Source organism: Rubripirellula tenax, from assembly GCF_007860125.1.
Classification (GTDB): Bacteria; Planctomycetota; Planctomycetia; order Pirellulales; family Pirellulaceae; genus Rubripirellula; species Rubripirellula tenax.
Genome location: NZ_SJPW01000004.1, coordinates 682,838 through 740,508 on the forward strand (window position 1 = coordinate 682,838; position 57,671 = coordinate 740,508).

At 54.4% G+C, this 57,671-nt stretch carries 42 protein-coding genes (1 of these 42 cut by a window edge); 21 read left to right on the forward strand and 21 right to left on the reverse strand.

Annotated features, from left to right (window positions below):
• Positions 1-284: 284 nt before the first annotated feature.
• Complete coding sequence (locus Poly51_RS17220; RefSeq protein ID WP_146459010.1) at positions 285-521, reverse strand: hypothetical protein; 237 nt, start codon at positions 519-521, stop codon at positions 285-287.
• Between the two features lie 173 nt (positions 522-694).
• Positions 695-1,042, reverse strand: coding sequence for a hypothetical protein (locus Poly51_RS17225; RefSeq protein WP_146459011.1), 348 nt, complete (start codon positions 1,040-1,042; stop codon positions 695-697).
• Between the two features lie 607 nt (positions 1,043-1,649).
• Here Poly51_RS17225 and ltrA point away from each other — a divergent pair.
• Complete coding sequence (gene ltrA / locus Poly51_RS17230; RefSeq protein WP_146459012.1) at positions 1,650-3,035, forward strand: group II intron reverse transcriptase/maturase; 1,386 nt, start codon at positions 1,650-1,652, stop codon at positions 3,033-3,035.
• Positions 3,036-3,699: 664 nt separating this feature from the next.
• Here ltrA and tnpC read toward each other — a convergent pair.
• Both tnpC and Poly51_RS17240 read right to left on the reverse strand, forming a co-directional pair.
• Complete coding sequence (gene tnpC / locus Poly51_RS17235; protein WP_146459013.1) at positions 3,700-5,229, reverse strand: IS66 family transposase; 1,530 nt, start codon at positions 5,227-5,229, stop codon at positions 3,700-3,702.
• A gap of 86 nt (positions 5,230-5,315) precedes the next feature.
• A complete protein-coding gene (locus tag Poly51_RS17240; protein ID WP_186775620.1) occupies positions 5,316-5,909 on the reverse strand; it encodes a BlaI/MecI/CopY family transcriptional regulator in 594 nt (197 codons plus the stop codon).
• Between the two features lie 203 nt (positions 5,910-6,112).
• On the opposite strand from Poly51_RS17240, the gene Poly51_RS17245 reads away from it, so the two are divergent.
• Together Poly51_RS17245 and Poly51_RS17250 are read left to right on the forward strand one after the other, a co-directional pair.
• Positions 6,113-8,140 carry a molybdopterin-containing oxidoreductase family protein gene (locus Poly51_RS17245; RefSeq protein ID WP_146459015.1) on the forward strand — a complete coding sequence of 676 codons (2,028 nt, stop codon included), beginning with the start codon at positions 6,113-6,115 and terminating at the stop codon, positions 8,138-8,140.
• Positions 8,137-8,865, forward strand: a complete 729-nt coding sequence (locus Poly51_RS17250; protein ID WP_146459016.1) for a DinB family protein — start codon at positions 8,137-8,139, stop codon at positions 8,863-8,865. The genes Poly51_RS17245 and Poly51_RS17250 overlap by 4 nt, the downstream gene beginning before the upstream one ends.
• A 1,026-nt stretch (positions 8,866-9,891) precedes the next feature.
• On the opposite strand, the gene Poly51_RS17255 is transcribed toward Poly51_RS17250, so the two are convergent.
• The gene (locus Poly51_RS17255; RefSeq protein ID WP_186775621.1) at positions 9,892-10,746 is read right to left on the reverse strand and encodes a TolB family protein; all 855 of its coding nucleotides are present in this window, start codon (positions 10,744-10,746) and stop codon (positions 9,892-9,894) included.
• Positions 10,747-10,848: 102 nt separating this feature from the next.
• Positions 10,849-11,790: a prenyltransferase/squalene oxidase repeat-containing protein gene (locus tag Poly51_RS17260; protein ID WP_186775622.1), complete on the reverse strand. Its 942-nt coding sequence runs from the start codon at positions 11,788-11,790 to the stop codon at positions 10,849-10,851.
• Between the two features lie 456 nt (positions 11,791-12,246).
• Here Poly51_RS17260 and Poly51_RS17265 point away from each other — a divergent pair, with 456 nt between their 5' ends.
• The 14 genes from Poly51_RS17265 (at position 12,247) to Poly51_RS17330 (ending at position 33,002) form a co-directional block, all read left to right on the forward strand.
• Positions 12,247-12,921, forward strand: a complete 675-nt coding sequence (locus Poly51_RS17265; RefSeq protein ID WP_186775623.1) for an RNA polymerase sigma factor — start codon at positions 12,247-12,249, stop codon at positions 12,919-12,921.
• Positions 12,918-15,455, forward strand: coding sequence for a DUF1549 domain-containing protein (locus tag Poly51_RS17270; RefSeq protein ID WP_146459019.1), 2,538 nt, complete (start codon positions 12,918-12,920; stop codon positions 15,453-15,455). Before Poly51_RS17265 ends, Poly51_RS17270 begins: the two co-directional genes overlap by 4 nt.
• Positions 15,456-15,463: 8 nt before the next feature.
• The gene (locus Poly51_RS17275) at positions 15,464-16,816 is read left to right on the forward strand and encodes a DUF1501 domain-containing protein (protein ID WP_146459020.1); all 1,353 of its coding nucleotides are present in this window, start codon (positions 15,464-15,466) and stop codon (positions 16,814-16,816) included.
• A gap of 152 nt (positions 16,817-16,968) precedes the next feature.
• Positions 16,969-18,261: a hypothetical protein gene (locus tag Poly51_RS17280; RefSeq protein ID WP_186775624.1), complete on the forward strand. Its 1,293-nt coding sequence runs from the start codon at positions 16,969-16,971 to the stop codon at positions 18,259-18,261.
• 24 nt (positions 18,262-18,285) lie between these two features.
• Positions 18,286-19,359: an AAA family ATPase gene (locus Poly51_RS17285; RefSeq protein ID WP_146459022.1), complete on the forward strand. Its 1,074-nt coding sequence runs from the start codon at positions 18,286-18,288 to the stop codon at positions 19,357-19,359.
• 24 nt (positions 19,360-19,383) lie between these two features.
• Positions 19,384-20,403 (forward strand): DUF58 domain-containing protein, encoded by a 1,020-nt coding sequence (locus tag Poly51_RS17290; RefSeq protein WP_246114573.1) that lies wholly within the window; start codon positions 19,384-19,386, stop codon positions 20,401-20,403.
• Entirely contained in the window at positions 20,400-22,913 is a 2,514-nt protein-coding gene (locus Poly51_RS17295) for a BatA domain-containing protein (protein WP_146459023.1), read from the forward strand. Before Poly51_RS17290 ends, Poly51_RS17295 begins: the two co-directional genes overlap by 4 nt.
• Complete coding sequence (locus Poly51_RS17300) at positions 22,910-25,765, forward strand: hypothetical protein (RefSeq protein WP_146459024.1); 2,856 nt, start codon at positions 22,910-22,912, stop codon at positions 25,763-25,765. The genes Poly51_RS17295 and Poly51_RS17300 overlap by 4 nt, the downstream gene beginning before the upstream one ends.
• Positions 25,762-29,931: a hypothetical protein gene (locus Poly51_RS17305; protein WP_146459025.1), complete on the forward strand. Its 4,170-nt coding sequence runs from the start codon at positions 25,762-25,764 to the stop codon at positions 29,929-29,931. Before Poly51_RS17300 ends, Poly51_RS17305 begins: the two co-directional genes overlap by 4 nt.
• 201 nt (positions 29,932-30,132) lie before the next feature.
• On the forward strand, positions 30,133-31,053 hold the full coding sequence (locus Poly51_RS17310; protein WP_186775625.1) for a TolB family protein: 921 nt from the start codon (positions 30,133-30,135) through the stop codon (positions 31,051-31,053).
• Positions 31,054-31,469: 416 nt separating this feature from the next.
• Positions 31,470-31,760: a hypothetical protein gene (locus Poly51_RS17315; protein ID WP_146459027.1), complete on the forward strand. Its 291-nt coding sequence runs from the start codon at positions 31,470-31,472 to the stop codon at positions 31,758-31,760.
• 14 nt (positions 31,761-31,774) lie between these two features.
• Entirely contained in the window at positions 31,775-32,119 is a 345-nt protein-coding gene (locus Poly51_RS17320; protein ID WP_261344123.1) for an ISAzo13-like element transposase-related protein, read from the forward strand.
• Positions 32,073-32,246, forward strand: a complete 174-nt coding sequence (locus Poly51_RS31835; RefSeq protein WP_390621793.1) for an ISAzo13-like element transposase-related protein — start codon at positions 32,073-32,075, stop codon at positions 32,244-32,246. The genes Poly51_RS17320 and Poly51_RS31835 overlap by 47 nt, the downstream gene beginning before the upstream one ends.
• Before the next feature lie 189 nt (positions 32,247-32,435).
• The gene (locus tag Poly51_RS17330) at positions 32,436-33,002 is read left to right on the forward strand and encodes a nuclear transport factor 2 family protein (RefSeq protein ID WP_146459029.1); all 567 of its coding nucleotides are present in this window, start codon (positions 32,436-32,438) and stop codon (positions 33,000-33,002) included.
• Positions 33,003-33,820: 818 nt separating this feature from the next.
• Here the strand turns inward: Poly51_RS17330 and Poly51_RS17335 are convergent.
• From Poly51_RS17335 to Poly51_RS17350, 4 genes are all read right to left on the reverse strand, one after another.
• The gene (locus tag Poly51_RS17335; RefSeq protein ID WP_146459030.1) at positions 33,821-34,348 is read right to left on the reverse strand and encodes a hypothetical protein; all 528 of its coding nucleotides are present in this window, start codon (positions 34,346-34,348) and stop codon (positions 33,821-33,823) included.
• 97 nt (positions 34,349-34,445) lie between these two features.
• Positions 34,446-34,778 (reverse strand): hypothetical protein, encoded by a 333-nt coding sequence (locus Poly51_RS17340; RefSeq protein ID WP_146459031.1) that lies wholly within the window; start codon positions 34,776-34,778, stop codon positions 34,446-34,448.
• Positions 34,779-34,940: 162 nt separating this feature from the next.
• Positions 34,941-35,369, reverse strand: a complete 429-nt coding sequence (locus tag Poly51_RS17345; protein ID WP_146459032.1) for a hypothetical protein — start codon at positions 35,367-35,369, stop codon at positions 34,941-34,943.
• Positions 35,370-35,484: 115 nt separating this feature from the next.
• On the reverse strand, positions 35,485-35,994 hold the full coding sequence (locus Poly51_RS17350; RefSeq protein WP_146459033.1) for a GNAT family N-acetyltransferase: 510 nt from the start codon (positions 35,992-35,994) through the stop codon (positions 35,485-35,487).
• Positions 35,995-36,675: 681 nt separating this feature from the next.
• Here Poly51_RS17350 and Poly51_RS17355 point away from each other — a divergent pair.
• Entirely contained in the window at positions 36,676-37,752 is a 1,077-nt protein-coding gene (locus tag Poly51_RS17355) for an integrase core domain-containing protein (protein ID WP_146459034.1), read from the forward strand.
• 240 nt (positions 37,753-37,992) lie between these two features.
• Complete coding sequence (locus Poly51_RS17360) at positions 37,993-38,565, forward strand: hypothetical protein (protein ID WP_246114574.1); 573 nt, start codon at positions 37,993-37,995, stop codon at positions 38,563-38,565.
• Positions 38,566-38,605: 40 nt separating this feature from the next.
• Here the strand turns inward: Poly51_RS17360 and Poly51_RS17365 are convergent, their stop codons facing one another.
• The 6 genes from Poly51_RS17365 to Poly51_RS17390 form a co-directional block, all read right to left on the reverse strand.
• Complete coding sequence (locus Poly51_RS17365) at positions 38,606-39,154, reverse strand: hypothetical protein (RefSeq protein WP_146459036.1); 549 nt, start codon at positions 39,152-39,154, stop codon at positions 38,606-38,608.
• A complete protein-coding gene (locus tag Poly51_RS17370) occupies positions 39,151-40,026 on the reverse strand; it encodes a hypothetical protein (protein WP_146459037.1) in 876 nt (291 codons plus the stop codon). The genes Poly51_RS17365 and Poly51_RS17370 overlap by 4 nt, the downstream gene beginning before the upstream one ends.
• A gap of 2 nt (positions 40,027-40,028) precedes the next feature.
• Entirely contained in the window at positions 40,029-40,874 is an 846-nt protein-coding gene (locus Poly51_RS17375; RefSeq protein ID WP_146459038.1) for a ParB/RepB/Spo0J family partition protein, read from the reverse strand.
• Positions 40,871-41,776 carry a ParB/RepB/Spo0J family partition protein gene (locus Poly51_RS17380; RefSeq protein ID WP_146459039.1) on the reverse strand — a complete coding sequence of 302 codons (906 nt, stop codon included), beginning with the start codon at positions 41,774-41,776 and terminating at the stop codon, positions 40,871-40,873. Before Poly51_RS17380 ends, Poly51_RS17375 begins: the two co-directional genes overlap by 4 nt.
• Before the next feature lie 15 nt (positions 41,777-41,791).
• Positions 41,792-43,279, reverse strand: a complete 1,488-nt coding sequence (locus Poly51_RS17385; protein WP_146459040.1) for a recombinase family protein — start codon at positions 43,277-43,279, stop codon at positions 41,792-41,794.
• A 229-nt stretch (positions 43,280-43,508) separates the two neighbouring features.
• Positions 43,509-43,880: a recombinase family protein gene (locus Poly51_RS17390; protein WP_186775627.1), complete on the reverse strand. Its 372-nt coding sequence runs from the start codon at positions 43,878-43,880 to the stop codon at positions 43,509-43,511.
• Positions 43,881-44,149: 269 nt separating this feature from the next.
• On the opposite strand from Poly51_RS17390, the gene Poly51_RS17395 reads away from it, so the two are divergent.
• Together Poly51_RS17395 and Poly51_RS17400 are read left to right on the forward strand one after the other, a co-directional pair.
• The gene (locus tag Poly51_RS17395) at positions 44,150-46,489 is read left to right on the forward strand and encodes an McrB family protein (protein ID WP_146459042.1); all 2,340 of its coding nucleotides are present in this window, start codon (positions 44,150-44,152) and stop codon (positions 46,487-46,489) included.
• Positions 46,486-47,742 carry a 5-methylcytosine restriction system specificity protein McrC gene (locus tag Poly51_RS17400; RefSeq protein WP_186775628.1) on the forward strand — a complete coding sequence of 419 codons (1,257 nt, stop codon included), beginning with the start codon at positions 46,486-46,488 and terminating at the stop codon, positions 47,740-47,742. Before Poly51_RS17395 ends, Poly51_RS17400 begins: the two co-directional genes overlap by 4 nt.
• A gap of 42 nt (positions 47,743-47,784) precedes the next feature.
• Here Poly51_RS17400 and Poly51_RS17405 read toward each other — a convergent pair whose 3' ends face one another.
• The 5 genes from Poly51_RS17405 to Poly51_RS17425 all read right to left on the reverse strand — a co-directional run.
• Complete coding sequence (locus Poly51_RS17405; RefSeq protein WP_222435880.1) at positions 47,785-50,583, reverse strand: helicase-related protein; 2,799 nt, start codon at positions 50,581-50,583, stop codon at positions 47,785-47,787.
• On the reverse strand, positions 50,580-52,655 hold the full coding sequence (locus Poly51_RS17410) for a hypothetical protein (protein ID WP_146459044.1): 2,076 nt from the start codon (positions 52,653-52,655) through the stop codon (positions 50,580-50,582). Before Poly51_RS17410 ends, Poly51_RS17405 begins: the two co-directional genes overlap by 4 nt.
• Positions 52,656-53,981 carry a hypothetical protein gene (locus Poly51_RS17415; protein ID WP_146459045.1) on the reverse strand — a complete coding sequence of 442 codons (1,326 nt, stop codon included), beginning with the start codon at positions 53,979-53,981 and terminating at the stop codon, positions 52,656-52,658.
• A gap of 63 nt (positions 53,982-54,044) precedes the next feature.
• The gene (locus Poly51_RS17420) at positions 54,045-54,995 is read right to left on the reverse strand and encodes an ATP-binding protein (RefSeq protein WP_146459046.1); all 951 of its coding nucleotides are present in this window, start codon (positions 54,993-54,995) and stop codon (positions 54,045-54,047) included.
• A gap of 12 nt (positions 54,996-55,007) precedes the next feature.
• A protein-coding gene (locus tag Poly51_RS17425) for a phospholipase D-like domain-containing anti-phage protein (RefSeq protein WP_146459047.1) crosses the window boundary here: on the reverse strand, positions 55,008-57,671 show its 3' portion. 51 nt of this gene lie beyond the right edge of the window; only the last 2,664 of its 2,715 coding nucleotides appear in the window; the start codon falls outside the window, past its right edge — the gene reads right to left on this strand; the stop codon is at positions 55,008-55,010.

Consider the following 57,671-nt stretch of genomic DNA (forward strand, 5'->3'; position numbering starts at 1 on the left):
TGCGCGTCGATGCCGGAGTCACGGAGAAATGCAGCGAGCGAGTCAGCGTTCGGAAAATGGCGTGACCGATAGACGGTAGTTGGTTCGGGCAGCGTCATCGGCGATGTCCTGATTCATTCGGATAACGTTACCGATCACCGGGTCGGGAGTGTTGATGTTCCATTTGAAAACGGCCGCAAGCCCGACTCCGGTGCATCGGATGGTTATCCGCCGTCATAAATCGGATCGAGAAATCGCCGGCGACAAACCTTAGCATACCGGAAAATGACAGTCATAACCGATCGTTAAATACGACCAGTCAAAGCACGATATATGTCGCCTTGTTCCTTGAGCCGAAACCGTTCGGGAATGCGTTCTGCGGGACGCGGAATAAATATGAGGAAGAACAGTGAGGCAAAGGCAGCGGGTGATGCAAGCAAAGCGAAGTGGCGGTAATTATCTGTGCCGAGAAAGCCAAGAAAAGCGAGGAAGAAAAGGAAGGCCAGAAACGCAAAGAATCGACGATCGTAAGCGCGGGTCATGATTGTTCCAATCGAGTGTAGGGTAGAGAAAGTTCAGTCGGATAACGTTGCCCGTCACCGGGCCGGGAAGATTTATTGTCCATTCGTGAAACCGTGCAAGCCCGGCTCCGGTGCACGGGATGGTTACCCGCCCTCATCAATTGGAGCAGGACGAGATTGCGTGAAGACAATGATTAGTCGTATATGAAGCCAAGAATTAATCGTGCACCCGGGAATGCAAGCAGGCCCGCGAGCGTTCCCGCGACCAATCCAAAACGCAGTTTCTGTTTCATGAAAAGAATCGAAGAATACAGGGAACCCACTGCGGAAACAGTAAAGATAGCAACAGAGGCCGCGTAAGCAGTTTGGGGAGCGCTGGGAGCAAATGCTCCGGTGACGTAGCGATAGGTATTGTAAACGACGGCAAAAAGCGAGAACACGAAAACCGCGGCACACAAAGCGACACCAACCCACCGCAGAGGAGTTGGGGAATTCGGTTCAATGCCGAGTGCAGTGGGAGCGGAGTACGGGTTGCTGCTCATCAATTCTCACGGATGTTTTCAGTCGGGTAACGCTGGCCATCACCGGGCACGGAGAGTGATGCTTCCATTTGTGAAAACGCGCAAGCCGTGCTCCGTGTGCAGTACGCCCAGCATGGGCGTGATCTTATCAGGTGAAAGTCCTGTGTGTTTAATTCCAGTCATTTCAACAAGGGAGTCATCGTACCAGATGGATAGCTCGTAAGAAATCAACACGAGGTGAGGGCAACTGCGGCGAGGTGACAGACCGTGGAGAGGAAGCCTGCGATGCTCGATTGGTGTAGCAACCGGCAGCGTCTCACCAAGACCCACCAGGTTACGTACAGAAACCACATACAAGGCCGGTAACTCCAGGTGAGCGTGCTGCCTAACGCGAAACCGAACTGGAAGACGGAGTGCAGGTAGATGTGGAGCTTGGGTGGGGACAGATCACGTTCCCTTATCTGGGGAGATCTGAAGACGTACCGGCGAGTAGAGCTTGCTCGAAAGGTCGGGCGATCGGGGTGACCCGAATCGTGTCTTCAGAAGTCAGCAGAGGTCGTAGTACCGAGCCTTGCAGTCCAAGCAAGACGGGAAGGACCAAACGTTTTAGCACAAGGAAGAACCATCGATGACCTCAAAGAAACCGAACGCATCGCGTCACACAGGCGCCGCGCACAAACCTCAGCCGAGCCCTTCGACTTCGGCGGCCATCGAGAAGCCAGCCTTGGACTCACAACATCAAACCTCTTTGGTGGAAGAAGCTGTCGACGATCTCAACATGGAAATGGCCTGGGCCAAAGTCAAAGCCAACTGCGGAGCCCCTGGCCCCGACGGTATTACGGTCGAAGACTTTGCCGATTGGTTCACCCCTCGTTGGCAACAGATCAAAACACAACTTCTCGAAGGGACTTACCGCCCGGCCCCGGTCAGGCGGAAGTCCATTCCTAAACCCGATGGCGGCGAGCGACACCTCGGCATTCCAAACGTGGTCGATCGTCTCGTCCAACAAGCCATCGCACAAGTCCTGACACCGATCTTTGATCCGGAGTTCTCTGAATCGAGTTTCGGTTACCGGCCCTATCGAGACGGCCACGGAGCAGTGAAGCAAATCCAAACGATCATCCGCAGTGGTTACCACTGGTGTGTCGATATGGACCTGTCGAAATTCTTCGACACGGTTCAGCACGACGTGCTGATGGCTCGCGTGAGCCGCAAGGTTCACGACAAGCAACTGTTGAAATTGATTGGCAAGTTTCTACGCGGCGGCGTGATGGTGCTGGGTTGTTTCCAACCAAGCAAGGAAGGAACGATGCAAGGCGGACCACTTTCACCACTGCTTGCGAACATCCTGCTGGATGATCTGGACAAGGAACTGGAGCAACGTGGCTTGCCATTCGTCCGCTACGCGGATGACTTCATCATCTTTGTGAAGTCCGAAGCAGCCGCTCACCGAGTCTTCGGATCGGTCGAGCGGTACTTGCAGCATACACTCAAACTGATCGTCAACCGCGAGAAAAGCTACGTCCGCCGAGCGGACGGAGTGGAGTTCGTGGGCTACGAGTTCCGTGGCTATGGCGGCAAGATTTGTGTGAGTGAAAAGAAGCTTCGCCACTTCAAGCGGCGAGCCAGCGAATTACTTGCCCGCAAGGGTGGTCGTTCGATGGTACGCCGAATGGCGGAGTTCACTCAGTACGCACGAGGTTGGATCGGCTACTTCGCATTGGAGCAGCGAAAGAGTGTTTTCACGAGCTTGGACAAATGGCTTCGTCGCCGCGTCCGAGCTTGTTACTGGAAGTCTTGGCGCTTACCACGCACCCGGATCCGAAAGTTGAAAGCACTCGGCATTTCGCACGAAGATGCGTACATGTTCGGCGCAAGTCACAAAGCCGTCTGGCGTCTTTCAATGACGTCGGGTGTGCAACGTGCCTTGTCAAACGACTGGCTGAAAGCCAACGGACTGTTTAGCCTCGAGGAAAGATGGAGCGAGCTTGCTCCGCTAAGACGAACCGCCTAGTGCGGATCCGCATGCTAGGTGGTGTGGGAGGGTCCCGGAGCAATCCGGGCCCTATCCCGATTGGCTTTGTTATCCGCATATTCGATAGACCGCCTTGCCGATATCGTCGCTATCGTATCCATAGTGTTCAATGCGCCCGTAGAACCGAAAGCATGCGATTAGAGCGATGCGTTGTTCGGGGGTGAGCAAGCGGTGGAATTTCGTTGCAGTGTATGATCCGTAGATCAGTCGGTCAATAAATCCGACATCAGCCGCATCAGTCAGCTCGCGGGGGGGAATAACGGGACGGGAGTAGTTTCAGGTGATTTGGTCATTTATTACCCCCGTCCCATTTTCTTCATCGTCCCATTTTCTTCATTACGTCCCATTGTAACAGTTTAGTCCCCGTGTGCTTGTTCGAAAGCAGGGCTGGCGTGTTGCTGCGAGGCTGATCGAAGTGGTTGGTAACCTCAGACCTGCCCCGACGCTACGCTCATCGTGGCTTCAGGCGACTTGCGAACGCTTCATTTTGTCTAGACACTGGGCTGAGTGAGCGTGAGCGCAGCGTCGAACTCAATTCAATGAAGTTGAATTGCCAACGCGGTCGTGCTTGCGATTCTCGCAGTGCGGCGTTTGATGGCCGCACAAGCTCGAAGATCGACGCTCGGCGAATCTTCGCCGGCATTTAGGCATGCGGCTTCGCATAGAGCCGCGTGAGGACCGCGTCGGGAGGCCGCGTCAACAATTCGAAATAGATGTCACTGGCACGATGGCCTTGTCGTCGCGCCGTTTCGGCAACGCTCATTAACTTCGCCATCCGATTCGCTCCCGCTTCACTGCGATGACCAAAGGTGATCTTGCGAAGGACGACCAAGGGACGCAACGCACGCTCGGCAAGATTGTTCGTTGGCGGAACACGCCGGTCGTCAACAAAGATCAACCACTCGGTGAAGTGGCGATTGATTCTGCCCTGAAGCGTCACCGCTTTCTCATGCGAAACCTCCATCGTGCTCAAGTACTTCAACCGCTCGCGCAGCCGGTATTCGGCGGCTCGCTGCTCATCAGTGTTAAGTGAACCTGCTGCTCGCTGGCGGTGAAAAGCACAAGCACGTTTAACGAACTCACGAACGTCTTTGAAGAATGCAAAATCAAGCGTTCCTTCTTTGGTCAACTTCTGCCAGTCTCTGGCCGTGCGAGCTAAGTGGGCAAGACACTTTTGTTTCTTGTCGGTCGTATGAGCGGCGTAACCGCTGTAGCAATCGGTGACCAAAGTGCCCGTAAAATGAGGCCCCAGAACGTCTCGTGAGACCTTGCCCGCCCGCGTCGTGTCGAACTGAAAATGAACGTACGCTTCATCGGCATGAACCCAGAAGTAGGCTCGGTCGCCATCAAGGGTCCAGTAGGTTTCGTCAGCGTGAACGGCCCCGTCGCTACTGCCAAGTTTCTTGGCAATATCGTCGACCACAGGCTTGGATTTCTCCGCCATCTTTTCCTCAAATCCAAGCAACGCCGCCGGTGTAAAGGTGACCTTGAATAATTCATCAATCACCCTCGGAACTTTTCGGTAACTGATCCCGATGACGTTGCGAAGATAGATGGCCTTGCTTCGCAAGAAGGGACCGATGCGGCTGAGCAAGATTTCGTCTTTGCCCGCCTGCTCGACACGTCGATCGCACTGTCGGCAGTGACACGCGGCGTGCCGATACAGCACGACGCGATAGACGCCGTCAATGATGTCTTCTTGCAGATGCTCCGTTGGATCGGCGGAGGGTAATCCATCAACCGGCCCCAGACAGACTGGGCACCGACGCGGAGCAGGGACATTGACCTCCCAATCGTACTCGGTGGCGGTGGGACGAAACCAACCAGGGTGCCCGACGGGCGCGCCGCGTTTGTTTGTCGGTGGTTTGGCAGGCGGTGAGATTGAAGTTTCCGCTTCGGCTTGCTTTTGCTTGTTGGTGGCGAACTTGTTTTGCCGCTCCAATTTGAGTTCGAGTTTGACTTGCTCCAACTCGGCTTTCAGCTTTTCGTTTTCTTGGAACAACCGAATGTTGCGTTTTCGCTCGGCGTCGATGGTGCCGTGCAAATAGTCTTGGAACTGCCCGTTGTCATTGCTTAATTGAACCAACGTAGCGATCGCCGCACCGCCAGCGTGTGGACAGTGTCCGACGTTGGGGCAAGGATCGTTTCTGCGTGGGTAAAAATCGAAGTTCATGTGAATTCCGTCCGTGAATTCAGCAACCTATCCCCATTCGCGATATGCCACCAAGGCCAGTTCTTGAGATCAGAAGGCCACGGGGACTAAACTGTTACGCACATGATCTGCAAAACAAAGAGGCCTGACCCCTTTGATTTCCTTGACCCCTTTGATTTCCTCTCGCCCCGACTTTCGTCCCACATGTTGCAAGAAACTTCCATTGCGAGTTTGACGTTCGAGCGGTCAGCCCCCAATCGAATCAAATCAGGCTGAACTGAACTTGAAGCACTCTCTAAACCGTCGGAAAGTGAACGCCCAGGATCAGGGTACTTATCCAGTATCGCGAGAATCTCGGCAGCTTCCTTTTTGCTGAGCCGCTTCTTATCAACCAATTGCATGATGAGCGGTGCAATGGATTTGGTACCAAGCCGCTCCACTAGAGAATTCAGTTCTTCACCCAGCACATCCGCATGCGTGCATGCAGGTGAAAACTGGTGGACAAAGGAACTCCGGTCTCGCGATACCAATCCCTTTTTTTCTAGTCGCTGCAGAAACGAATGGACCGTTGCGAACTCCGACTCAGCACCGTCAGGGTACACCGACGCAGCAATGGCCTTGGCGGTGAGCGATTCCTCTCGCCAAAGCACCTTCAACACATCAAGTTCAGCATCCGTGACGGAGACCCTCTTCTTCACCATAGCTAGACTCCCAACGCTCTCATAGGCATAGCGCATACGCGCAACAGGCGAGCCGCCGAATATCAAGCGATGTTTCCGAGCGCGAACCTGAGAGCAGCTGGAGTGGTCTGCAATGATTCTGGAAGCGTTGTCAGGCGACATTATCGGATAGACTGCGGCGGTTCACATGGTACGTGCATGCGACTATCTCCGATGGATTTCAAATGACACTCGAATCAGAACCTGTACACCAGTCATCGACGACCACCTGTCCCCTGGACTGCCCTGATGCGTGCAAGTTAGTCGTGACGGTCCAAGACAACCGGGTCGTCAAGATCGATGGCGCCAAGGACGATCCTTACACGGATGGCTACATCTGCGGAAAAGTTCGCAAATACGCCAACCATGTTTATTCCGATCTGCGCCTACGAACTCCCTTGCGCAGAAACGGTCCCAAGGGCCACGGCCAGTTCACACCCATTTCGTGGGACGAAGCTTTTTCGGAGATCGTCGATCGCATTAAGCAGGATCGTTCACGATTCGGTGCCGAGTCCATTCTTCCGCTTTGCTACGGCGGCTCCAATGGCAAGCTGACGCAAGACGCTCTTGATGCACGGTTCTTCTATCGCTTAGGGGCATCACGCCTGGCGCGAACGGTTTGTGCCGCACCTTCGGGCGCGGCTTACGATGCGCTCTACGGAAAGATGCCCGGTGTCTCCTGTCTTGACTATGACGACAGCAACCTGATTGTTATCTGGGGCAACAATCCTCATGCGTCCGGGATTCACCAGGTTCCGCACATTCAAAACGCTCAGCGGCGAGGAGCCAAGTTGGTCGTCGTTGACCCTAAGGAGACGCAACTAGCATCCACGGCAGACCTGCATCTACCGATCTTCCCCGGTAGCGACTTGGTCGTCGCACTCGCCATGATTCGTTGGTTGAATCAGGCAGGTTTCGTAGACGGTGAATTCATTCAGCAGCACACAAACGGTTTTGAGCAGTTACTTGGTCGCGCGGACGAGTGGACGGTTTCCCGAGCAGCTTCCGTGGCTCGCGTGCCGGAGTCTTCACTGGAAGAATTCTTTCAATGGTATGGTGAATCGGATCCCGCCGTGATCCGCTGCGGCTGGGGCCCAGAACGCAATCGAAATGGCGGAAGTGCCACGGCCGCGATTCTGGCAATCCCAGCCGTTGCGAACAAGTTCAAGCGTTCGGGTGGTTTCACAATGTCCAATTCTGCAGCTTGGCGTTTGAATCAACATTCAGTAATCAACGCTACACCGCCGCCAACACGCCGCATCAATATGAACTTGATCGGCGAGACGTTGTTGCACGCGGACAATCCGCCAATCTCGACGCTCTTCGTATACAACTGCAATCCGGTGGCAACGCTTCCCGAGCAAAACAAAGTGCTCAGCGGTCTGCAGCGGGAAGACTTGTTCACGGTGGTGTTTGATCAAGTTCTTACGGACACGGCGGTCTACGCGGACATCGTCTTGCCTGCGACTACGTTTCTAGAACACCACGATCTGCGAAGCGGTTACGGCAACACGCGTTTGGGGACTATCAGTCCTGCCATCGATCCCATCGGGCAATCCAAGAGTAACAACGAAGTCTTCGCAGAACTGCTTGATCGTTTGGAGTTGTCGCAACCAGGTGACGTGACCCGCGACAACGAACTCCTGGAAGCACTACTGGGTCCGCAAGCACACCAACAAATTCAGCAATCAGCTGAGCTCATGCCCGATATTGGTTGTCGACCGATTCAAATGGAGGATGTCTTTCCCGCGACGCCCAGCGGCAAAATCGAGCTCTTTCCAGAGTCGCTTCAGCGCGAGTCCCGGGCCGGGCTTTATCGATACATCGACGATCAACCCAACGGCACCCAATATCCGCTTGCTCTGATCTCACCAGCAACTCGTCAATTGGTCAACTCATCGTTGGGATATCTGATCGAAAAGCAGGCCGTTGTCACAATGCATGCCTCCGACGCAGCCAAGCGCAACATCTGTGATGGCCAATCAGTTCGGATTTTCAATGCCAGTGGGGAAGTCATCGTCGACGCTCACGTGACGGAATCGATCGCTCCTGGAGTTGTCAGTCTACCCAAAGGAATTTGGATGAGGCATTCCAAGAACCATCGAACATCTAACGCTCTTTCGCCCGATACGCTCTCGGACATCGGAGCTGGTGCTTGCTTCAACGACGCTCGGGTGGAAATTAGCTTAACTTCGGAGAATCAGAACCAATGATTACTCTCACAGGCTACATCATCGTCTCCGAAGAAGAGATCGCCCAGATCCGCGAAGCGCTTCCCAAGCACATCGACGCAACGCGAGCGGAATCGGGATGCTTGCGCTTTGACGTCAATGAAAGCGAACACGAGCGGGGGCGGTTTGACGTTTACGAGCAATTCAGAGACAGGGAGTCGTTCGAACAACACCAAGCACGCGCAAAAGCTTCCGAGTGGGCTAACATTTCGCGAAACGTTGAACGCCACTACACCGTCAGCGGCATGCCAAACATTTCTGACGCGACTGCATCCGCATTGCTGAACTCCGTGGCTGCAGCGCGTGATTGGCTGCTGGATCTGGACGATCAAACTGTCCGTCATCGGCCGTCGCTTGATCGCTGGTCGATCATCGAAGTCCTTGGGCATCTCGTCGACTCTGCATGCAACAATCACCAGCGATTCGTTCGCGGCCAAGAATCAGATGAGCTCGTGTTCCCTAAGTACGAACAGAATTCATGGGTATCCAAGGGCTACTATCAACAAAGCGATTGGGTGGATCTAGTCGAGCTGTGGTCCCATTACAACCGACACCTAGCACAAGTCATCAAGCACATTCCCGAGTCGCAGCTCGCCACGCCATGCACGATCACGCCCTACGAAACATGCTCGTTGGAATTCATCGTCACCGACTACGTCACGCACCTGAACCACCACCTCAATCGCATCCGAGAGCGAGTGGCTTAGTGCTTTTCTAATTCCTTTCGCCATTTACGGTTCATGAGTGCTTGAGAAAGGAGCGCCAATGAAGCCACGACGATTCGCTCTGGCTTCTGCACTCTAGAGCGAGCGCGAAGGCATGGTTGTGTCGGCCTTCCAGGCCTTTGCTGTTCCTTCATTACTCTCGCCGGGGCCTGCGGCCCCGGCAGAGGATGTGCCAGCCCTGCGGGCTTAAGATCGCCTGGCATTACCCAAAGCAAAAGTGACTCTAAAGCAAGAACGAAGAAGTTGCTCGCGCAAGCCCGAAAGCGATAGTCAATCAAAACCGAAGGCAGCTTCTGCCAAAACCGAAGGCAGCTTCCGCGCAAGGCCGAAGGAAACTTACGCGCAAGCCCGAAGGGCTGGTACATCCTCTGCCGGTGGTGATAACCACCGGTTTCCAGAGCTGACCGTACACTAAAGCCCGAAGGGCTGACACACGCCTCACTGCTGGTGACAGCCCCATAACGTGCAGACTGGGCCTCCAAAACGTTTTTGGTTCGCTGTTGCGGCCAGGAATTTCGCCAGTGATGTTTCTCAGTCGCTGAAATCACTCAGCGAATCATCCTTTTACAAGGAGTCAGAGAAATGACGCTTCAACTCAACCATAAAACGTCTGAACGCTTCTCTGGGTCAGACCTTGTGTGCGGTATTCACGGGTGGTGCGTTCGTGGATCACTCATCGAACGTCCTGCACTGAAGGCCTGATTCGATGCCTCGTCCTCCACGGATTAGCTTTCCTCGCGCCAACTACGATATTGTCACGCGCGAGAGTAGGCGGCACCGGGTGTTCCACGATCAGGGATAATACAACGCTTCAAAAAAGAACTTTACAACGAGGTGCAGCGAAGCGAGTGGATTGTGCTGGCGTACTGCTGGTCGCCAAATTACATTCACGCCTTGCTTTATATCCCCTGATGCCGAACGTTGTTCGGGGGCATCACAATCGGCAATTGAGTCCTGAAAATCGCGAAAGATCTACCCGATGGATCAGACGTGGGTGGATAGCCCGCATCATTTGGGAGTGCCGATCATCAGCAATCTTTTTCCGTCAGGCGACCACGCGGCTCCTTCGATCCACCGAAAATCCGGTTGTTTGGCCAGTAGTTCTGGCTCAGCTTTGCCGTTTGAAGCCAGAGTGTAAAACTGTGGTTTACCTGCCGACTTGTTGGCCATGGAAAAGATCAGTGATCCGTCGGGATGCCAAGTGATTTGATCGCTGGTCTTTCCTGAGTAACAGACCTCAAATCCGTGATCAGATCCGTTCACATTCACAGTGGCGACTTCGTATTGTGCGTCGTCGTCAGTAGCATTGGCTTTCGGCTCGCGTAAGGATCCCTTGAAAGCCAGCGACTTGCTGTCTCGTGACCAATCGAACGACCAGAAGATGGTGCTATATCGATTGGCACGGTCACCATGGAGGAGCAGACGCACCTCTTTCCTTTCTGCGGGATCGTACAAGACAAAGTTTGCGCCACGAGTGTAGGCAATCCATTTTCCGTTGGGTGACCAGCGGGGTGACCATCCCCTTGGATCGATGCATTCTTTTCCCGAACCATCAGCATTCATCAGCCAAACTCCGTGATTGGGCGAGTAGCGTGAAAAACAGATCCTGGAAGCGTCATGCGAAAAACTCGGCATCGCTCCGTCGCCCAAATCAGCCCACTCCTTACCGTCGATGTCTGTCAAGAACACGTGGCATTCGCGAAACGTCTCGCCCGTCAGGGAACGGAATGAATCAAACCCAATCCGCGTGCCATCAGGTGACCAGACAGCAGAGCCTTGTCGGTCATACTCCGAATCCGCTTGCATCAGCACATCAGCTTTCGAAGCCCCCGTGTCCATGATGTAGACGAGCTTCTTCGGCATTCGATCCTGTGCCTCACTCGCTCCGACCATCGAAACTAGGAATGTCGTGAGTACGACGGAAATGACATGGATATTGAAATGGCTGAGACTCATCATTCGCCTTTATCGTTGGTAGATAGGAAGCAGTTGATACGGAGGCGTGAGCGCCAGGATCGCCATCGCGGTGGAGTACGTATCGCTGTACTCCCGATTGTGATGGTCTTCGTCCCAGTTGCCTCGCGCGTGTTGATGGGCGACGAGCGTCTCAGCAAGTGGCACGTACGTTTTCGACCAGTACTCACCACCGAGTTGGTAGGCCGCTTGGCTGCAATAGTACGCCGCATAGAAATAGCGGTCATGTTGCCGTGATTGGTTGTATCGAGTGAATTCCTGACGCAAGAGCCAAGCACCCGACTGACGTTCAATTCGATCGTCGTAGTTTCCTGTCAAAAACAGACACAGCACACCAGCACCGGTCATACCGCGAGTGATCTGTTCGCTGCGATGAGTGGCGTACTGAAAACCTCCGGTTGGTTCGTCAAAACACATTCGAACATAGTTGATGGCTTGATCGATCGATTCTTTGGGAAAATCGAAGCCAGCATTGTGTGCAGAACGCATGAACATAATTTGCCAGCTCGTGACCGACAGATCCGACTGTGGTTGGCTAATAGGAACTTGTTTGATGTACCGCCATCCGCCTCGATCGAGATGTTCGTTGGCGCGAATCGGGCGTCGTTGATTCTCAGTGGCAAAAGCCAACGCTTTCTCAATCGCTGTTTCGATCCTTGCCGATCGCGTCGCGTCGGTCATGCCATAGACTTCGCCGAGCACCGTCCCGCAAATACCATGGTTGTACAATGCCAACTGCCCAGCCTTGTGGTCTTCCGGTCCTGTCAAGCTAACGCGTTCCAGCGTAAATAGTCCGTTTTCGATTTGGGTCGATAAGACATAGTCGATGGCGCGATTGAGTGAGTCACCGAGCGGGCCATCACCGGGTTCGTGTCCGGCTGACAAGGCTGCCATCACATAAAGCGCTGTCACTGCAGGCTTGGCTATTTCCATGGAAGGTATCGAGCCATCCGACTGCTGCCTTGAATGAAGGTAGTCCAGTGCACGATCGACAGAACGATCAATCGCAGCCCACTGGTGCTCGCTCACGACACTCAAGTCAGGCGGATTGTGGTGAGCGGACTGCGAATCAATCGACGCTTTAGCTGCGTTAGGCTCTTGAGCATTGGACGCCCCGACCGGAGGCCCGATGATGAGTCCCAGAACTAGGATCGAAATCACTCTCTTCGTAATCTCATCCAGCCGAAAGCGAGAAATTTCGTGCATCGTTATTCCTGTTGGACACGGAGTTGCTTGAACGTTCCATGGATTATGGGTTCCGGCAATACGGGCCAACAAGCGTAAAACGCAAAAAAAGATGTTTCTCAATTTCTTAGATTTTCATCGAGCGCTCAATGATCTGTTACCCTACTAGGCTTGCGGCTGAAGCTCCAAAGCGAGAAACGTAAATTGACCACCGCCCCTCCTGAAATCCTGAACGAGATCGTTGCGAGAGCAAAGCGCGGCGATCGAGAAGCGATTGGTCAACTTTATGAGTTGCTCAAGACATCGGTGTGGCATTGGGCCTTTCAATCGCTCGGCGATGAGTCGTTGACGGAAGAAGTGGTGGGTGATTCATTCATTGCTTTGATCAGTCAAGCCGACCAACTACCGGACGAGTTTCTGGCGGTGGCTGGTTGGCTACGCACGGTTGCCAAGCGAAAGGCTTGCAACGTGATTCAACGAGTGACGACCCAGCGTAAAGGCATGCAAGGCCTTGCGAGTGAAGAGACTCATATCAAACAAACGCCTCGAAACGGGGTGAACTCGTCAAACGACGATGGTGTTCCGGATTCGCTAGAACGAGTTGAAGCAGTGGCAGCCGTAACAGCGGCGATTGATCAGCTATCTCCCGAGTATCAGATCGCGATCCAGTGGCGATACCTGGATGAGCTTTCGCTTGAGGAAGTTGGGCAACGGCTCGGTTTGAGTCAGTCGGCAACTAATTCATTGTTATTTCGAGCGCGGAACAAACTTCGCGAGACTCTTAGTAGGTGCTGGCACGGCGAAGAGCTGTCAGTGCCATCGCCGCCCCTTCAGCAGATTGACCGTGACGTGGCACCAGCCAAAAGAAGTTCAATATGACAGTTCACGATCCAAGCAGCGGTTTTGATCGCGATGACGCGTCGCTACGAGAGCAACTTCGGTCGGTCGCGGAAACGATGCGAATGCCAAGCGATGCAGACCAGCGAATTCGCGAGCGAATGGCGCAGTGCTACAAAGATGCGGAACAACACGCTGTACCCATTAACATTGAAGCGGCGCGATCCCAACGCCGTGCTCCTGCTTGGCTAGCGTTTGTTGTCGCGGCTAGTGTGATGCTGGCGTTCTTCTTGTTAGTGCCCAGCGGCAAGGCGTACAGTTTCGAAGCAATGCTCCGCGCCATTCGGGATCAGCCGCTCGTGCGAGCAATGCTAACGCAGGCTTCGGGTGCAGAATCGATCGGCTGGCTGCGGCAGCGGGGCGGTGTCGTGGTCGCCGTGGAAACACGTGATCGTGTCGTTTGGTGGGACGATGCGCAAAACAAACCCGGTGAATTCTCGCGAACGACGGGTGCCGTCCCCGCGCCAATGGACTCAGCGTCGACTGACTCACTCAGTGATGACCCGCAGATGATGCTGCTGCAGTTGTTGACGGCGATCCGAAGCCAATCGGGTGATCTACACTGGACCATTCGATCGGAAAGCTGGAAGGAGGTTGGCGATCTTGTTGAGTTGCGAGTTGAATTGGAATTTAATAACCATACCTCCAAGGAAACTACGTACGTTTTTGGGATCGATCCCAAGTCGCAAGTGCCTCAGTGGGTGCGAATCGAGTCCAGCGGAATCACCTCCACAGTGCAGCTTCGTTATCCGGATTCAGGACCGACTTCGCTGGCATCCTTGGGCGTCAAGCTACCTGCCGTTGAAATGTTGTTACCCAAGTCAGCGGACTCGATTGAGGTGAGTGAGCCTGAATTGATCGCGTCGTTGCCGACAACGCCCGCCGGCGAAACACCAAGGAGCAAGACTCCGGCTGATGAACCCAACGCATCCGCTGCGCCACTAGGTGACAACTCATCGTCGAGCCAAGCGAATCCGATGGTGGCCACGCGGCTAGCGGCGCGGCGCTGGCAGTCAACATCGGCCGTCGAAGTGCCCACGCTTACCCAAGACATGGTCTCGCGAGTGGACCAGCGACTAGAAGAACTGTGGCGTCAACGCTCCGTTGACCCCGTTGACCCTGCGGATTCTTATCAGCTCACGCGGCGTCTGTATCTGGATTTGACAGGTCGCGTGCCGCGAATTCACGAGATCAAAAGTTCGCTTGATCTTGAGCCGAGTGCATTGGTTGAAGAGTTGCTTGCATCGCGAGAATTCTCGAACCACATGGCCACGGTGTGGAGTCGTTTGCTATTGCCCGAAGCTGTCGACTTGAGTCAGTTCGGCGGCGTGGAAGCCTTTAACGCTTGGTTGGCAAATCAGTTCGCTGACAATGTTGGCTACGACGAAATCGTGCGACAACTATTGCAAGCGGAAGGACGAGTCGGTGAATCGGGGCCGGTGTTGTTTTACACGGCGTTGCAACTGAAGCCAGACGAGTTGGCTAAGCAAACCGCACGTGTGTTTCTCGGATCCCGAATCGATTGCGCCCAGTGCCACGATCACCCGACGGACGATTGGACTCAACAAGATTTCTGGGCTTATGCCGCTTTTTTTGCTCGGATTTCCAGACCCGAGGGACGAATGGAAGCCATGTCACCAGTGCTCCGCGTCCGCGATGTGCCCCGCGGTGATGTCAAGATTCCCGATACCGAACAAATTGTTCAACCGAGGTTTTTGGGTGGTGAGGCATTTGCCGAGCAACCCGGTGAGGCGCTTCGTCGTCAAGCATTGTCAAAGTGGATGACCAATTCTCGTCAGTTCTCGCGGGCGACCGTCAATCATGTGTGGACACATTTTTTTGGCGTCGGTTTGGTGGATCCGGCGGACGATTTTGGTCCCCACAACCCGTCCGTCTCCCCAGAACTATTGGACGAGTTGGCCGAGTTTCTGATTCAGTGCGATTTTGACCTACGCGAATTGGTTCGTGTGATCACCTCATCTGGCGCCTATCGGCTTGGTAGCGAGAGCGAAGTTCATTCCGCGGATCAACTGCGTTACTACGCTCAGATGAACACCAAGTGGCTAACGGCAGAACAGCTTTACGATGCGTTGATGACGTCTACTCGCAGTACTCAGAGTTTCGTAGCAACGGACGAAACGATGACATCGATGATGTTTGCTGATACGAGTCGAGCCGCGTTCATTGAGAAGTTCAAGGCCCCTCGGGGTTCCGCGATCGACTATCAAGCTGGGATTCCGCAGGCCCTTTCGATGATGAATGGATTGCTGACGCTCCAGGCCACCGAGGCTGAGTCGAGCGGAATGATGAACGCGTTGTCTGCTCCGTTCTTTACGGATTCCCAGCGAGTAGAAACAATCTTCATGGCCGTTGTTTCTCGTCCGCCTGCGTCGGAAGAGCTCGACACGATCCTTCCGATGCTCGATTCAGCAGCCAGCGTCGAAGAAAAGCAACAGGTGTTGAGCGATTTGTTCTGGGCGATTTTGAACACGGCTGAATTCTCTACCAATCATTGAGTTGCGAAATGAAACGACGACAATTTCTGCGCACGTCGACGACCGCTTCGATCGTCAGCGCCAGTTCGCTGGGATGGTTGCCTCAATTGGCCGCCGCAGCGGAAGCGGGGGCCAGCCAAGGTCCACGCCGACATTGCATCGTGTTGTGGATGGGTGGTGCGCCGAGTCAGATCGATACGTTTGACATGAAGCCGAATCACGAGAACGGTGGCGAGTTCTCAGAAATCGCAACAAACGTACCTGGGGTCCGTTTCAGTGAGCATCTGCCGACGTTGGCCAAGCATGCTGATAAACTTGCAATTGTTCGATCGCTGACCAGTAAAGAAGGCGATCATGAACGGGCGACTTATCTGGTCAAGACAGGCGTTGTTCCGATGGGGCCGATGGTGCGTCCGCAAGTTGCGGCGGCGCTCGCTCACGAACTTTGTGGCAGCCAGGATACGTTGCCGCCCGTGGTCCGAATTGCCTCGGGCGGCTTCCAGATTGGACGTCCGATCGGGCCAGCCTACTTGGGGCCACGCTTCCTGCCGCTCAATGTTGGCAGTGGCGCAGCTGGAATGGCTGGCGGCGGTGGCGGAGACGATGCAACGATCCACACTGGTGCAATCGCATCGTTACAGGTTGATTCGCTTGCTAGGCCTCCTGTGATCGACGATGTACGCGATCTTCGGCGCTCAACGTTGTGGTCAAAACTGGAAGGTCGATTCATGAAGTCGCACCCAGCCGATTCTGTGACAGCACATCAAACCGTGTACGAGAACGCGAGAACATTGATGACCAGCGGCGAAGCTGACGCGTTCGACTTGAGTCAAGAAGACGAGGCGCTTCGCAGGAGGTACGGTGTCGGCACTTTCGGGCAAGGATGTCTGCTGGCGCGGCGGCTTGTCGAAAGCGGTGTTTCATTTGTGGAAGTGGTCTTGGATCGCGCAACCCTTGGCGGCGCCACGTGGGACACGCACTCAAACAATTTTAGGGATGTGGCGGCGCTCTCGGCCGAGTTGGATGCCGGATATGCGACACTGCTAGAAGATTTGGCTGATCGTGGATTGCTTGAAACGACAACGGTAGTTTGGATGGGCGAGTTCGGTCGTACTCCCAATATCAATTCCAATGCAGGACGGGATCATTTTCCTGGCGCGTTCTGTGCCGTACTCGCAGGCGGCAAGACAAAAGCGGGCCAAGCGTATGGCATGACGTCCAGTGACGGATCCAAAATCGAGGAGAACCCGGTGACGGTTCCCGAATTTTTGGCGACGGTCTGTGCGGCAACGGGAGTCGATCCTTCAACGATGATCATGAACGATGCTGGGCGCCCGGTTCCCATCGTTGATGCCTCTGCCATTAGCGAGATTGTCGGCTAATGATTTTGCGCGCCCTGTTCATCCTCGTGCTTGGCCTGTGTGCTTTCAGACAAGTTGTTGCGCAGTCTTCGACATCAAAAGACGAGCCCGGCGTTGCAGACATCAGTGTCTATGGTTCGTTTCAACACCCGGGGCAAGATGACGATTCGACGATGTTCTTTTATAGTGTGACGCCGACCGCTGATACGACCATGACAGACTATGTGCGTGATTCGAGTGGTCAATGGTTGGCCGACGAAGGTGTCGACGATCCCGCGGCCGTCCATGTTCAGTTGCGAACGCCTGCAGGCGATTACCGCATCAAAGTGGTTATCACGATCGACGGTATTGCTTTCCGTACGCATCAAGAAAAGGGAATTGCGTCTGCGCTCGAACTGGCTCGTGCTCCAGCCCCCGCAGTAAACGAACCGGTAAACGAACCAATAATCAACGAACCAGCAAACAGTGAGGCAACCTCGCCGTCTGAAGCCAAACGAGTTTCAGCAACCAACTACCGACGAAGTGATGTCTCAAAACAACTCGCAGGCTTTCTCCGCTCTCAATCGGCCAACACCAGCTCTGCTGCAGATTTTAGTGAGTTGCAATGGATGGTGACTCAGTGGTTGCCAGGCAGTCGAGTATTAGTCGCCGAAGAACGCTTCGGACTCCAGCACCGGAAAACGGCACCCCTGTTACGAACGATCTCACCAGAAAGCGCCACCATCTCAATTGCAGAACTCGATCGCGTGCCCAAGATCCTTATCGACGCAGATACCAATAGCGATCAAACGGTCAGCCTATCGGAAATCAGTGGAACCTCGGAACCATGGTGGAACGAGAATACGCTACTGACTTCAACAGGAAATCCAGAAGTCGTTGATCTAACGATCGCCTTGAACCTCAGTGGCGAGTCGAGTACGTGCTCGGTGGCAAGTGCGTCGCTTATCAGTCCGACGAAAGCGACTGGCGGTCGACTGATTCATGATGCTCCATTTGGCCAATTGATTGTTGTACCTGTCCGAGACGACCGAACCGCCGACTCGTTTTTTGAATCGGGACAGATATCCATCAGCGTGGTGGTCATGCCGAATCCTTTGTTTACGTTTGCTGACAAACGTTCCGATGGAAGATTGGATTTGCGAGAGATCCGTGAGCTGCCTGATCGCATCCGATCACTCGACCGGAATAAGGACGGCCACGTCACGACCGACGAACTGCCCGCTCAAGTCATGCTTGTCGTTTCTCAGGGGCCGTGGGCAAACCGCTTAGCGACACAGATTTCAGCGACCCCCGTTGTCGCTCCCGTTCCCCCGCAATCAGTTCCTATTCCAAGTTGGTTTTCCGGAATGGATGCCAACCAAGACGGTCTCGTCGCTCGCGCGGAGTTTTTTGGTAACGACGAGCAGTTTGACCAGTATGACACTGATGCTGATGGCATGATTAGCACCGAAGAAGTAGCAAAGTAACAACCGAAACGCAAGGTTCTCTCAATGACGTCTCCTATCAATCACCGTCCCTCGACGCAAACTGTTCTTGACGGTGCATCATCCGATGACGCACTCGCGCGCGCAGTTGCCGATCATCGGGCGACTTATCAGCAGATTTGTGACGAGCTAGCGAAGTCAATCGTGGGCATGGAGGACGTCATCGAACAATTGATGATCGCTATCTTGTGTCGTGGGCATTGTATTTTGCAGGGCATGCCTGGTTTAGCGAAGACGTTGTTGATTAGCCAGTTGGCTCAACTGATGGAAATGTCGTTCTCGCGAATTCAGTTCACTCCTGATCTCATGCCGGCAGACATCACGGGCGGCGAAGTGTTGGAAGAAGACCGCACGACTGGTAAGCGAGCCTTTCGATTCGTGAAAGGGCCGGTGTTCAGCCACTTTCTGTTGGCCGATGAAATCAACCGTACGCCGCCAAAGAGCCAAAGTGCACTGCTTGAAGCGATGGAGGAACGGCAACTGTCGATCGCTGGTACGACTCACCGATTGCCAGATCCGTTCTTTGTGTTGGCCACCCAGAACCCCGTTGAGGTCGAAGGTACTTACCCGTTACCCGAAGCGCAACTGGATCGTTTTCTTCTGAAGATCCACGTCAACTATCCCAGTCGCGATGCGGAACTGGAGATTTGTCGGCGAGCGGCTCGTCGAGACAGTCATAAGCTTCGGCCCGTTCTCACCGCAGAGAAGTTACTCGCGATGCAAGACCTGACACGACGCGTCGTTGTGGGTGAACAAGTCTTCGCTGCTGCCGTCGATTTAGTCCGGATGACGCGTCCAGAAGAAGGCTTATTGCCCGCATCGCTCCAACCTTACATTCAGTACGGTGGCGGGCCGCGAGCAAGTTTAGCGCTCGTGAGCGCGGCGCGAGCCCGCGCGTTGCTACAAGGCCGACACCACGCGACGACCAAAGACGTGTTGAGCGTAGCGAAACCAGTTCTACGGCACCGAATCATTCCTACGTTCAACGCAGAGTCGGATGGTTTTGACGCGGACGTGTTGATTGAAAAGCTAATCAGCCACGCAACCAAAAAAGCCGTTACTCCACCACCCAAGGCTTGATCGCCTGTGCTGACGATTGACGCCATGTTTCAGAAATCAACCGAAACGATTCGACGGTGGTTCAGCCGCTCGCAGGGCCGACCGGATTCAATGGATCCGGTTTTCGGTTCGGCATTGCCCCTCTCTGAAAACCCCCTCGCGGCGCTTGGTCAATTGGAAATGATTTCGCGTCGGATGGCAGACGGACTGCTATCGGGAAAACACCGTAGCACGCATCGCGGCGGTTGCACTGATTTCACGGAACATCGTCCCTACAGCAACGGCGACGACGTGCGAATGATTGATTGGCGAATGCATGCGAAAAACGATCGCTACCACATCAAACAATACGAAGACGAAACAAATTTGAAGGCAATCTTGGCTGTGGATGCGTCAGGTTCGATGTCGTATTCAGGAAAACAACGTAACGGCGCAAACGCAGCTAGCAAGTTCGATATCGCTCGAACGGTCGCGTCCTGTTTGGCGCGGATTATGGTGCGACAACGCGATGCCGTCGGGCTTGCCATCATTGGTGAAACGATCAGCAATACTCTGCCACCACGTTGCCGGCCCGAGACGATCATCCAGTTGAACGAAGCTCTGGCGGTCGCAAAATTGCAAGGGCGATCGAATCTTGGCGCTTGCCTAACGGAAACCGCCGCCAGAAATCGCAGTCGTGGAATGTTGATCCTGTTGTCGGATTGCCTATGTTCACTGCCTGATTTGAAGAAGGGACTGCTTGCATGGGCGCAAGCTGGGCACGACGTGATCGTCGTTGAAGTTTTGGCTGCGGACGAAATCGACTTTTCTTTTCGCGGTAGCATGATCCTTGAGAATCTCGAACAACCCGGACAGAAACTCGATATTGACCCAGGTAACGTTCGACATGCGTACCTAGAACGGATGCAAAAACATCGTGCAGCACTCCGCAATACAGTCACTTCCTGTCGTGGCGAACTGATCTCCATTCGCAACGACGAATCCATCGGTGATGTGCTGAAGAGATTTCTTCAGCGTCGTGCATCCAGCGCTGGCGGCGCGTCGGCGGGGAGGGCTCGCCGATGAGTTTTCTCGCTCCGTTGTTCATGTTGGCGTTGCCGCTGTTGGCGATTCCCATTGCGGTACATCTATGGCGCAAACGTCGCCGTGACACCATCGGCTGGGGCGCGATGCAGTTTCTGTTTCAAGATGATCATCGACAACAGCGATTCTCTAATATCGATAAATGGCTCGTGCTATTGGCGCGTTGCCTGCTATTGTTGCTGTTGATTTTTGCTCTTGCGCGGCCGCTCTTGCACAGCGAGAAATACGGAACCCTCGAGACTCGCACTGATGACGTTTTGGTGCTCGATCAGTCTCTTTCAACGTCATGTCTTGACGGTAAGGGCGAACCCTACATTGATTCATTGCGGGAACAGGCGAAGCAGTGGGTCGAGTCACGGCCACGGGGTGCATCGATCCGTATCTTGACCACGGCCGGGCGTCCCCAATGGCTTGGTGAGTCCGAGGTGGGTAAGTCGACGAGGAATGATGAGCTTGGGAAATCGACCTTGGTGAAAGCACTGGAATCCGTCCGCCCAGTAGCGGCTCGCAGCGATTTGGCTGCAGCGATGCGTTTTGCAATGTCAACGGAGTTTGAATCCGATGATCCATCGAGCCGCCCCAAGCGACGTGTCTGGTTGTTGACGGACGGGCGAGCGACCGACTGGCGACTGGAGTCTGCGGAATCGGTCGCAGGCTTTTGCCAAACTCTACAGCAACATGCGAATACTGAAATCCATCTAGGGTTATCGTCCGCCATGACGGAAACCGTTGTCAACGTCTCACTTGACCCGCTCTCGTCATTGGATTGGCGCAAAGCACCTGGCGAGCGATTGCAAGTTTCAACGCGAGTGGTGAATCGATCGACGAGATCCTCACCGATGACCAGTGCCGTATGGTCGCTTGGCGGCAAAGAAGTCAGCCGCGTTGATGTGAAGTCGCTCGGTCCTGGTGAGAGTGAAACTTTGAGTTGCAGCATGGTCGTTCAAGATCCTGGCTCGCAAGTGGTCGCTTGCCAAATCAGTGCCCGAGACTCGCTGATGGCGGACAATCGAAGTGACGCCGTCGTGCAGGTACTCGATCGGATACCGGTACTCATCGTTAGCGATCGTGAACCGAATCGAACGCGTTTGGGTGCAGCTGATTTCTTATCCGCGGCACTGGGCGAACGAGACAAGCCGGGTTCGACTCGCATATCAACTCGTAGGGACAAGGAAAGCCCTGACGAAACGGAGCGTGAATATGACAGCTTGTTCAAAGTGGAGCGGTCAACTAACTCGCAGTTGGGTGACAAATCTCTTGACGCTTTCGATGCTGTTGTTTGGATGGACGCGACATCGCCGACCAAAGCAACCATACAGCGATTGACTGACTACGTTCGTGCCGGTGGCGGACTGTGGTTGGTGCTTGGGGACGAAACCGATGTGGAGACGTACAATCGCGATTGGTACGCGGGAGGCTTGGGCCTTTCTTCAGTGATGTTGAATTCGCTCGAAGTTGTACAAGTGGCTCGCGAAGATGAAGGCGTAGCGGCGAACGCAGGCATCCAATCGGATGTCATGGAATCATCTAGTTCACGCATTCATCCACCCACGCGGGATCATCCGATGGTCCAGTGGTTGTCGGAATCCTCTTTGACCGACTTGGATCAAGTTCTTATCGAGCGATTCTATTCCGTCACTCGTCCTGGTTCCGAGTCCTCAGCGCAAACCATCTTGCGTACAGGTGGCGGCGATCCGTTGACGTTGTTGTCTGGCTACGGCAAGGGGAGAGTGGTTTTGCAAACGGTCGCGATCCATCCATCCTGGACAAATTGGCCACTGACCGGATCGTTCGTCGTGATGGCCGATAGTTGGTTGCGGCATCTGTCCGCGCCGCGTCATAGCGTTGTCAACGTTGACGTTGGCACACCGCTGGAGATGCGTTTGCCGGTTGATGTTGTGAGGGACTCAGAGAAACGGACGGTGACCACCGAGGTCATCACACCCGGTGGAGAGAAATTGGACGAGTCGGTCATCACAGACCATTGGCGTTATCCGTCAACGTTTGAAGCAGGGATTTACACTGTTCAAATTCCCATCAAGGGCAGCAAGCCAGACGATCGGCAGCGACAGCATTTTGCCGTCACTCGTCCGCCTGAAGAATCTGAACTTGCGCTGCTTTCTGCCAACGTTTCCAAACAGCTCGACAACCTGCCAAACGCCTCTGTGTACGACGTATCAAAGAACTTGCGAGGCTGGATTAAAGGGACTGGAGTCGGCGAAACCGATCGCGAACACATGCCGAAGCAAAACGACATCCCGAAGCTGCCAATCTGGACTCCGTTGCTGTACGGGCTGCTGGGCTTCCTCGTGTTGGAGCTGCTACTGGCGAGCTATGCCTCGATTCGTCGCTTTGGCCGGGCTGCCTTGAAACCAGCGGGTGAGATGCCTGCGACAGGGACCGATCTGAGCTCGCGTTCGTTGGATGCACCGATCCAACCGCCCGTTTTCAAGTCGCCCGTACTCAATCCGAAGTCGAGGGCAAAATCATGATGAATTTGTTGCTCGGTCAATCGAATTCGCAATCCGTGACTCGATGGGTCTTCGACGGAGCGCTTTCACCGACGACGGCAATCGCAATCGGCGTGGCGTTGATGGTCTTGATGGGGACAATCTTGTGGGTCGAGCGTTCGGTCATCGGACGAGTCTGGACAATCGTGTTCGGATTACTAAGGCTCGTGGCGTTGCTGGCTGTCAGTTGGATGCTGCTGCAACCAAGCCAAGTTTCGGAGCAAACGATCACCCAAAAGCGAAGTATTGCGATTCTTGCTGATCGCAGCGAGAGCATGAACACGATCGACCAAACTCTGACTGCAGAGATGCTTCCGTGGGTCGAAAGCGGGGACTCAGCCATGACCGCGATCGACCAAGCAGCCATCGATCTGCGTTTTGCAGCTGCAATTGTACGGGTCAACTGGCTGGAGTCCGCGACGTTGTCCAGTGCAGCGAAATCTCCACTTCTAGAGAGATTGGACTTCGCGCTGCAGCGATGCCTGCTGCATTTGAAGGCAATCAATACAGAATCGACTTCGCTTGATCGTGCACTGGCAAACCGACTGCAAGGGATTCATGACGAGGTTCGCGGAGTGCAAGCCGATCGCAAGCAACTCGACGACGCGGCTTCGAAACCCGATGGCGATACGAGTTTGTCAACGAAGAACGGGTCGCAGCGTGTCGCAGACCGGCTCGTGGAAACGCTTGAGCAGCAAGCGGCAGATTTGGACGCCATCATTCATACCCTGCAGCGAGAGCGTCTCGCCAATCCGCCGAGCTTTACAGGTCGATCCCGCAAGGATTTCGTCGGCGATTGGCTAAAGGGTTGGGAGACAGGCATCTTGAATGATCTCGCCAAAACAACGCAAATTCGGCGGGCCGTTTTCGATTCTTCCGTGCAAACGCTTATCGGCACCGATTGGGAATCGGGTTTGACGGGGCCAGCGATTGTGGATGAGACCACGAGTGAGAATGCACGGACGGATTTGGCAGCAGCCATCGCGTGGTCTCAACCGACAGTAGCCAGCGATCGGCTTGCCGCTGTGTTTCTGGTTTCCGAAGGCGGACACAATGCGACAGGAACGTTGTCGCCCGTCGCTGCGGCTCGATCGCTTGGCGGAGTTCCCGTGGTAGCGGTCGGCATTGGCAATGCGATGAGAAGCCGCGACGCGGTACTCCATCAGCTTACGGCACCTCGTGTGGTGGCAGTTGGCGATGACATCAAGATCGAAGCGATCGTCTCTGCCTATGACTGTGTCGACGTCTCAGCGGAAGTGGTGCTGAGAGAAGGTGATAAGGAAATCGAACGCCGCTCAATCCAGATTGAGTCGGTTGTTTCGGACACTCGCTTGGAGTTTCGTGTGCCCGCTGATGAACTCCGTACGCGCGAGTTCGATTTGGCGATTCTACCGATTGAAGGTGAAGTGAGCGAAAAAAACAATGTCTCGTCGCTCTCAGTCGAAACGGTTGTCGGCAAGACCCGGCTGTTGTTAGCGGATAGCGAATCACGTTGGGAATACCGGTATCTGCAGTTGTTGTTTGCTCGCGACTCACGTGTGGAAGCCGACGAGTATCTAGTCAAACCGCACTCTCACGCAACTGGCGCGGTTTCGGCTTTAGGCGGATCGCTGCCAACGACGGTTGAAGATTGGGCGATGTACGACATCGTGATCTTGGGCGACCTTGAACTGAGTGAGGCAAGCGAGTCGTCGCTCCAAGACTATGTGTCCCAGCGAGCAGGAAAAGTCATCTTCATCGCTGGCAAAAACTCGATGCCAGAAGCGTATCTGAATCGACCTCTGTTTGACCTGCTGCCGATTCAGCCGACGCCGCATCCCAGTCCAACAATCGCGCCGTTAATTGCTCTCACTCGGGACGGGCAATTACATCCGGCGATGCAGATCGAGTCCAACGCGATTCAAAGCAAGCGGCAATGGGCGGTAACTTCATCGCGGGTGCCGCTCGGTTACGTTTCACCGTTCTCGGTCCCGCGAGACTCCTCTCGTGTGCTGGCTCGCATCGTCGATGCAAACTCGGAATTCGAACTAAGCAATGAGACACTCAATGAAGTGCCATCGAGCTTCGAACCCTTCGCAAACGCCCAAGCTTGGCTGTGTTGGCACCGTGTTGGTTCAGGACATGTCGTTTACTTATCGTCGCCGTCTGCTTACAAGCTTCGCTTCCGCAGTGGCGACACTCGGCACCATCGTTTCTGGGGGCAGATGCTTCGTTGGCTCATGGCGTCAGACGTTGCAGCGGATCAGCAACTCGTCCAGTTGAAAACGGACAAATCGAACTATGCGTTCGGTGATACGATCCAGGTTGTGGCTCAACTTCGCGGTGCTGATGGCCTGTTGGTCAGCGGTGGTGAAGTCTCGGTGCAGATTCGAGGAAGTGAAAGTGAATCAAACGCAGCATCTGGCCTGTCGCGAACCATTGACCTGCTTGAAGACGTTGGTCTTCCTGGGACGTACCGAACCGAACTTCGTGACCTAACGCCCGACCAGTACCAATTTGAGCCCGTTGGTCCCTATGTCGATCAAGTCCGTTCGGATGAATTGGTGGATCGCGTTTCACCACCCATTCGCATCACCGTCGAACAACTTGGCGACATCGAGCGAGTACTGACGACATCCAACCTTCCGTTCTTGGCTGAGATTTCGTCGGCCACGGGCGGTTACTTGCTCACGCCATCCGCCGCTGAAGAAATGATGGCACTGCTACCGCTCGATGAAGAAGTCACCACGATTCAAGAACGGACGCCGATTTGGAATCGTTGGTCAATGCTATGGCTTGTTGCTGGATGCTTGTCGACTGAATGGATCATTCGCAAAACAAAGGGTTTGATATGATTGCGACCGCCCCTCATCCCCCCTTGATTCAGCGTGTTGAAGAAACGCTCCGCGAATTGCGCCGCAACAACGTCCGGTCAGGAATCGTATACGCGGTCACGATCGCGATTGCCGTGATCTTAGTTTTGGCACTGATCGCGATTGCACTCGACTCAACGTTCGGTTGGCTCTCCCAATCGACGCGAATCGCCATCAGCACCACGGCACTCTTGATTACGATCGTTTCCTTTGCAAGCGTCACTCTTTGGGTCTTGAGACAGCGTCGCCAGTTCGTTGAACTTGCGGCCCAGGCAGATGGCGCCGCGCCGATGTTGGAAGAACGATTGCAAACGATTGTTTCTCTGAACAGTTCGGATCGCATCGTGCCCGATCGTCAAATGATGCACCGCGTATTGCTAGAAACACAATCGCTCTACGATCAAGTTGACCCTGCGGAGTTTGTCGAGCGGCACTCGTTTCGTATTCCACTTGCCACGATCGCTGTCTGCGGCGTGTTGTTGCTGGGATTGCTCGTTACGCAAACTCGATCCACTGCGGTGCTCCTGTCCCGGTTCGTTTGGCCATCGACGAAATTGACTCGAACAGTTGTCGACTCCGACTTTGCGAATGTCGTGATTGGCGTGGACGAACCATGGCAATTTGCGGCCGAAGTTTCTGGCGATCCCGTTGAATCTGCGCTGCTGGAGCAACGACTCAATGCATCGGAGATCGTTCAACGCACGCTCAGCCTTGTAGGTGCCAACGAAAACGAACTTCGATACCAAATCCCACGAGTGAAAGACTCCTTCGATTACCGCCTGACAGCGGGTGACTTCCGCAGTGATTGGATGAACGTCAAAGTTGCCAAACGTCCGAGGATTGTTCACAAAGAGGTCCGAATCATTTCACCCGCATATATCAATCGGCCCGAAAACGTTCTTACGAAAATCCCTCGTTCGATTACCGTCGTCAAAGGATCACAAGTCATTCTGGCACTGCAAGTCGAAGGTGAGGTTGAACGTGCAGAGTGGATCCTGCAACCCGAGCAGGGACTACGTTCGATGTTTCCAACAGATGACCAGTGGTATCAGTGCACGCTATCGATTGAGGACTCTGTCAGCATGACGCCGCACCTCGTTGAACCCAACGGACTTGAAAACATCGACACCTTTGAACTCAGCATCAAAGCGGTCGAGGACGTTGCACCGACGGTCCGGATCACCAAACCCTCGCCAGATGCTGCCGTCCGGCCAGACGATAAAGTGCGAATCGAATTCGAGGCACAGGACGACTTCGGTATCGAGCGAGCTGAGTTGATCGTGACCAAAACGAACCGCGAAACAGGGGAAACGACGCTGTTGCAATCGATTCCGATTTCAATGAACGACAAACGCGGGAATAAGCGATTGACGGCCGGCGCTGACTTGAATTTATCGGAACTCGGTTTGGAACATGGTGAAACGATTCAGTACCGCGTCGAGGTCTACGACAAGAAGCAACTGACCGGAGACAGCGAACAAGCTGGGGCAGTGGACCAAAATCAAACGTCGCAACCGACTTCTGAAGACGAAAACAAAACTGCAAATGCACGAACTGAATCGAGTACGAAGACAACGAAGTCGAATTCCTCTGCAGACGCTCCGATTTCAGAGAAGTCTGAGACAACGACAGAAATGAACCGCAACGCGCCCGAGTCATCGCCATCGACAACTCAGGAATCCTCCCCGGACCCTCAATCTCAATCGAACGATCCCTCAATGGCTGCATCCTCGCAAATGAAGCAAACGGATCCTCAGAAGTCCAAGCCCGCTGCGATTTCGGATGCCGGTGCAAAGCAAGAGAAAGAGTCCAACCAGAGTACTCCTTCGGAACCGGCTGAGATGACCGACGAAAGTGCTTCGAACGAGGAAACTCCAAACGATCCGAAAACGCCTCCTGCCAATTCGCCAGCCAGTTCGTCATCCAAGAATCCGCAATCGGCACCGAATTCGCAATCGCAAAGCCAGCCATCGGAACCTTCGAAATCAAAATCTAGCCAACCTCAAGACGATTCATCCAAACGCCCAACCACTCGTGGACTTGATGTCGCCAAACCGTCCAAGAGTTCAACGATGGAACTTAAGATCGACAAATTTGCGGGAAGCTTTGAGGGACAAGCTCGAAAGAAGCTAGAGATCGCGATTGATCCGGTACTGCAAAGTTTGAAACTCTGGTTGACGGAGGCCGAGTTGCGTCTGGGCGAGGCCGGTCCCAGCGGTGGGACTGACCTTGCAGGGAATACTGGCGGTGAAAGTCCGCAACAGAAATCGCTATCCATCGCGATTGATCGCATTGGCGAATCAGTCGACGCAGTGGATGCGCTGACTGCAAGAACGAATGGAACCCCCTATGCATTCGTCGGGCTACAAGTCTCCGACATTGCGCTGACGCATCTGGACCCAGCTTATAGCGATAGTGTGACAGCGAAGAAGACCACATCAGCTTCACGTTACACGTTGATCGACAGTGCTCGCGGACAAGTTCAACGTGCACTTACGCGGTTGGATGAATTGCAAAAACGATACGAACGCGAGAAACGAGCGCAATTGATGGAGGAGAAACTGCAGGAATTCCAAAAAGTCTACCGCGTCTACATCGAAGACACTTTGGCAAAGTTGCAGGCTCAACGTGATCGCATCAACGATTTGAAACGCAAGGGTGTGGAGTTCGAGCTCGATGACGAGTATCTAGCGAGGCTTCAAGAAATCCTCGAGGCCCGCCGCGATCTCGAAGCTGAACTGGCTCGAATACTCTCAGAAGATCCGCGACTGCTCAAACGCTTCAGCGAGTCGTCTCGCAACCAAGCAGATACGCTTCGAGACCAGTTCTCATTGCTTGCCCGCCGCCAGGCTCAACTGACGAAAATCGCTGAACAATTAACGATTCCCGACGATAAGATCAGAGAAACCGGTTCGGTTCCTGGCGCGAATCGCGTGGCGCTGCGAACGCTCGAAGTGGCCTACCGTTTGACAGGTGACTTGGCCGATTCATTGGATCGTTTCGATACTTGGATGCCACTCAACCAAACCACGCCAACGGTGGAGGGCACTCAGGCGTTCGATGCATTCCGACAAGCATCCGCCGTGGCGCAACAGCTCCGTGTGGAAGTCCTCAAACAGGCCCAACAGAGCGATAAAGACGCTGTTGAATATGACGAAGTCAAAGCATTGGCTGATGAACTCGTCAAGAAACTTGACGGACTACGACAGCGACTGACGACGTTGGGAAGCAGCTCGACGCAGGCTGACCTTATTGCGAACGCCACAAACCGGTTGTTTGAAGTCACTCAGGTTCGTGCTCGGATCCTGGGATGGCGATTCCAAATCGATGCGATTGCCAAGGACAGGCACGGCGAAGCTTTGGCCGTCGATCAACACCAGCTGATGGTCGACCTTCACGAGTATGCGGACAAGATGTCGACTCTGCCTCGTCAGATCGCGGCGCTGATGCCAGAAGCAGACGGGACTGTGCCTGAAGATATTGCCAAGTTGGCGGGTGCACTGCTCGCGAAGATTGACACGGGAATCGAGCCCACCCAACTAGCCGGCGTGATGTCGCTTCGCAAAGAAGATCTACCAAAGGCAACGCTCAGGTTGAAGTCAGCTGATGATCAATTTGAGGAAGCTGAGTTGATCTTTGACGAGTTGATGGTCGCAGTCGTCAAGATCCTAGACGAGCTTCCCGTTGAAGATCCGATCGCGAGTTTGCTGCGTGATCCGACGCTCGAAGAGATTCTTGCAGATCTTGAGCGGGAACTTCCGCTCAATGAAATACTCGGGATCCCTAACCGCCCCAGCAACCTGCGAATCATCAGTGATTGGCGCAGTCAACAGTCCGGCAACGGATCCAGCGGACAAGGTAGCGGCGACGGTTCCAGCATTGCTCAAATGATTCAAAAGATGATGGAAGCAGAGCAGAAGAAGCGCGAACAAGGACTGCGGTCATTTTCGGAAAAGATACAAATGCGAACTGGATCCAGAAGCCGGGATGACATGGACGGCGGCAAGTTAGAGCAAGCCGACGAGCGCTGGATCAAAGTTATCTCTCGACTCGGTGATGGCCTGCTGCAAGAGCAAGGCGACAACATCCCCGGCCGCTACCGCGCCGCCATCCGACAGTACTTCGAAACGATTAGTTCAGGCCGTTAGACGGCAGTGGACCGACGGTCTGGTGAGCGCTGCTAGGGCGGTAATTGACTGTCCTAAGTCAAGTTCGTGAGTTGTCATTTTCCGAATGTTCCAAGCTACATCACCTAAGGAAACCCCATGTTACGCGTGTTGACTCTTGTTCGGTCGGCCATTCTCGCCACTGCTCTCTCAACAACTGGTTTTGCTGAGGAACGTTTGGACGTGGATCCTTCGAAACCGAATCGTCTGCTTCTTCATGTTTGCGAGCGAAATGGGACACCCATCCGACCACTCGTTCAAGATGTCACGCTAAGGCATAAGTTCGATCGCCAGGGCACTCCTGATGTCTCTGCCGATGGAAGCCATGTTGTCTTCGATGCATGGCCTGCCGACCTGGGGTTTGCCTGGCAAGAATCACGAGTCATCATGGTGAACTTCGATGGCACAGAGGCAAAAGACGTATGCGATGGCGTGATGCCCTCATTCTCGCCTGACGGAAAACAGATCGTTGTAAGTCGTGCAGCGGTGTTTGGAGAGCCGGACGGCGCCAAGGGAATGTCGATCTGGACGTTGAGCGTAGATGGCAGTGCGAAAAAGATGATCGCGGATAGGGGGGCTTGGGGCGGTCGCTGGTCACCGGACGGAAAGTCGATTGTCTTTCGTGGGGGCCGCGATGAAGACGGAAATGCAGTGCCACAGAACATCTTGCGCGTCTACGATCTCAAGAGTGGTGAAACAAGAAATGCGTTTTCAGAGGATGAATCTCCGTTCAATGAAATGAGCTTCCATTTCGAGTGGAGCAAGCACGGTCGACAAGTTGCTTGCACAGGAACGCTGAAAGAAAATGGTCAGCCGGGGCTCGTTGTCATTGACATTGATAAGGGAACCAAGTCGATCAAAATCATCAAGGCGGAAGACGAAAATGTCCGATTCATCTCCGGCTCGTCGATAGATTGGCACCCCGATGACAATCAGATTCTTGTGATGTCGTTTGTGAATGGCACGGTCGAGCCACGTAGTGTCGCGATCGATCGCGGTACACTACCAGTTCAAATTACCTACAAGCAGGAAAACGTCATGATTGTCGACGCCTGCTTCTCATCCGATGGAGAAAGTCTCATCGCGGCCGTGAGGGCTCGGTGAGTTCGCATTCGTTTCGAAAATCATCTCCCTTCAGCCGAAACACCGGCTGGTTTTGCTCATGGACACAAACCGGCGGGGCGGCGAGCCAGTATCCGGCGACCAGACGACATGACCTTTTTGTGAGAACGAAGCTGGTCGCGCAACAGACAGTGCCTGCAGAAGCAGATCGGTGCTAGGATGAGAAACGATGACGAAAGAAACGGAATGCATTCAGGACGTCATCAGCTTGCTCGCTCGGCTATGCGTGTGGAAACTTCGATGGCCCAAACGGCTCCGCATCGCACGGACCACCTCCGCACTACCCGCGAGGATGCATAACAACTAAGGACCGAGCGGAAAATTAGTGTCGGAGAAACGGGGTCCAAGTTGTAGAATGCGTCGATAGGTTCAATCCCCGATTCTACACGAGGCCAAGGATGGCAATGCAACTGATGGAAACTCCGGCAATTGAACGGTCCTTGCGAGAGTTTGCCGCAACACTGACAGAGAAGGATCGCCGAAGATTTGCTGCGGTCGAAGCAAAACAGCGAGGGCACGGCGGGATTCGCTACATCGCTAGAGTGATCGGATGCAGCGAGAAAACGATTGAACGTGGATTAGCAGAACTCGACAGCTTGACCGATGATCCAGCGGCCGGCCGCATTCGTCAGCCTGGTGCTGGTCGAAAAAAAAGATTGAATCGGAATCCGCCGAAGAAGAAAACTTGATCGCTTGCTTGGACGTGAGAACTGCGGGTGACCCTGACAAGGAAGATGTCTTTTACACTCACATGACACCCCGAGTACTCTCGTCTCGACTTACCCAGATGGGAACGCCGACAGGCCGTGACTCGATCGCAACTTGGCTCGATGATGCGGGCATTCGCCATCGGCAAATTGCGAAGGTAGTCGCCGGAGGCGAACACGCAGATCGTGACGCTCAGTTCGTTCGTATCGGAGAACTCATCGAGCAATACGAAACGGCTGGGAATCCTTGGTTTTCAATGGATACCAAAGCGAAGGAGCATTTGGGGACGATGTATCGCAAAGGGGCGGGTTCGTTGCAGCTCACCCTTCGAGGCGTTTGACCACGACTTTCCATCGTGGGCCGAAGGTGTCGTGATTCCTCATGGAATTTACGACCGCCGTGCAAATCTGGGGCACATCAATCTCGGGCTCTCGCATGACACGAGCAAGTTTGCCTGTGACAGTTGAAAACCAAGTCATTCAAGCTGCCACTCGACAAGCCAATCAAGACCGGACCTTTTTTATTCAAAACCAGACAAGTTGGGTCGTAAAACGTAGGTTCAAACCGACAACAAGCGTTCCAAATTCAATCATGAGCTGATAACGTGACTCGTATGGAAAGATCGCTGCCTACAAGCGATCACGATCACTCATCACATGGCCAGAACGGTCGAAGACACGGTAAAAGACATGGGACAGGCTTTAGAAAACGTACGTAAGCTTTACTTAGAAGGCATCGCGGGAGGAGACGCGAGAGTGGCCGTCAACAAGTACACGGGCCATCGGTACACACAGCACTCTACCGGCGTTGAAGACGGAGCCGAAGGATTTCTCAAATTCTTTGAGCCCTTCCTTGAGCGTAACCCCAAACGCGAAATTGAGATCGTCCGCATCTTCGAAGATGGGCCCTGGGTTTTCTGCAGTGCCTATCAATCGCTGAACGACGGAGCCGCGCGCTGGGTAACGATGGACATGTTCTTTACCGACGCCAAAGGGTTAATCCTTGAGCATTGGGACACAATCGCGCCCTATGTGGCTGAAACCAAGTCCGGTGAGGATATGGTCGGCGGTCCATCCGACGTGAATATGAGTGTCGACACCGCCGCCAGCAAATCGCTGGTGCTCGAGTACACCAAACAAGTCTTGCAGGAAGCCGAACATCACAAGATTGACCGGTTCATTTCCGAAGATCTTGTTCAGCACGCGGGCGCAATCGGGCGTTGACCGGGTCGGCAAGTAAACGGGCATTATCGTCCGACGGTGCTTGTTGACGGTGAACGAAGGATCGAAAACGCTGTCGTTGGATCAGCAAACGAAGACAGCGAACACGTTCAAGAATTGCGAGCGGCTTGGAGGGAGGAAAGCGCAAGCGGAGGATCAATACGTTTGAATCGCAGATTCGCTAACGCAAATGCCGAACGACAACTTTCCAATCGGGCGTTGCAGCAATCGTTTGTGCAAGCAAATAAGCGGAACATCTGCGGAGTCAGTCCGATAACGTCCGGATTCACCGGGTCGGGAGAGTGAAGTCAACCATTTGGAAACGGCCGCAAGCCCGACTCCGGTGCAATCCATGGTTATCCCCGAGTATGTGTTGCGATGCGGACCGCCAGCGAGCATGGGCCGCGCTAGCGGAAAGCAACGACGGAACGTCGCCAGCATGAACCCCGCGAGGGGAAAACAACGGCGGGACGCCGCCATCTGGACTTCGTCAAGATGGGTGACGCTCGACCGAGTGTGATCGTATCAAAGTGCGGCCGGTCAGGCAAGTTTCGGAAATCCAAGTTCGGAGCGAATCGAGCGTAGCATTCAATGAGCATTGAGGGAGCGCACAGATCATCGAGCATTGAGTCGAGCGCACCAATCATCGAGTGCAGGGGAAGTGCACCAATTTCGGGCATGAGATCACGCGCACCAATGACCGAGCATGAAGAACGCGCAACTTCACGCGCCCAGTCGGATAACGGTGGGCATCACCGGGTGGCGGCGAAAATCGTGATTTCGAGAAAACCGCACCACCGCCACTCCGGTGCATGCCTTGGTTATCCGCCGTCATAATCCTCGGTGTAAGTAGCAGAACCGCCAAGCGGCCCCCACACTCCATACGACCGGTTTGAAAGCGTTGCATCGGGGTGAAGAGCCTTGAATCGATCTTCAGCGCCAGCTGCAAGCGACATTCCGTTTAGGTTGACAGATTCGATCATAGGTAACGATCCAAGAGCGTCAAGACAGTTGGTGTCAAACGCATCTGGCAGCAGGTGAACGCCGGTGATCCGCGTAAATAGATAGCGACGCAGTGGTTCCGGAAGAAGAATTAACGAACGAGGAGTTGCTTGGCCCCGGTATGCAACGCCGCCACAGCCAGTTGGCATGGCAACGCCACCGGAATGATGCGGGGGTGGTGTGGGATCGCAGATGTAAATCCAGGTTTGGTTGTCGTCAGCAAGTTTCCGTAGAATTGCTTCGTCATATCGCAAGCGAGAATGAGCATGATGTGCGAAACCGAATGCGACGGCCAGAGCGGTAATCGCGGCAAGCAACGTCTTCAGTTTGAAGCGGAGGAATTGCATACAATGCTGGTCGGATAACGGCCGCGGTAACGGGGCCGCCGCCAAAAAACTATGATTTCAAAACCCGCGTCATCGGCGGCTCCCGTTCACCGCTTTGTTATCCGATAATGCGGGGATCTACTTCATCACGACGCGCTGTTGATTTCGGGACGGCAAGGATCAGAACACCCAAGATCGCCGCAACGATTCCGCCCCCAGCAATTGTGTAAATGCGATTGAAAGTCTTTCTCGCGAGTTCCGCAGGTTTCGCTGCCGCATTTCCGGGGGCAAAGAATTCTGGGCCGACGATCTTCGTTAGTGGCATTGAATCGGCGGACGGAGGCGTCTCGGATGTCGCTGCGGCGTGAAGTTCGAAATACGCCATCCCGGCGAATATTAACATCGCCAAGCCGAGCAACACCACGCAGAAGCCCAGGCCTTTTACTATCATTTCGGTGTCCTATTCGATGAGATGCGAACGGATGTAAGTAAATCTCCAACGTCAGCATGCTTCAGTCGGATAACGACACGCATCAGCGGGCCGGCGCGAGACGCTTTGATTTCAAAACCGACCCGACCGCTGGCTCCGTTGCATGCGATTGTTCGCCGAGTTTCACTCCCAGTGTAAATTTCCAGATTTCACGACGCGACACTCTGTAAGGTCAAAGGACGTCGCGCCCGGTGTTCCGTCCCTATTCACCTTGATCGTAATTGGTGAGGCAGAGACTGGAACGGTGCACTCGTAGGTCGTGTATCCGCCTTCGATCTCCGGAGTGTATAAGAATGTCAAATGACTGTCCTTAACTTCGATCGTCTCGAGCGTGACCGATCCCTGGCCGATACCAAAACTTTGTCTTTGGCGGGGTGGAATCCGGGTATCCAGGGAAACAACCCCGCCTGCTTCGTCAAAGTTGATAGCGCTGACCGATTGCGATGGCTCGGCATCCGCGATGATCGTCGAAGAAACATCCGTGGGCGTACTGGCAGATTGTCCGCAACCGTATGCGAAGACAAGTGACAGTAACAAAGTGGTACGGAACACGGTGAATCCTCTGTTTGTCGGCGAACGATTGGGATCACGTGGTCGCCGCGAGCGATCAACCACTTCAAAGACCTCAGCTCGGCGACTCACGTGCATCCCTTGGTTCCCCGTCCCATTATCGTTGACAGGCGTAGACGGAATCGCTGTGATCATAGCCGTCGAGTAACACATCACCATCATATTGCATCCCCAGTTTCTCTGCGACACGAATCGAGCGCAAATTGTCCGGCTCAATAATCGCAATCAGGCGATCCAACTCATAGTGCGAAAAGGCCAGATCACGGACCGCCACCGCGACTTCCGTAGCATAGCCCTTGTCCCAGTATGTGCGGGCCAGCCGGTATCCAACTTCAATTTCTGGGCGACCACTGATATTCGGGAACCAAGTTAGCCCGCAGTAACCAATCGCCAGCGCGTCGATCGTCTGTGTGACAATCCAGAGCCCATATCCGAGCTCGTTGTAGTTGTAGTTCATACGAGTGATCCACGATTGAATCCAATCATCCGTTTGCGGCCCGTCTCCATGTCGCATTACCTCCGGGTCGCAGAATACCGCTCGCATTGCAATTGCGTCATCGGGCGAAGCGTGTCGAAGCGTTAATCGCTCTGTTTCGGCAACGATCATTGCTTCAGTCGGGGAACGTCCGTGATCACCGAGCCGGAACGATAGACCTGCAAGCAGAAAAAAGCACGCGCAAGTCCGGCTTCGCGTGCATCACATTGTTATCGGGCCAGATTTGCCTCACCACTCGACATTGGATCTTCATTCCGAATGACCAAGCTGTGATGGCGCACTCCGTTCCCGTGGGTGATTATTATCAATCATGGGAATGACCAAAGCAAGTCAGCGATAAACGGGTATGATCCGAGCCTCCCCGTACAGGACGCTCTCGGCAAGTCGTCTCTGCCTGCGCATTGATTTGACCTGCTTTTCTGCATGACTTCGTGGTTTCGTATCCCGTCAGGTTGCCACTTCGGGCATTGGGACAATCAGGCATGATTTGCGAAAGGGGTTAACAGCAACCTGTTAACCGGCGGTCTGTTACTGCTACCGCAAAATTTATCGGCGTGTGCGGTTAACAGACACGCGAGTTTGAAGAGGCCGATACCGAGTCTCGTAGTCGTTGGCTTTGCCGATTGAATCAATCGATCGGCGGCGAGAGATTCGATATCGCCGCTGAGTCTTGCTACGCAGTCGGTTGGCGATTGCGAGGAACGGATCGGCCGATAGGCTCATCGTTTCAGCGGGGTACAAATACTCTGCCACTCCGATTATTACAGGATTTGCAAGGATTTTCAGCTCTCGATGGTCAACATTGTCCACCCGCTTTTGACACTGCTGGCGTCGTTGACACGGCAGGAACTTGCTCAGCAAATTCGCTACCTGAAAGCAGAGAATGAAATCCTTCGCTCCAAGTTACCCAGCCGAGTCACGTTGGACAATCGTGAAAGGAACACGCTCCTCAAACACGGCAGGAAACTGGGCGGGAAGATCAAGGATGTAATGACCATCGTGTCGTATTCGACGTTTCGCCGTTGGGTTCGCAAAATGGAGAGCAACACGCCAACCCCTGAGAAGCGATCAGCCAAACGCGGTACCGGCCGGCCGAAGGTTGAGGAGGACGTGCGAGACACGATCATCCGGATCCGAAAAGAAACCGGGTTCGGCTACACGAAGATTCTGCAAGAGTTGCGCCGAATGGGCGTTCACGTTTCTCGGCAAACAGTGAAGAACGTGATCGTCGCCGCGGGATTTGAACCTGCGCCCGGCGATCATCCAGATACTTGGCACAAGTTCCTGAAACGCCACGCCGAAACACTCTGGCAATGCGACTTTGCGTGCAAGAAGAAATGGACAATGAAAGGTTTGGTCGATGTCTACTTCATCGTCTTCATCCATATCGGATCGCGGCAGATTTGGATTTCGCCATGCACCGAGAATCCAAATGCCGACTGGACGACGCAGCAAGGCCGCAACTTCCAGATGCACATCGACGATCACAAGCTCAGATGCGAAACGCTCATGCGGGATCGCGACCGCAAATACACCGCTGAGTTTGACAACGTGTTCAAGTCGAGCGAATGCAAAATCAAACTCACCCCAATCCGTTCACCGAACCTACAGGCTCACGTCGAGCGTGTGATCCAAACAATCAAACACGAGGTGCTCAACGCGTTCTGCATTGTGACGAACGAGCATCTCGACGGAATCCTTCGTACCACGCAAGACTGGTACAACAAACGACGGGGCCATTCTGGGCGAGACCATCTGCCACCCATTCGTGACGAATCTGTGACGTTGCCGATCAAATTCTCGAAACAGAACGTCACGTGCGAGTCGGAACTCGGTGGGCATTTGCTGTCGTACCGACAAGTTGCCTGACACATCGTGCTCATCTGAGTGAGTCGTTTGGGATTCTGTCGTTTTGTAAAAAAGGGGCGCTGTTGGTGAGCCGAGGCAGGCTCTCGGAGAAGTATGGAAGTCACCAAGCTTGCGTCGCAAATACCGATCTTCCCGCTATTCATCGCGGTGAGCTTGGTCGTGGGTTGGTTCATTCCGGGTTTCTACACTTGGACGGACTCCGATCAGAGTCGTCCGTCGCCACTTCTCTGGAAGGTGCCGATGTGGTCAGCGATTGCCTCGGCAGCGTTTTGCTTAGTCCTGCCATGGCTACCCATCACGACCAAATCGTCGATCGACACCTCGCGGCCGAAAATGCGTTTCTCACTCCGCTTGTTGCTGGCGATCACGACTGCCATCGCTGTCGCGACGGCGCTACTCACCAAGTTTCCGCTCTTCACTAGCGGGGTCATCTGTGCTGGCGCGTATGCCTATTTCATTGCCTCCTGCGTGCGTAACCCGCAGCATCGAATGGCATCCGCGGCACTGCTTGCCTGCATGATCCTGCCTTACGCATGGGTCGTCAGTTACAAGGAGCTTGATCGGATCCTGCCAGCTTTCGCCCTCATGATTTCAGGGATGCCGGCCTTTGTTCCGGCTGCATTGATCGGTCAGCTATTCGGCCAAAATATGCGAGATACGACCTGGCTCACGTTTCTCTTGACTGCAATGGAACTCACGATTGGAGTCTTGATGATACGACTTGGTCCAAAGCGAACGATCGCGTACCTGCTGCTCGTCATGCAGATATCGGTTCTTGGATCACTCGCCTTCCACATGCTTTGCCTTGCTTGAAAGGGCGTTTCGGCGACACGGGCACTGAGTTCGCCATCTCTCATTTGTCTGTCGGCGGAAAAGCCGCTTCGATAGCTTTGACCCAGCTGCGGAACTCGCGACGGATCGCTAGGGCGTGGGCTCGATTTTCTAGGCAGACTTCGCTGTAGATGAGAGTTTGTCCGGCGACTTGGCGTTCGCGTAGCCAAAGGATCATGGCCTCTCGGTCGAAGTGGTCGGGGCGACGACGGAAGACGTTGGCTAAGTTGACGCCGGCGGCCGTCAGGGCGGCTCGCCACGATCCGTGGTAGCGAAGGGCGGCATCGTAAAGGCCGCGATCGCGGCTGCGGTTCACCATGGCCCCGAGGTCGTAGCCTGTCGTACACAAACGGCGGAGTTGTTGTTCGACGCGGGCTTGCGTCAGGTCGCGACTGTGGGCGACGTGTCGCGTGTTGACGCCCGCGTATTGCAATGCCGTTTCCCACGAGCCAAAGTCTTCGATTGCGGCGGCTAAGAGAAGTTCGTCGTCGCGGCGGAGATCGTTTTCGCGAAGGCTCTCGCCGGCAAGGTCGCGTTCAACAATTTTGCGAATGATGGCTTCTCGGATCATGACGCCACCCTCCGCCGTGTTTGCTTCGTTGTTAGTCCAGCAACTTGCAGGGCTTTGGCAAGCGTTCCAAATCGTTTTTCAGCGGCATAGGCCAAGTTACTGTCGTGCCTGCGAATCTTTTCACCGGGGTGTTTCGCAATCAGCATTCGCAGTCGCTCAATGACTTTCTCCTCGTTCCATCGCTGGCGCGCGGTTTCGTTGATCCCGGCCGCCTGGAGAGCTTTTTCCCAGTTGCCGAAATGCTTGATTCCGGCACGGAATAGAGTCTTGTCCTCGCCGCACGTTTTGTACAACCGATAGCCAGAAGCGCGTCGCTCAAGGATCGCTTCGACGACGGACTGCTTGGTCCAACGTCTGGGCAGCTCGCTTCCCAGGCCGAGTGATTCGACGGCCTTGCGCCAACCGCCGAAATGCTTGATTGCCGATCGGCGTAGATTCGCATCGCGATGGGAGCCGAACTTCAGCGGTAGCTCTCGTTCGTAAAGGTCGATGATCGCTAGACGCACTTCATCAGGCGAATAGAACTCGCGTGTCGGCTTAGGGAATCCCGCCGCGGCGCGTGCAGCGGTCCAGGTTCCGAAATGTCTTTTAGCGGCTTCGTACAGCCCGCGATCATCGAGGTGGGTTCGCCACAGGCTTTTCCTGTTTCGATGACGCTCACGAATCGCCTCGATGACCGTTTCCTGCGACCAACCTTGGTTCAGCGGTGGGCGTCGCCCGCACGGCAAGCCCGCAACTTCCAACGCTGCTCGCAAGCTGCCAAAGCATCGCCTTGCAGCATCATCGAGCTTTCGGTTTGCTCTCGGTCCATTGCGGCGAGTTCGCTTGAGTTCCTCGATCACTTTTTCGGGGGTCCAATGTTTCTTCGGCATGTTCATCCCTCCGTGCTTTCGAGGATCTCCTCGAAGACTCGAGCTAGATCCGCATGATTGGTTTGTAGATACGCTTTCACCTCGGGGTTGTTGAGCAGCGTGCGGACGTAGATGACCAACTTCAACAGATTCGTCGTGTATTGCCGATACAGACCGGAATAGAAATCCTGTTGCTGTTCGGCATCCTGCAACTTCTTCAACAGTTGGCTTTTCTTCTCGTCGGATTGCGACCACGGGGTCTTGGTACCGTTGGCTTTTGTCCGTTTATTCGCCGACGTCTTCAATACCAGTCCGCGAGCGAACGTTGTCGAGTAGTCGTTACACGATTCCATCAACTTCAAGATCTCATGCTGGCGATCTTCCTTGACGTTCGTCAGCTCCTTCGCTGTTTGCAAATTGATCTTGTTGGTATTGAATGCTTTGACAACGGCCGGATGAAGCTTGGCGAGCAAGCCATTGTTGAGTCGGTGCCCAATGCCCTGCATTCCGAGAGCATTTGCGATCGTCTTCTCGTCGAGTTCTTCAAGCGATTTGCGAAGCATTCGCATCTCTTGCGAAGCACTCAGTTGATTGACCATCCGGTTACCAGTGAAACCGTCGCGGACGTTGTGGATCAGACAAGGCACCGTTTCGACGCCGTGGTCCAGCAGGATCCGATACCGAAGAGCTCCGTCCAAAATCTCGTAGCCGTCATCGAGCGGGAACACGATCAGTGGTTCAATTAACCCGACCGCTCGCAAGCTCGCTTCGATCCGTTGCCGATACTTCTTGGCGACCTTGCGTTCGCTCCTCGGTACTAGCTTGACGATCGAAATGTCGACGCCTTTGGGTTTGCCGTTGGCACTCATGACGACACCTCCGAGCTCATGGTTGGATCGAATTTGAAATCGCCCGCCAGTTCTGGACGCTTGTCGAGTTGTTGCCGCCGCAGCAATGACACCAGGTCCGTGTCTTGAAACAGCGTATTGACGCCGGCGAGCAGCGTCATGAAGCGGCTCTCTTTCGATTTTGCCTCACGCACATAGCCGGTTTTGACTCGGGTTGTTTCGGCAATGTCATGCCGCAGTTGCCCGACCGTGTAATCGCGGCTGGCAGGTGACTTCTTCGATTGCTTGGCCCGCGCCGAGATGATCCGCCGAGCCTGACCAAAGTTGTTGGTCGTCACCAGCCCATCGGCGAACGCGTCCATCAACACCGCTTGGATTTGCGAATCGTCGGTGGAGGCGACCTGGATCGCAAACTTGATCGGAAAGATGCCGGATTCGACCCCTTGGATCAAGCGTTCTTCACCCTGTTCGACCAGTCGGATGTATTCCCGAATGTACTTCTCGGTTTTACAGGCGACTTTGGCGATTCGTGAATACTCCCAGCCTTCGTCGTGCAATCGCTTCAATTCACGGGCAAAGTCCATGCTGCCGGGTTTGGTGCGAGCGATGTTCTCAATCAGCGATTGAAGGAGCGCTTCTTTGCGAGTGCAGCTCACGACCTCGGCCGGCACGTGCGTCTTATTGAGCTGTTTGTGGGCCAACAGACGGCCTTCGCCGCAGATCAGTTCGTACTTTCCGGTCGACTCAAGAAACTTGTCGTTGACGCGGATCGGTTTCATCAAGCCGACGCCCCCGATACTCTCGACATTCATGTCAAATTGCTCTTGGTCGCGGTTGCGTGAGTTGATCACCTTCACCTTGTCGATGGGGACGTCTTCGTACCGCCGATCGGCGATGGGGCAAATGTTATTGAGTGGTTCCATGGTTGGTTGTCTCCGTTAGAGAAGTTGTTGAAGGAATTGAAGATCCGTCCGGCCGAACAGTTCGGTGCGGATGGAAGAGCTGGTGTAGCGCATCGGTTTGGAGTCCGAGCCGAACCGCGGCAGCGCAATGAACCCGAGGATGTTGAAGTCGGCCGGTTCGGAAAGAAGGACGCCAAGCGTCATGTCGATGACAGGGCGCGGGTCACGGCGGATGGGCCAGTACGTCTCGTAACCGTGTGGCATTGGCACAGCCGGTTGAATCGAAACGGTCAGCTTCTGGTCGAGTACCAAGAAGTCGGAATAGGCCTGCGTCTCGGGGACATGTCCAAGAATCTGTTCGTGAACCGCCGAACGTGCCTTGTCGCGTTCGCCATCAAACAGTTTTTGAAACGCTTGATCGAGGGATCCAAACTCGCGAGTGTACGCACAGGTCGAGGGAAGGTTCTCATCCAACCGGATCAATCCTGGTCGCACCATCCCGCGAGACCGATACAAGGCATCGAGCATCCGTAGCATGTAGTCCGGATCGTAACGCTGCCTGCGTTTCTCAAAGATCTCTTGGGCTCGGATGAACAGATCGAACTCAATGACTCCGGTGAACGCATCAGTCGTCCGAACCCATTCTTCGATCGGGTTGGGCACGCTCGGCGTTTTAAGCTTGCCAGACGTCCGGTTGTAAACCATCGTCCCGGCGTACTTCTCATTGCGTAGCCGCGCGAGCACGCTGCCTGCGCCCCAGCGTCCGTTGCTTGGCGAGGGAATTCCGTCGTCGTTGAGTCCCTCGGCGATCTTGAACTCCGACCAGCCACGTACAACGAACTCGTCAAAGATCCTCTGAATCACGGCAACCTGTTCCGGCGGCCCTTCGGTCAGCGTTACTCGCTGGTTTTGGATACCCTTGTGTTGGCCGGCTTCCAATACATGCAGCGGTTCACGTTTCTCGTCGAGCAACAACCGCGACAAGCCATAAGGTGGCTTGCCGCCGGCGAGATACCCTTGCTCGGCGATTTTCACGCATCCCCGCCAAACCTTGTCGCTCAATTCGCGACTGTATTGGGCGGCCCGAAACCGCTCGAACTGGACGTAGACCGGATAAAGCGGATCATTCTCTTTCGGCTTGCCGATCGTCGTGTAGATGACCTGCTTCTTGTTCTTCTTGCAGATCGCCGAGAACTGGGCCGACAAGTCGATGTCTTGAAACCGGCCCCACCGCGATACGTCCAAACACAGAACGTATTCAAAGTCGGTACGTTTGGCGATCCATTCCTCCATCATCTCTGTGAACGCCGGCCGTCCTTCGGAGTTCAGCCCCGATCGTCCGGCGTCGCAGAACTCGCGGATGATTTCGACGCCGTGTTCCCGTGCCCACGCACGAACCTGATCCTGTTGAATCGGGATCGAGTTCTCTTGTCGGTCTTGCGCCGAATGCCGGTAGTACGCCACCGCTCGAACGAGCGTCGGCGAATCCGGATCGGGCACACCGATCTCCCACCAATTATTCACTTGTAAACCTCTCGCAAAAAATCATCGTCGTCGCCTCGAACCCAACGTTCGCGGCATCGACAACACAGTTACGAGAGCACCCAAGCAGGCCTCAAGCGGCTAAGTCACACCTGTCGCCCAGATTTCCGAGACTTTGTCACACGATGTTCTTTCGGTGCCCCAATCTCGCCGCGGAATTCTCACCGACAGCCAGACCATCGGCGAGAACCACGGCAAACATCGCGAGGATTTACGCGACACCAGCGACAACAATCCGCTTGCCGTTTTCTTCGCAAACAACTGCAAGAGAGTCACCACTATCGTCGCAAGCTCGCCCAAGTCGGCTCAAATCAAAACAGAGGACGACATCAAAATCATCGCGCCGACTGATCCAATCCTCGACCATTTCCGTCAGCGCAGGCCGATCATCTGCCGAAACCTTCGCCGGCCCCACATCGCAAAACTCGCGAATGATCTCCACGTCGTTCGCAGCCGCCCATCGGCGAACGCGATCGTGCTGCATTATCAACGCCCGCCGATCTCCGTCATCCGCCGAACAGCGATAGTAAGCCACCGCTCGCGCGCCAATCGGCACCAAGCCAACATTCAATTTATCAACCACAAGAATCTCTCCCTCGCAAAGTCATCATCACGCCGCGAGCCCAACGCCCGCGGACACAACAAGACAGTTACGAGAGAACCCAAGCAGGCCTCAAGCGGCCAAATGATACCAGTGGCGAAAGATTCGGAGACTCTGTCACACCAGATCTGTCTGTCGCGAAAACTATTCTGAGACGCCTCGCGAAGTGTGTTCGATGCTCCCCCAGTTGTGACGCTCGCTGTTGCCTGGGATCATATTGCGAAACGCAAGCAAACCATTGGGCGCAACGAATGAACTCTGACGAACTATCTGCCAAAGCATTGACGCAAATATCAGCTACCGGTCTTGAATTCGACGCGCCACCACTCGGCGAGAAGCTGAAACGGAATGCCGGCAAAGTAATGAAGGAAATTCCCCTTCAGCGCTTGCAGGCGGGAGGAGAGCCTCTCAATCAGCAACGTGGTTCGCGATATCAGTGGGGCGAAGGAATCATCCTGAATCGTAACTCACGCGTTGGAGGCGGGTTCTGGACAAACATGCCGCCCTCACAACTTGAAGACTTGCGTCAGGTAACCGCCGACCATCCCGCGATCTTTCTTTTCTGTTACTACGAGATCACTGACGGCAAATTACATGTTTGGGCGATTCCGGACGAAGTTGCGTTTCGGAGCCTTGCGACCGTTCAAGAGAATCAATCTGGCGTGAAGACGGTCTTCATTGATCTTCGTACTCAGCGATTCAGTTACGCCAGTGACGCTCCGGACCTGACGTCCTACTACCGTGAAATCAATCTTTCTGATGCGGAGATTGAGGCTTTGGCGGCGAGCGTCAAGCAAGATGCTGCGGCGAAGGAGTTAGCCGTAAGTCAAAGCGACGATGAAGAAGACAGTCTGGACGATGAATCATTGGACTCGGAACGATACAACCAGCAAACCGTGGATTACTTGCTTGAGCTACCAGAACATACGACGGACGGCGAATGGCACGTTGCAAACAAGGAGCGTTTTGAACTAGTTTTGAGAGATCCAACAAATCATCTTCTTGAAGCCCTACGAGAAGATTGCATTTCCAGACTTGATCCAGCAGTGGCTGGCACTACCCACAATGTGTCAAAGCTAAAGAAGAATGACTTCGGCCGGGGAGGCTACAACGATCACTATTGGGCAGCTTTCTTTGACCCGAACGCGAAATCGAAGATCAAGAGTTGCCAGCTGTTCTTTCGGATGCTTGGGAATCAGCGTCATTTCAACTATGGCTTCGCATTCGGCAACGACTGTGACGTATACATTGCTAACCTGCACGCCGCGATTGCGGGGAATAGGCCTGCGGTCCAAGAATACTTGTTGAGCGCCCCGGACGGCACCGTGGTCGGGCTTGATGCGTCTGACGATAGGCTACCGATCGACGTCCGGGTTTTTGCGGCTCAGATTGGGGAGGCCGATAGCGAGTCTGGTCAGCCAACCATTTCGCCCTCGGCACCGATCAGCATCATTCGTCAATTTGCGCTGGAAGAGCTTCCTCGGCTCGCGGAAACATTGGCCAACGATATCGGCGAGTTTTTCCGTTGGGCCTGGCCTTTCTTCGATGCAGCGAGAACAGGAGTTTGGAGCACAGGAAGTCGAGGCCGGGTCGTGATCGACGAAGACGAATCTGAAATCGAAGTCGATGAAGACGCTCCGAGAACCCTTCAACAACTAAGTGAACTCTCCGCGTTGTCAATCAACCGGCTGCAAGAGATTGAAGATGCATTGCTGACCAAACAGCAAGTAATTCTCACCGGACCTCCAGGTACAAGCAAAACCTACATTGCACAGTTGTTCGCGCGATATTTCGCAGCCGATCGAGAAACGAATTCACAAGGTGACCACACGACTCTCTACATGCATGCAAACTGGGCGTACGAGGATTTTTTCGAGGGCATCAAACCGTTCACCGCAGACGGCGTTTTGAAGTTCGAGCCGAAGCTGGGTTGTTTCTTGGAATGGATCGAATCGTTAAGGAGCTTCCGTCCGAACGCGAGGCACGTGCTTGTCATGGATGAAATCAATCGTTGCGACACGGCGGCAGTGCTCGGCGAATTGCTGCAACTGCTTGAATACCGCGGTCGTGCGGTGCGTTTGCTTTCCGGGCGCATGTTTCGTTTTCCCAGCAACGTTTACATCATCGGTACGATGAACAGTGCCGATCGTTCGATTGGACGCATGGACCTTGCCCTTCGTCGGCGCTTTCTGTGGCTCGATCTTGTTCCTGACTACGACATCTTGCGCACATGGCTGAAGAGACCGGGCAATAACCCCGCAAGATTTTCTTGCGACGCTCTCAGGTCGTGCAATCAGTTGCTCCAAGATCGCGGTATCGCGCCCGAACAACAGGTGGGCCACGCACTATTCATGGTCCAAACGTTCGGAAATGAAACTCAAGCGTCCGAAGACAAACCGTTGATCCCGCAAGCGTTGAAACGGATCGTCCGCTTCAGCGTGCTTCCGTACGTGAAAGAGCTCTGCGTGATGCAATTCGGACGGGTCGATGCGAGCCTTGTATCTCAAATCGAGCAAGTGTTACTGGAATGCTTGACGGAAAATCCCGATCAACCCGCGATAACCGATCCATTGAGCGAGCCGGACGCGTGACTCAAACACTCGCCGCGCCGCCGAGGCCTCGTAGCTCAACCGACATCGTGTGCGATGAAGCCGGCACAGCGAACCCGCGCCATTGGGAAGGACCCGTCAGCGAGATCGGATCGGACTACAACGCGATTCTCTCGCATGCACAGAACAAAACGATACGAATCGTCGAACACACAAATAGGATTGAGATTCGAGGTCGTGACCGTGTCGGCGTGATTGAACTACCGAGTGGACGGCGGATACTGCTCAGCACCAAGATCCCTGGTGTCATATTGCTCGATTGGCTCGTCTATTTGCAAGAATTTCCTGACCTTCAGCTCTGGGCGTCGGGCGGCAGTGTTCAGCAGAGTGACAGTTGGCAAACGGTGCTCGCTCGGCTTTTCCTGCGAGAGCTTGAAATCGTCACACGTTGCCACCTGCGTAAAGGCTTCGTGCAAATGAGCGTCGACTCACCGCACGTTCGCGGACGCATCCTTGCCGGACGACTTTCGCAACGAATGTGGCGATTGCCAGCGATACCACAAGTCGTACGCAGCCGCAGTTTAGACACGCCGGCAAACCAGATGCTTGCCGCAGCGCTCGACCAACTCGTCCTTTTCCAGTCGGATCTCGGTCCAGACGAAGTTCGATTGTTCCAACAACTACGCAACGAGTGGTCCGCGGTTTCACGCGAGAGCGTCGATCGCCAAACCGTCATCCACACCAGTCTTTCCGCGCCGCCGGATGGATATCGTTCGGCACTGCAACTCGGAAGACTTCTGCTCACCGGAGCAACGATAGATCAAACCAGCGGCTTCGGCGGCCACACATTTACGCTCTCGCTATCGCGGATCTGGGAGCTAGCGCTCACTCGCATGTGCCAAGACCTATCGCCACAAACCGGATGGAATGTCACGTCACGTTCCAAATCCGTCCGACTCTGGGACGACGCACTCGGTACAGACGATCCCTACCGGTCCCTGATCGCCGACACGTTGCTAGAACGCGAAAGCGAACGTTGGATACTCGATGCAAAATACAAACGGGGCTTCGGCAACGAGGACCGCAACGACCGATTCCAAATGTGTGCCTACGCATTGGGCTTCGGTGCAAAGCGTGCGACCCTCGTCTACCCGTTTGCCAATGATGATCAGCCTACACTTCGCACTCTATTGTCGACCACCTATGGCAGTGCCCCCGTGAATATTGATGCGATCGCACTGCCGATGGCAGAAGGTCCAGTTTCGTGCAAGGCAGGTTTGGAAGTTCAACTGTAGCAGTGTGGTGTAGAGTCTATTCACTTTTACGTTCCGTCTCAGCTAGGCTTCAAGTCGGAAGGAAAGCTCGCGAGCGGCTGACTCTGGAAAGGGAATGCGACTAGCCAACTTGTCTGTTGTCTTCGCATCAATGCGGTAGTCTTCGCCCATCACAACGTTGAACCATCGCTCGCGATCCATCACAACTCGATACATCTTTTCGTCTTGTGTTTCTGCGATGAACGGCAGGAAGACCTGGATAGATTGCCCTGCTCTTTCCGCCTTCGCTCCGATTCGGTCGATCCGGCCGGTGCGCTGTTCTAAATTGCTGGGGTTCCAGCACAGGTCGTGGTGAATCATGTATCGGCAATTCAAATGTAGGTCGACTCCTTCGGACAACACACTGCTGGCCACGAGTACCTCCGGATAGAACGGCGTGTTGAAGGTCAGCATCAGGCGTTGGCGAGTTTCCGACCGCGTCTGTCCATTGACTAACCGAACGTTGGGTAGTAGCTGCTCTGCCTTGTCGCCTTGCAATTCATCGTCCTCGTATTCATTGACGTCATTTGCGTCGGCGACGTCGGCCCCAAAATGCGATCCTGTTTGGATTCGATTAACCGCGTCGACGTATTTGCGTCGTTGTTCGTCACTGCAGCGATTGGTTAAGAATGAGAAAAAGTCGATCACAATTTGCCGCAGAGAAATTCCGGACAAGTCGACTGCATCGAATGAGTGCTGAATCTGCTGCACTGCATCAAGCTCGCTACCGAGTGGGAAGAAACGAACCAGGAAAGACGGCGTTCGCAAGTTGCGTCGAACGATCCCAAGCAATGATTCCGCATCATCTTTCAATGAAGGGAATTCGCTGAGGAGTCGCATGACCTCGGTATCACACGCTTGGCGTAACGGACGGTCAGCGTCAAAAAATGTGTTGCCAATTCGATTCAGCTCGGCGCTCACGTCGGTTGTCTCGCAATTGAGTTTTTCGCAGCCCATTCGTCGAATTTCCGCGTCGAGCGCAGCAGATATTGAACGACGCAGCGCCCGACCCGTCTGTACGTAGTGGCAAAACACAACGGCCTTCTCGCCACGTTTCCAAATGTCGAGAACGCGGGCGACGGTTGCATCCACTTTCGGATGCTCCGTCTGGGCGGCGCGGTTCCGCGGAATGAGCTTTTCCAAGTGATCCAGATACCAGGTGGCTGCATCGTCGGTGGTCGCAATCACCACGCCGTCATCGTCGTCCTCATCAACGGAGCGTTCGCCCTCTTTGTTTCGCGTATGCAAGAACGCTTCGTAGCTCGACGCCAAGCCTTCCGCAAATACCGGACGCGATTCCGGATTGCATGTCGATGCACGAGAGGCAAGCAGGAACGGCAGCAACGCTTCACCTGAAACAGCGATGCCCGTGTCGTCGTTGGTTGTTGAATCCAACGAGATTGCGTTGCCAGAGCGTCTTTCGCGGCGTGGCACATCCGGGTAGTCCGGCAGTGATCGCAGCTTCATGTGCCGCAGGACCCAGGGGCGAAGCAGGCTTTCAGTTTCCTTCAATCGTGTTTTTGCTTGCCCAAATCTTGCTTTGACATCGCTGGTCAACGGAGCCAGATCGTCAGTCGCTTGAACCGCCATCCACCACTGCTCAACGCTCGCGTAACGGTCGTCGCCGATAACCAAGTCATCTTCTCGAAGTTTTCCCCAAACATGATCCAAACCAACGGCGGTTTCCTGAGCTCGATCCAAACTCGTTCGCAGCGTTTGCTTGGCGACTGCGTATCCGTCGCGTCCCATCGAAGGTGCAGACGGCCCCGTCCAATTCACGCCATCGAACCGATCCATCACGTTGCATAGCTCACCGTGTCCGAGCTGAAACGGTGTCGCGGTCAGAAAGAGCATGCGTTCAAACACGCCAGCCAATGCTCCCTGCATCGCGACCGCGTCGGCCTGCGAATCTTCACTACGAAATAGCGATGCCAACCGTGTGCCAGAGTTCTTCAGGTGGTGGGCTTCGTCGAGGATCAGCAACGGCAGGCTGTCATGGAACTTAGCCAGACACTCTTTCCATACTTCACTCAGACGACTCTTGATCTCCTGTCTTGCTTTGACCACTTTTTCAGGGTAGTGCTTCGTTCGGCGGATCGGGATTTGCTGCACGGCTTCAAATGCAAACGATAAATCCAAGTCCGGCAGAACATCTGTAATGGCCTCGGGAACCGGATCGTCAGTCAACTCAACCAAACCTTCTAATAATCTGCGCCAACGCGTCGGCGGTGATTGAAGTAGCTTGCTCCAGATCGTTTCATCGCGATTGGTGAGCCATTTCATTCGCAGCAAGTCACCGAGGTTTCGCCCCATCGCTCGCTTCAAGTCGTCGATGTTTCGGCGGCGATGCAGGCTTCTTTGTATCAATGCCAACGTCACCCAGGGATCATCCAATCCCCGACTCATCGCTCCGTGAGTCATGAAGATTAACGAGCATCGTTCGCTTGGTGAGTCATCAAGTAGTTTCAGAAAATCGACGCCTTTCTCGACCAATTTTGATCGCAGTCCACCCGCAACCTCGCTCGGCAAACACGCTTGGCAAAACAATGAAAAGTCACCCGGCCACTTTTCCTTGAGCGACGAAGGCACCATCACCACGACCGGCCGATTGCCTTGATTGGCCAAGGCTGTCGAAACGGCCACAGCGAGTGCGACGAACGTTTTCCCCGTACCCACTTCATCGGCCAGGATCATCCCCGGCTGATTCGCTAATCGTTTCAGAGTTTCCTCCGCCCAAACGCGTTGGCGATCAGCATCCTGTGTTGAGATACGGCCTTCGACATGCAAGTTGATAGATTGATGGAACGGATAGAGCGTACTCATGACTTCACCGCCTCGAACACCGATTGAACATACTGATTCAAATTGACAGGGCCGCCCTCGTTGGTATGCATTACTCGCGTTCGCAATGCTTCGATGACTTTTTGGATCTCTTCGCGATGCTGTTTGGGCGGGATGCATCCGAGCATGTGTTGCACCTTCACGCGGGAAAGTTCCAATGTCAATTCGGCCAACAAGAAGTTGGATTCGTCTGGCGATTTCGCTTCCCGAATGATCGCGTCGGCGAGTCCCAAAACACCGACCGGACCGAGCAACCGCCATCGCAGCATTTCCACCGTCGCCGCAGGGCGTTGCACCCGCTCGCGGATCGTTCGCAAGGCCCATGATAGCCGTCGGGTGCGTTGCAACAGAAAGCCACTCGTATCGACTCTTTTGTGCGGATCAACCGCCGTCACGTTACCCGCCGAATCTATCTTCGCCTGCTGTTTTAAGAACCGACGAATAGTCACATGGGGCGGTCTTGCTGAACTAAGTATTTCAAGCAAAACCTCAAGCGGCAGATCCTTCAATTCGTCCGGTGGCGGCAACGCGTCCGGCGAAGCCACGTTCACTGGCCACCACGACGTCGCCGTGTCGGATTCCAATCGCACGTCGAAACCCGATGGCGGACGAGACAACGACCACGGCAATTCCATCCGCATCGGCGAACCGCTGGCCGCCCATCTCACTGAATCAAACCAAGCGCCCTTCACGCCCTCGGCATCTATCGAGAACGCGGGAACTTGGCTGCTGGTGAACTCAAGTGTCACGATCGGACCGGCATTCGAGTCAATCGAAAACACCGCATCGCCAAAACAAACCGGCAGCGTCTTTTGCAACAGGTCTCCCTCGCCATCTTCGCTCGGCAGCGGTTTCCAACGTTGCTCGTCTTCGCCAACCGATTCGCTTTTCGGAAACGCTAGGTCGGCAGCCTTACGAGACTTCGCCGCGCGCTTGCCGTCGATCACGTAGACCAAGTTCGCCTCCAAATTGGAGCGTTTGCCGAGTCCCGTTCCAGGGCTGGTGAAATTGCTCGACCCGATTTGGTAAATCAACCAGCGATCATCTTCGAGCCAGATTCCCTTGGCATGAAGCGGACGGCCATCCGGCGGCATGACGCGAAGCATTTCAACCGTCGCGCTATCGCGTGGTGCTGACTTGGTCAACGATTCCGGCGCATGCAGCAACACCTTGCCGACATCGACCGACGCCGCGTCAAAACAATCTTCGGCAGTGACATGAAAACCAACACTCACCTCGCCACGCTTCCGCAGCAACTCCCAAATCTCGCTCGCCGGTTGATTCGCGGCTTCTGGCGGATCAAAGAACGGGCTGACCACATCCGCGGATAACGCCGGTGATGATCCAGGCCACAGGCTTACCAATTGAGCAAAGCAAGATTTCGCCTTGCCCTGATTGGGTTCGATGAACAACGGATGCACGCGAACACCCGACCGCTTCAAGTCGGCGGCGGCAACTCCCCAGTCGGCGCAGTCCTTTTCAACCCGTTCAATCAAGTCGTCCCAACGCTTGGCAGCGGGAGTGACGCTACCGGATGACGGACGACTGTAGCTCGACGCTCGCCGAAGAAACCCGAGCGTTTCAGTCAAGCAACCAATCGGAGCCTCGCCGCCATCGAAATAGTCCAGCACTCCGAACACTTCCAAGTTGCGACGGTAGCCATCCTCGGTCAAGTTCGCCGAGCCGATGATCAACCGCACCCAACCGGACCAAACCAGCAAGGTGACTTTGGCGTGTTGGATGCCCGGCAATCGCGCCGGCATCAAATCCCAACGCAGGCTGCGGGTGCCGCGGCAATGATGGGCGTCAACCAGGACCGCGGCGCACGCCAACTTGGCCAGTTTGTCTTCTCGCTCGATCAAATACGCCGGCCCGTCGTCGGTGGGATTGGTTTCGAGTCCGATGAAGCTACCCAGGCACTCTTCTTCAAAGAACGCCGCGTTGAACGTGAACGATGTTGCGATGCAGCCGATGGCATCACCGGCCTCGTCGGGCGGCACCCACGCATCGAGCAGTTTGCCGACACCGGGCTGAAGAGCTTTCTTTTTTGCCATCTATACAACCAGCCCTAAATCACTCGCGAACGACCACAACGAATTCGTTCGGTAGGCATGCACATAGGCGTCATCACAACGCGGCGAATACTCGCGAATGTAGCCTGGCCGAATCAGAAACGAACCATCATCAAACCGATCCAGCCACGGCAACTTGCCCGCCGGCGGTTTGTCTTTTTGAACTTTGACGTGGAAGGCAAGCAAACGCTCTACCCAGTCTTTCGCATCGCTGGGCTCAGAGAACACTTCAAATTGTCGTGCGAACCGATCCGCAAGGTTGAGCGGCGAAAGGGTCTCGACAACTTGTGGATACACTTTCGGCAGTATCGTCGCCGCCTCCACGACCGACGCCAAGCTTGCCAGTTCGCTTGTCTTGATACGCTGCTTGTGCAAAGCCATGAATCGAAGCGATTCTTCCCACGCATCTTGCAGGTAGCGACTGAATCGCTCGTATGCAGCAATCGCGGTCAGCAGCTCAGCAAGCGGCACACTCGCGTTTCCAATCAACCACTCATGAAATCGTCTTTCCGACGCATCGTCAGTCGCGACTTGGACCGACCAAACCTGCTGGCCAGCCTCGGACGTCAACAAATCGAAGATTTCGCCACGATGTCCAAGGCCCGACTTGTTGCCAGCGTCTTTTGCAATGGAAAGTCGAATCTGTTGCGACTCTTGAATCTCAGCTCCATAGATCCCGAAGTGCTCGGCAAAGAAACCGCCCCAAGTCTTTCTTGCCGTTGCTCCGTGCTTCAAGCCATCTGTGATTCCGTCAATCAATCGCTGACGGTGCGAACGTCCCGGCCCATCGCCATTGCCCAGAAAACCCTGCAGCCCTTGCTCTGTCTCCCAAGCCAGCAACACCTCATATCCCGCGTCACCAAGCCGGCCCGACGTTTCAATCCCGATCTCTTTTGCCAACGCTCGATATATCCCGTGAAAGCCGAACGTGCGGGCACCCTTCAAGTAACGACGTTCCGAAAGTGGCACGCCATCGGCCCGGGCCTTGTCCGCCTTATCACGTCCCGGTAAGCCACGCAGCAACTTCGGATCGTTCGTTGCCCGAGCCAACCCTTCGACGACGTACCATTCAAACACCTGCCAAGGTTCGCTCACCCCATCATCGGCAACCGTGTCCTCATCAAAAACACTGCACAATGAAAGCGACGCCGCGATCGTGGTCAGGAATCGCGGATGCGTTTGCCGCTCCCGCACCCCCGGCACCATCCGCGACGCCAACGCATCGGCAATCGGATACATCCCCAACGGATCAATCGACCCCTCCGCCGATTCCGTTGGGTCGGCTTCGCTCAACATCGGCATTAGCATTGGCGTAAATCCGCGTCGTTGTATTTGTCGTTATAGTCGGATGGTAATGTTCTTTCTCGGAAGTCAATCTTGCGGTAACACAGAACTGATTTGTCTCTCAAACTCATTCATGGCAACAGTCGTCTTGATTCCATCCGGCCAATCGCCAAATCGAACTGGCTGACCGACATGATTTTGCGTCACCGGGCGAAACGAAAACCCAACGCTTTTCCACAACTTATTGATCGCCTGCAACGCACCTGACTGGTCGTAAGCTCGTCCGCGTAGTGGAATGCATAGTTTCGTTGATGCTTGTGGCAGCAATGGTGTGGGCGAACCCAGAAAACATCGAGTCTCATCGAAATGCTCCCCAGTGGTACGGATTTCCCAGCAGTCATCTTGCTTTGTGTGTTCAACAAGCACACCCCAGCTCGCCGCAGATTGAAACGAGACATTGCGGATATGAAGCACCATCAAGATTTCAACAATACCCGTCTCTGTTCCGAGAAACTTTTCAACATGATATTCGACAAGTAGAATTTCTAAGACGGCGCGAGTTTCTCTCTGCCGAAGCAATTCAACGTGGAAATGGGGTGCTGGCTTCGTGTGCCCGTCAATTCGGTAGTAGTAGTGCTTGTCAGACTTTGCCTGGTGAGGTGCCGCAGGGCTGTCTTCAACTGCAATGACAAAGATGGAATTCGTGTTATCACCAGTAAGCGGAATTCGATGTATCCTAAAATGTCGTAGCGGATATTCCACCGATTGCTCGACCATCGTTGCGAGATAGTCCTTCATTGGCTGATTGCCAACTGTTTGCTCGCATGGCTCAACGCTCTTGCGGTCGCTCAGTCCAAAGACGAGGTTGCCGCCACCCGAATTGGCAAATGCCGAAACCTGTTTTGATAACACTTTCAAAAACTCGTTCTTACTTGACGCCTCAAGCAACGTCGCACTCTTGAACTCCCAGCGATCGTCTTCGGCTGGCGGAATGCTTTGCAGAAGATCATCGGTCGTGCAAGTTGCCCAATCAATCATTGTACTAATCCTTTACCAGGGCTCGGACAAACGATCGACGATATCGTGGCGAGATAAGACTCGCGAACAGGTCTCCCAACGGTTGGCGTCGGCATCGACCGTGTCTTGGTATCGCATCTCGAAGACATCACGAGCTTTTTTTCGCAAGTGAATGTATTCGTCCATCTTGTCTTCGAGCTGTTCGATATCCTCGATCCAATCGTCGTCGATGGTGTCAGGCAACCCACCAAAAATGTCGTAACGATCTTTCATTCGACGCGACAGCACTTGATACACACGCTCGTCTTGTGTGTCGTGGTAAACCAAATTCAGCATGTCCACGGTTCGGCGTGCCTGATTAAACCGTTTGATGCGACCGAGTCGCTGCTCCAACCTGGATGGGTTCCAAGGTAAGTCGACATTGATCAACGTGCCGAGTGTTTGCAGGTTTAGCCCCTCGCAAGCCGCGTCCGTCGCGACAAGCAATCTAAGGTCTCTCTTCTTCACAGCGTGCTTGAGTTCCTCTCGTTCAACGCTCGCAAAATCCGCGTTACGGAACAATCCGCTTTTGCCCGTCCCCGCGTAGACACCGACCGGTTCATTCGGAAGTACCGCTGCCAATTCTTTTGCGACCGAAAACGCCGTATCGAAATACTGGCTGAAGACGATGCACCCGTGTTCCAACCAAGTTTTCCCTTCGGTGCGATGCTGGGTGAGAAAATATCGTATCGCCGCCAACTTCGGATCGCGGGCTTCCGGTCGTGATAACTCCTCAACAATCGTTTTGAGATGTTGAATTTCGGCTGGAGTCGTGTCTTGCAGAGTTTGCTCAATCAAGAGTGGCTGTTCTTCTTCTTCTTCATTGTCGGCGACATCGTTATGAAGCAACTTTCGCGCAGTCGATTCTCCTGACGCAAAACTGGAACAAATACGCTGCAACAACAGCGACTTCATGAACCCCGCCGCCTTGGTTCGTTTCTTTAGTTCATCGGTGTACGCCTCTGCGGCCTCGTAAGCCAAGTCGAATGGATGATTCGTCATCAAGCCCAAGCCGCTAAACCCAACACCGGTATACGACGACGCTGGAGCGTCTGGATCGGGGTGAATGTCAACGCCCACCTTCTCCATCAAGCCGGCTTCTTCGAGCGTTTGCCGGCGTCGCAATACAGTGTGGCGAACGATTGGGTTGTGTTGTTGCAAGAATCCCGGCTCGAGTGACTGGCCAACCGCTTGTTGTTCCAAATACTCCAGCGATCCGAATCCACGGTCGGTGAAAAACTGGGAATCGGGTAAACCAAGTCCTAAACGAAGCGTCGCGAACAATGCATCTTCTTTCGCCGGTGGCAGTGGATTGCGTAGCCATTCCCAAGCGTCTTGTTCGTTGTCCGGAACCTTGTCGCCTTTGACGACCGGCAATGATCGCTGGAAATCAGCCCATCGACCATAAAGTTCACGCCCCAGTACAAAATCCGCACCCTTATTCAGGATGCTCATCAAGTCCCAAACTTCCTGTACTTCGGTTTGGATCGGTGTCGCTGTTCCAAGCACCATGTTGCGAACCCGAGGCCCGATCTTCAGCATGAAGTCCAGCAAATTATTGGGCTGTCCGCTTTTCGGACCCACGCCGCCGCTTCGCCGAGCCTTGTGAGCCTCGTCTAGGATCAACGTGCCGTACTTGCGTTCCAGCAACAGTTGACGTTCCTTTGTGTGCTGAACGAGCAACCCGGTCGACACGATCGCGATGTGGAACGGACATCGCAGGATGTCTTCCGCGCCACGCGTTTTGATCAAATGCCCTTTGGGATCGACCCACATCTTTTTGTTAGACAGCCAAACCGCACTTGGAACGCCCAATTTGTCCTGCAACTCGACCTGCCACTGTAGCGTCAACGTGGACGGGCACAGAATCAGAACCGGCCCGTCGCCCAGAAGCGCTGCGACCATCGCACTGGCCGCCATCGAAAGCGTCTTGCCAACTCCGACTTCGTCGGCCAATAGCAACCTCGCCTTCCCGTAAATTTCACGATGCTCCAAAAACATCGTCACAAACGATCGCTGCCAAGGCTGCAACTGTTCGCCACCGCGATAGATCGGGCTTTCGGCCAGTGCCGCGCCAGGCAACTCTTTCGTTTTTACATCCTCGAAACGGATCTCCACACGATCGGCAACCCGTTTCACCTCCTCGATGATCGCATCCGGAAGCGCAAAGGAGTCTTCCCAGAGTGCGTCGAACTCTTCCTCCACCCACGCAACGCCTTCGTCTGACCGATCCTCCCAAAGAATCTCATAGTTGTGGGCAAACGCGCTTTTGGTTTCATTGATCGAACCCAGAAAACACGTCTTTGATCCATCGCCTGCTTCAATCACACCCGCTTTGCCGTGAATAAAGACGCGGTCCTTTGGGACAACTCGGATCTCCACTCGACCCGAGGTCAGTAGCTCGTGCAATTGCCGATAACGATCCCGATGCAACAACGCCTCGACTTCTGAGGGCGCCTCATTCCAACGTTCCTTCAGCGCCGTATCGCGAACGTGTTTGGAGATGACCACATCGGCAGCGTCCAGTTCACTGTTGCAGATAATCTGCACCTTGGGGATCGAAGCGACTTGTTCGCCGACAAGCTCAAAGATCGAACTGCGGAAATAGCCCGCGATCCGTTTGTACGACTTGGCGTTTTGCAAACGCTGAGCTAGAAA

Bases quoted from the DNA above. Each gene is read 5' to 3' on its own strand.
- Poly51_RS17220 (WP_146459010.1), bottom strand. From the start codon at position 521: ATGACCCGCGCTTACGATCGTCGATTCTTTGCGTTTCTGGCCTTCCTT.
- Poly51_RS17225 (WP_146459011.1), bottom strand. From the start codon at position 1,042: ATGAGCAGCAACCCGTACTCCGCTCCCACTGCACTCGGCATTGAACCG.
- ltrA (WP_146459012.1), top strand. From the start codon at position 1,650: ATGACCTCAAAGAAACCGAACGCATCGCGTCACACAGGCGCCGCGCAC.
- tnpC (WP_146459013.1), bottom strand. From the start codon at position 5,229: ATGAACTTCGATTTTTACCCACGCAGAAACGATCCTTGCCCCAACGTC.
- Poly51_RS17240 (WP_186775620.1), bottom strand. From the start codon at position 5,909: ATGGTGAAGAAGAGGGTCTCCGTCACGGATGCTGAACTTGATGTGTTG.
- Poly51_RS17245 (WP_146459015.1), top strand. From the start codon at position 6,113: ATGACACTCGAATCAGAACCTGTACACCAGTCATCGACGACCACCTGT.
- Poly51_RS17250 (WP_146459016.1), top strand. From the start codon at position 8,137: ATGATTACTCTCACAGGCTACATCATCGTCTCCGAAGAAGAGATCGCC.
- Poly51_RS17255 (WP_186775621.1), bottom strand. From the start codon at position 10,746: ATGCCGAAGAAGCTCGTCTACATCATGGACACGGGGGCTTCGAAAGCT.
- Poly51_RS17260 (WP_186775622.1), bottom strand. From the start codon at position 11,790: ATGGAAATAGCCAAGCCTGCAGTGACAGCGCTTTATGTGATGGCAGCC.
- Poly51_RS17270 (WP_146459019.1), top strand. From the start codon at position 12,918: ATGACAGTTCACGATCCAAGCAGCGGTTTTGATCGCGATGACGCGTCG.
- Poly51_RS17275 (WP_146459020.1), top strand. From the start codon at position 15,464: ATGAAACGACGACAATTTCTGCGCACGTCGACGACCGCTTCGATCGTC.
- Poly51_RS17280 (WP_186775624.1), top strand. From the start codon at position 16,969: ATGTTCTTTTATAGTGTGACGCCGACCGCTGATACGACCATGACAGAC.
- Poly51_RS17285 (WP_146459022.1), top strand. From the start codon at position 18,286: ATGACGTCTCCTATCAATCACCGTCCCTCGACGCAAACTGTTCTTGAC.
- Poly51_RS17290 (WP_246114573.1), top strand. From the start codon at position 19,384: ATGTTTCAGAAATCAACCGAAACGATTCGACGGTGGTTCAGCCGCTCG.
- Poly51_RS17295 (WP_146459023.1), top strand. From the start codon at position 20,400: ATGAGTTTTCTCGCTCCGTTGTTCATGTTGGCGTTGCCGCTGTTGGCG.
- Poly51_RS17300 (WP_146459024.1), top strand. From the start codon at position 22,910: ATGATGAATTTGTTGCTCGGTCAATCGAATTCGCAATCCGTGACTCGA.
- Poly51_RS17305 (WP_146459025.1), top strand. From the start codon at position 25,762: ATGATTGCGACCGCCCCTCATCCCCCCTTGATTCAGCGTGTTGAAGAA.
- Poly51_RS17315 (WP_146459027.1), top strand. From the start codon at position 31,470: ATGGCAATGCAACTGATGGAAACTCCGGCAATTGAACGGTCCTTGCGA.
- Poly51_RS17330 (WP_146459029.1), top strand. From the start codon at position 32,436: ATGGCCAGAACGGTCGAAGACACGGTAAAAGACATGGGACAGGCTTTA.
- Poly51_RS17335 (WP_146459030.1), bottom strand. From the start codon at position 34,348: ATGCAATTCCTCCGCTTCAAACTGAAGACGTTGCTTGCCGCGATTACC.
- Poly51_RS17340 (WP_146459031.1), bottom strand. From the start codon at position 34,778: ATGATAGTAAAAGGCCTGGGCTTCTGCGTGGTGTTGCTCGGCTTGGCG.
- Poly51_RS17350 (WP_146459033.1), bottom strand. From the start codon at position 35,994: ATGATCGTTGCCGAAACAGAGCGATTAACGCTTCGACACGCTTCGCCC.
- Poly51_RS17355 (WP_146459034.1), top strand. From the start codon at position 36,676: ATGGTCAACATTGTCCACCCGCTTTTGACACTGCTGGCGTCGTTGACA.
- Poly51_RS17360 (WP_246114574.1), top strand. From the start codon at position 37,993: ATGTGGTCAGCGATTGCCTCGGCAGCGTTTTGCTTAGTCCTGCCATGG.
- Poly51_RS17365 (WP_146459036.1), bottom strand. From the start codon at position 39,154: ATGATCCGAGAAGCCATCATTCGCAAAATTGTTGAACGCGACCTTGCC.
- Poly51_RS17370 (WP_146459037.1), bottom strand. From the start codon at position 40,026: ATGCCGAAGAAACATTGGACCCCCGAAAAAGTGATCGAGGAACTCAAG.
- Poly51_RS17375 (WP_146459038.1), bottom strand. From the start codon at position 40,874: ATGAGTGCCAACGGCAAACCCAAAGGCGTCGACATTTCGATCGTCAAG.
- Poly51_RS17380 (WP_146459039.1), bottom strand. From the start codon at position 41,776: ATGGAACCACTCAATAACATTTGCCCCATCGCCGATCGGCGGTACGAA.
- Poly51_RS17395 (WP_146459042.1), top strand. From the start codon at position 44,150: ATGAACTCTGACGAACTATCTGCCAAAGCATTGACGCAAATATCAGCT.
- Poly51_RS17405 (WP_222435880.1), bottom strand. From the start codon at position 50,583: ATGAGTACGCTCTATCCGTTCCATCAATCTATCAACTTGCATGTCGAA.
- Poly51_RS17410 (WP_146459044.1), bottom strand. From the start codon at position 52,655: ATGGCAAAAAAGAAAGCTCTTCAGCCCGGTGTCGGCAAACTGCTCGAT.
- Poly51_RS17415 (WP_146459045.1), bottom strand. From the start codon at position 53,981: ATGCTAATGCCGATGTTGAGCGAAGCCGACCCAACGGAATCGGCGGAG.
- Poly51_RS17420 (WP_146459046.1), bottom strand. From the start codon at position 54,995: ATGATTGATTGGGCAACTTGCACGACCGATGATCTTCTGCAAAGCATT.